The 45,954-nt window shown below is 57.4% G+C and carries 47 protein-coding genes and 3 pseudogenes; 31 read left to right on the top strand and 19 right to left on the bottom strand.

Annotation, left to right across the window (positions count from 1 at the left end; translation table 11 throughout):
* The 17 genes and pseudogenes from NDI65_RS21250 to NDI65_RS21170 all read left to right on the top strand — a co-directional run.
* Positions 1-99 (top strand): annotated as a pseudogene (locus NDI65_RS21250) (IS1595 family transposase); the annotation flags it as partial.
* Positions 100-544: 445 nt separating this feature from the next.
* A complete protein-coding gene (locus NDI65_RS21245; RefSeq protein ID WP_310894328.1) occupies positions 545-949 on the top strand; it encodes a DUF302 domain-containing protein in 405 nt (134 codons plus the stop codon).
* Positions 950-1,674: 725 nt separating this feature from the next.
* Positions 1,675-1,887 (top strand): DUF2892 domain-containing protein, encoded by a 213-nt coding sequence (locus tag NDI65_RS21240; protein WP_310894327.1) that lies wholly within the window; start codon positions 1,675-1,677, stop codon positions 1,885-1,887.
* 136 nt (positions 1,888-2,023) lie between these two features.
* A complete protein-coding gene (locus tag NDI65_RS21235) occupies positions 2,024-4,633 on the top strand; it encodes a heavy metal translocating P-type ATPase (protein ID WP_310894326.1) in 2,610 nt (869 codons plus the stop codon).
* Positions 4,634-4,876: 243 nt separating this feature from the next.
* The gene (locus tag NDI65_RS21230; RefSeq protein WP_310894325.1) at positions 4,877-5,878 is read left to right on the top strand and encodes a DUF63 family protein; all 1,002 of its coding nucleotides are present in this window, start codon (positions 4,877-4,879) and stop codon (positions 5,876-5,878) included.
* A gap of 2 nt (positions 5,879-5,880) precedes the next feature.
* Entirely contained in the window at positions 5,881-6,162 is a 282-nt protein-coding gene (locus NDI65_RS21225; RefSeq protein WP_310894324.1) for a hypothetical protein, read from the top strand.
* 194 nt (positions 6,163-6,356) lie between these two features.
* The gene (locus tag NDI65_RS21220; protein WP_310894323.1) at positions 6,357-7,493 is read left to right on the top strand and encodes a DUF63 family protein; all 1,137 of its coding nucleotides are present in this window, start codon (positions 6,357-6,359) and stop codon (positions 7,491-7,493) included.
* 470 nt (positions 7,494-7,963) lie between these two features.
* Positions 7,964-8,161 carry a heavy metal-associated domain-containing protein gene (locus NDI65_RS21215; protein ID WP_310894322.1) on the top strand — a complete coding sequence of 66 codons (198 nt, stop codon included), beginning with the start codon at positions 7,964-7,966 and terminating at the stop codon, positions 8,159-8,161.
* A gap of 53 nt (positions 8,162-8,214) precedes the next feature.
* On the top strand, positions 8,215-9,195 hold the full coding sequence (locus NDI65_RS21210) for a TFIIB-type zinc ribbon-containing protein (RefSeq protein WP_310894321.1): 981 nt from the start codon (positions 8,215-8,217) through the stop codon (positions 9,193-9,195).
* Between the two features lie 2 nt (positions 9,196-9,197).
* Complete coding sequence (locus NDI65_RS21205) at positions 9,198-9,854, top strand: plastocyanin/azurin family copper-binding protein (protein WP_119712904.1); 657 nt, start codon at positions 9,198-9,200, stop codon at positions 9,852-9,854.
* 89 nt (positions 9,855-9,943) lie between these two features.
* The gene (locus tag NDI65_RS21200; protein ID WP_119712905.1) at positions 9,944-10,504 is read left to right on the top strand and encodes a TATA-box-binding protein; all 561 of its coding nucleotides are present in this window, start codon (positions 9,944-9,946) and stop codon (positions 10,502-10,504) included.
* A 210-nt stretch (positions 10,505-10,714) separates the two neighbouring features.
* Positions 10,715-11,005: an NADH-quinone oxidoreductase subunit J gene (locus NDI65_RS21195; RefSeq protein WP_119712906.1), complete on the top strand. Its 291-nt coding sequence runs from the start codon at positions 10,715-10,717 to the stop codon at positions 11,003-11,005.
* Between the two features lie 128 nt (positions 11,006-11,133).
* A complete protein-coding gene (nuoK, locus tag NDI65_RS21190) occupies positions 11,134-11,436 on the top strand; it encodes an NADH-quinone oxidoreductase subunit NuoK (protein ID WP_119712907.1) in 303 nt (100 codons plus the stop codon).
* A gap of 119 nt (positions 11,437-11,555) precedes the next feature.
* On the top strand, positions 11,556-14,156 hold the full coding sequence (locus tag NDI65_RS21185) for a copper-translocating P-type ATPase (protein ID WP_310894329.1): 2,601 nt from the start codon (positions 11,556-11,558) through the stop codon (positions 14,154-14,156).
* A gap of 50 nt (positions 14,157-14,206) precedes the next feature.
* Positions 14,207-14,533, top strand: a complete 327-nt coding sequence (locus tag NDI65_RS21180; protein ID WP_119712909.1) for a heavy-metal-associated domain-containing protein — start codon at positions 14,207-14,209, stop codon at positions 14,531-14,533.
* Positions 14,527-15,222: an isoprenylcysteine carboxylmethyltransferase family protein gene (locus tag NDI65_RS21175; RefSeq protein ID WP_199708864.1), complete on the top strand. Its 696-nt coding sequence runs from the start codon at positions 14,527-14,529 to the stop codon at positions 15,220-15,222. The genes NDI65_RS21180 and NDI65_RS21175 overlap by 7 nt, the downstream gene beginning before the upstream one ends.
* A gap of 169 nt (positions 15,223-15,391) precedes the next feature.
* Positions 15,392-16,585, top strand: a complete 1,194-nt coding sequence (locus NDI65_RS21170) for an NAD(P)/FAD-dependent oxidoreductase (RefSeq protein ID WP_310894320.1) — start codon at positions 15,392-15,394, stop codon at positions 16,583-16,585.
* Positions 16,586-16,680: 95 nt separating this feature from the next.
* On the opposite strand, the gene NDI65_RS21165 is transcribed toward NDI65_RS21170, so the two are convergent.
* A complete protein-coding gene (locus NDI65_RS21165) occupies positions 16,681-17,679 on the bottom strand; it encodes a universal stress protein (RefSeq protein WP_158589919.1) in 999 nt (332 codons plus the stop codon).
* Positions 17,680-17,974: 295 nt separating this feature from the next.
* Here NDI65_RS21165 and NDI65_RS21160 point away from each other — a divergent pair.
* The 9 genes and pseudogenes from NDI65_RS21160 (at position 17,975) to NDI65_RS21120 (ending at position 24,548) form a co-directional block, all read left to right on the top strand.
* Positions 17,975-19,252: pseudogene (locus NDI65_RS21160) on the top strand (IS4 family transposase).
* Positions 19,253-19,266: 14 nt separating this feature from the next.
* A pseudogene (locus NDI65_RS21155) lies at positions 19,267-19,877 on the top strand (IS1595 family transposase); the annotation flags it as partial.
* Positions 19,878-20,018: 141 nt separating this feature from the next.
* Positions 20,019-20,519, top strand: a complete 501-nt coding sequence (locus NDI65_RS21150; RefSeq protein ID WP_119712912.1) for a halocyanin domain-containing protein — start codon at positions 20,019-20,021, stop codon at positions 20,517-20,519.
* A 714-nt stretch (positions 20,520-21,233) separates the two neighbouring features.
* Positions 21,234-21,374 (top strand): YHS domain-containing protein, encoded by a 141-nt coding sequence (locus NDI65_RS21145; RefSeq protein WP_119712914.1) that lies wholly within the window; start codon positions 21,234-21,236, stop codon positions 21,372-21,374.
* Positions 21,375-21,449: 75 nt separating this feature from the next.
* The gene (locus tag NDI65_RS21140) at positions 21,450-22,046 is read left to right on the top strand and encodes an AsnC family transcriptional regulator (protein ID WP_119712936.1); all 597 of its coding nucleotides are present in this window, start codon (positions 21,450-21,452) and stop codon (positions 22,044-22,046) included.
* 136 nt (positions 22,047-22,182) lie between these two features.
* A complete protein-coding gene (locus NDI65_RS21135; RefSeq protein WP_310894319.1) occupies positions 22,183-22,629 on the top strand; it encodes a hypothetical protein in 447 nt (148 codons plus the stop codon).
* A 12-nt stretch (positions 22,630-22,641) separates the two neighbouring features.
* A complete protein-coding gene (locus NDI65_RS21130; protein ID WP_310894318.1) occupies positions 22,642-23,373 on the top strand; it encodes a DUF1405 domain-containing protein in 732 nt (243 codons plus the stop codon).
* On the top strand, positions 23,370-24,104 hold the full coding sequence (locus NDI65_RS21125; RefSeq protein ID WP_310894317.1) for a type II CAAX endopeptidase family protein: 735 nt from the start codon (positions 23,370-23,372) through the stop codon (positions 24,102-24,104). Before NDI65_RS21130 ends, NDI65_RS21125 begins: the two co-directional genes overlap by 4 nt.
* Positions 24,105-24,239: 135 nt before the next feature.
* Positions 24,240-24,548, top strand: coding sequence for a plastocyanin/azurin family copper-binding protein (locus tag NDI65_RS21120; protein WP_310894316.1), 309 nt, complete (start codon positions 24,240-24,242; stop codon positions 24,546-24,548).
* A gap of 195 nt (positions 24,549-24,743) precedes the next feature.
* Here the strand turns inward: NDI65_RS21120 and NDI65_RS21115 are convergent, their stop codons facing one another.
* Positions 24,744-24,980 carry a hypothetical protein gene (locus NDI65_RS21115; RefSeq protein WP_119712919.1) on the bottom strand — a complete coding sequence of 79 codons (237 nt, stop codon included), beginning with the start codon at positions 24,978-24,980 and terminating at the stop codon, positions 24,744-24,746.
* Positions 24,981-25,778, bottom strand: coding sequence for a M48 family metalloprotease (locus NDI65_RS21110; RefSeq protein ID WP_310894315.1), 798 nt, complete (start codon positions 25,776-25,778; stop codon positions 24,981-24,983).
* 216 nt (positions 25,779-25,994) lie between these two features.
* On the opposite strand from NDI65_RS21110, the gene NDI65_RS21105 reads away from it, so the two are divergent.
* Positions 25,995-27,035: a hypothetical protein gene (locus NDI65_RS21105; RefSeq protein WP_310894314.1), complete on the top strand. Its 1,041-nt coding sequence runs from the start codon at positions 25,995-25,997 to the stop codon at positions 27,033-27,035.
* Positions 27,036-27,039: 4 nt separating this feature from the next.
* Here the strand turns inward: NDI65_RS21105 and NDI65_RS21100 are convergent, their stop codons facing one another.
* Positions 27,040-27,660, bottom strand: coding sequence for a metal-dependent hydrolase (locus tag NDI65_RS21100; protein WP_310894313.1), 621 nt, complete (start codon positions 27,658-27,660; stop codon positions 27,040-27,042).
* A 299-nt stretch (positions 27,661-27,959) separates the two neighbouring features.
* On the opposite strand from NDI65_RS21100, the gene NDI65_RS21095 reads away from it, so the two are divergent.
* Positions 27,960-29,192 carry a lysylphosphatidylglycerol synthase transmembrane domain-containing protein gene (locus NDI65_RS21095; RefSeq protein ID WP_310894312.1) on the top strand — a complete coding sequence of 411 codons (1,233 nt, stop codon included), beginning with the start codon at positions 27,960-27,962 and terminating at the stop codon, positions 29,190-29,192.
* Between the two features lie 199 nt (positions 29,193-29,391).
* Here NDI65_RS21095 and NDI65_RS21090 read toward each other — a convergent pair whose 3' ends face one another.
* A complete protein-coding gene (locus tag NDI65_RS21090) occupies positions 29,392-29,865 on the bottom strand; it encodes a plastocyanin/azurin family copper-binding protein (RefSeq protein ID WP_310894311.1) in 474 nt (157 codons plus the stop codon).
* 129 nt (positions 29,866-29,994) lie between these two features.
* Positions 29,995-30,213, bottom strand: a complete 219-nt coding sequence (locus NDI65_RS21085; protein WP_310894330.1) for a hypothetical protein — start codon at positions 30,211-30,213, stop codon at positions 29,995-29,997.
* Here NDI65_RS21085 and NDI65_RS21080 point away from each other — a divergent pair, their 5' ends adjacent.
* Positions 30,214-30,804, top strand: coding sequence for a winged helix-turn-helix transcriptional regulator (locus NDI65_RS21080; RefSeq protein ID WP_119712925.1), 591 nt, complete (start codon positions 30,214-30,216; stop codon positions 30,802-30,804).
* A gap of 170 nt (positions 30,805-30,974) precedes the next feature.
* Here NDI65_RS21080 and NDI65_RS21075 read toward each other — a convergent pair whose 3' ends face one another.
* From NDI65_RS21075 to NDI65_RS21050, 6 genes are all read right to left on the bottom strand, one after another.
* Entirely contained in the window at positions 30,975-32,174 is a 1,200-nt protein-coding gene (locus NDI65_RS21075) for a plastocyanin/azurin family copper-binding protein (RefSeq protein WP_310894310.1), read from the bottom strand.
* A gap of 190 nt (positions 32,175-32,364) precedes the next feature.
* A complete protein-coding gene (locus NDI65_RS21070) occupies positions 32,365-32,667 on the bottom strand; it encodes a hypothetical protein (RefSeq protein WP_310894309.1) in 303 nt (100 codons plus the stop codon).
* A gap of 64 nt (positions 32,668-32,731) precedes the next feature.
* A complete protein-coding gene (locus tag NDI65_RS21065) occupies positions 32,732-34,528 on the bottom strand; it encodes a carbamoyltransferase C-terminal domain-containing protein (protein WP_310894308.1) in 1,797 nt (598 codons plus the stop codon).
* Between the two features lie 9 nt (positions 34,529-34,537).
* Positions 34,538-35,290, bottom strand: a complete 753-nt coding sequence (locus NDI65_RS21060; RefSeq protein WP_220619750.1) for a hypothetical protein — start codon at positions 35,288-35,290, stop codon at positions 34,538-34,540.
* A gap of 994 nt (positions 35,291-36,284) precedes the next feature.
* Complete coding sequence (locus NDI65_RS21055) at positions 36,285-37,952, bottom strand: transposase (RefSeq protein WP_310894307.1); 1,668 nt, start codon at positions 37,950-37,952, stop codon at positions 36,285-36,287.
* Positions 37,953-38,016: 64 nt separating this feature from the next.
* Positions 38,017-38,109 (bottom strand): DUF2080 family transposase-associated protein, encoded by a 93-nt coding sequence (locus NDI65_RS21050; RefSeq protein ID WP_310894306.1) that lies wholly within the window; start codon positions 38,107-38,109, stop codon positions 38,017-38,019.
* Between the two features lie 158 nt (positions 38,110-38,267).
* On the opposite strand from NDI65_RS21050, the gene NDI65_RS21045 reads away from it, so the two are divergent.
* The gene (locus NDI65_RS21045; protein ID WP_310894305.1) at positions 38,268-38,969 is read left to right on the top strand and encodes a hypothetical protein; all 702 of its coding nucleotides are present in this window, start codon (positions 38,268-38,270) and stop codon (positions 38,967-38,969) included.
* Positions 38,970-39,054: 85 nt separating this feature from the next.
* Here the strand turns inward: NDI65_RS21045 and NDI65_RS21040 are convergent, their stop codons facing one another.
* From NDI65_RS21040 to NDI65_RS21010, 7 genes are all read right to left on the bottom strand, one after another.
* Positions 39,055-39,495: a PIN domain-containing protein gene (locus NDI65_RS21040; RefSeq protein ID WP_310894304.1), complete on the bottom strand. Its 441-nt coding sequence runs from the start codon at positions 39,493-39,495 to the stop codon at positions 39,055-39,057.
* A complete protein-coding gene (locus NDI65_RS21035) occupies positions 39,492-39,788 on the bottom strand; it encodes an AbrB/MazE/SpoVT family DNA-binding domain-containing protein (protein WP_310894303.1) in 297 nt (98 codons plus the stop codon). The genes NDI65_RS21040 and NDI65_RS21035 overlap by 4 nt, the downstream gene beginning before the upstream one ends.
* Positions 39,789-39,934: 146 nt before the next feature.
* Positions 39,935-41,170 (bottom strand): metal transporter, encoded by a 1,236-nt coding sequence (locus tag NDI65_RS21030; protein WP_310894302.1) that lies wholly within the window; start codon positions 41,168-41,170, stop codon positions 39,935-39,937.
* Positions 41,171-42,436 carry a multicopper oxidase domain-containing protein gene (locus NDI65_RS21025; RefSeq protein ID WP_310894301.1) on the bottom strand — a complete coding sequence of 422 codons (1,266 nt, stop codon included), beginning with the start codon at positions 42,434-42,436 and terminating at the stop codon, positions 41,171-41,173. It lies immediately after the preceding gene.
* Complete coding sequence (locus NDI65_RS21020) at positions 42,436-43,140, bottom strand: metal-dependent transcriptional regulator (RefSeq protein WP_310894300.1); 705 nt, start codon at positions 43,138-43,140, stop codon at positions 42,436-42,438. Before NDI65_RS21020 ends, NDI65_RS21025 begins: the two co-directional genes overlap by 1 nt.
* Before the next feature lie 189 nt (positions 43,141-43,329).
* Positions 43,330-43,974, bottom strand: coding sequence for a metal-dependent hydrolase (locus NDI65_RS21015; protein WP_310894299.1), 645 nt, complete (start codon positions 43,972-43,974; stop codon positions 43,330-43,332).
* 158 nt (positions 43,975-44,132) lie between these two features.
* Complete coding sequence (locus tag NDI65_RS21010) at positions 44,133-44,735, bottom strand: ferric reductase-like transmembrane domain-containing protein (RefSeq protein ID WP_158589926.1); 603 nt, start codon at positions 44,733-44,735, stop codon at positions 44,133-44,135.
* A gap of 831 nt (positions 44,736-45,566) precedes the next feature.
* Between NDI65_RS21010 and NDI65_RS21005 the strand changes: the two genes are divergently transcribed.
* Positions 45,567-45,863 carry a hypothetical protein gene (locus tag NDI65_RS21005; RefSeq protein ID WP_310894298.1) on the top strand — a complete coding sequence of 99 codons (297 nt, stop codon included), beginning with the start codon at positions 45,567-45,569 and terminating at the stop codon, positions 45,861-45,863.
* Positions 45,864-45,954 lie beyond the last annotated feature (91 nt).

Raw genomic sequence — 45,954 nt, 5'->3', positions numbered from 1 at the left:
AAACTGACAGCGTATCTCAGACCGTTCCAGCTTCGGCGACGAATCCTCCGCAAACCGGGGCGAGAAGCACTGAAACAGATTGTCCGAGCAGTTCTCTGACTCACCAACAATGTACTTCACAAGAGCGGAACAGGAATATACCGTCGCTTCCACCCAACTGGACCCATCTGCTGTCAGAACTCCAGTTCTTTCGGCAAGGAAATCGAAGTAAGGGGATCGAAGTTGCTCCGTTGGAAAACTCTCGACACTGACGTGTGGAAAGCCCCGCTCCATTTATTATTAGTACACTTTCGAAGTCACGGCATTCCGAATCCGTCGAATACACTTCTGTACGCGTTATTAGGAAGTAGTCCAGCACCTCTTGTAGTTTCTTGCAAACATCTCGCACCCTATCCAAAGATTAAAGGTCCCAAATCGGTTCTCTTCTATTAGTACTTCACATCCATATGCGTGTTAATTAAAGTGTAGAGTATATAACTCGATCTGCCAACCGCGACGGTGACCTCAAACGTTAAGACGACAACACGCGAATCTGCAGGCTAGAATGGCGTATTATACAGAACGGCGACTCAGTGGCGATTTCGACGAGACCGTCGAGCGCGTAATCGCAGCGCTGCAAGACGAAGGGTTTGGCCTGTTGAGCGACATCGACGTCCAGCAGAAGTTCGAAGAAAAGCTTGGTCTCGAGGGGTATCCGCGGTATCGAATCCTCGGTGCCTGTAATCCACCACTCGCCCGAGAGGGACTCGATGCCGAGCAGAATCTCGGTGTCCTCCTGCCGTGCAACGTCATCGTCTACGAAACGGAAGACGGTGACATCGTCGTCAGCGCGGTCGAACCCGCAGAGATGCTGTCCGTCGTCGACAATCCCGCCCTCTCGTCGATTGCGGAAGACGTACGCGATCGATTCCAGCGCGTCTTGGATCAGCTTCCAGAAGAGAGCAATTGATTACTCTTTGAAGGTGACTGCGGCGACCGCACGGATTGGACCCGAACCGTCCGTGTAGTGGGGATCGCCACCGGGGTGGGAAAACTCACGATCACCATCGTCCCGGTGAAGCATCGCCGTGAGCGTCTGTGTCCCGCTCGCAGGCGGTGAAACTTCGATCTTGAGTCCCCCGTAGTGGCCCGGTTCGAGGTAGTCCGAGTGACCGATAATGTGGTGGGTACCGTCTCCGTGTGTGTGGTCTTCATGACGACCGTGGTGGATGACGATCCACCCACCCTCCGGTAGGTCAGCTCGCGGAACCACGACGGTAGTGGTTCGTCCATCACGGATGTGGCGTGTCTGTTTGTTGAACGTGATACGGGGTGTCTGTGGGTCGTGGCGGGCACTCACTACCCCGCTCCCGAGTGCGGTAGTCACCACGCCACCGATCAGACCAAGGACTGAACGTCGTGTTGGTTGGTACATGGAATAGTACACCGATTCCAATATCATCCACGACGATAAAGATACCGTCCACACGACCGCCCACGGTAGAGCATACTCTCCGCCCCGATGCCGGTGTATGCACACGCAACCAAATCGTGACCCCAGATCGCACAGACAGTGGCGGAATCGGATCGTCGAGTTCTGGTATCAAGTATGTATTCGAAGGTGTGCAGTAACACTCGCCTTCGAATATTAACAGAAACTCGCGTGAAATACGACTACGTACGTTGAGATAGACTATGGAGAGAAACGTCGGCGGTCTCGACCGTACCGCACGTCTCATCATCGGTGTCGTGTTGGCGCTTGTTGGAGGTGCCGCGCTTCTCGGGTACTGGACCGTTGGTACTGTTATCGGGGCCATCGTACTCCTCATCGGTGCCATCCTTCTCGTGACCGGGACCACCCAGAAGTGTCCCATCAACGAAGCCGCTGGCATCGACACGACCGAGTGACGACTCGCACCCGTGGGACGTTGGAGCACCCGAGCGTCCCCTCGATGTTTGTGATGCAAGAACTGAGTGGCGCACAGGCACAGAATATTAACAGAAAGTCGCTTTAAGAAGGCGACCGTACGTAGAAACACTACTGATGAGCACACGGAAAACACATCTCGAAATCGTGGGCATGAGTTGCGCGAATTGCTCGCAAACGATCACCAAAGGAGTAGAGGCCCTTGAGGGCGTTTCCAAGGCGAACATCAACTTCGCGACCGACGAGGGATCGGTCGAGTACGACTCGGAGGTGACATCGCTCGCGAAGATCTACGCTGCGATCGACGACGCGGGGTACAGCGCCGCGCGCGAAACGCGCTCCATCGGCATCTCGGACATGACCTGTGCGACCTGCTCGGAGACGGTCGAGCAGGCACTCGAAAAGGTTCCGGGCGTCATTTCGACGGAAGCGAACTTCGCGACCGACGAGGCGCAAGTCGAGTACAATCCCGCCGATACCTCGGTCGACGAACTCTACGAGGCAATCGAAGATGCGGGCTACACGCCCGTACGCGACGAGGGGGGCGAAGAATCCGAACAGGATCGCCGTGATGCGGCGAGAGAGGCAGAGATTCGAAAGCAGCTCCGACTCACGCTGTTTGGGGCAGTGCTCTCGACGCCGCTCGTCGTCTTCCTCGCACTGGAGTATATCATTGCGCCGGATCTGATGCTCCAGCTGGAAGAAGCGTTCGTGGGTGCAACCGGGGTCGAGTTCGGCTGGGTTTCGTTCCTGCTCGCGACGCCCGTCCAGGCCCTTCTCGGCTGGGAGTTCTACAAGAACTCCTACAAGGCGCTCGTGAAGAACAAGAGCGCCAACATGGACGTCCTCATCGCCATCGGTTCGACCACGGCGTATCTCTACAGCGTCGTGGTTCTACTCGGGCTGATTGCCGGCGGTCTGTACTTCGACACGGCCGCACTCATCCTGGTGTTCATCACGCTCGGAAACTACCTCGAAGCCCGCTCGAAGGGCCAGGCCTCCGATGCGCTCCGGAAGCTCCTCGAGATGGAGGCTGAGACAGCCACCGTCGTCGACGAGAATGGAAACGAGCAGGAGGTTGCTTTGGAAGACGTCGAGGTCGGCGACCGGATGAAGGTTCGGCCTGGCGAGAAAATCCCCACGGACGGCGTGGTCGTTGACGGCCAGAGTGCAGTTGACGAGTCAATGGTCACCGGCGAGTCCGTCCCCGTCGAGAAAGGGGAGGGCGACGAAGTCGTCGGCTCGACGATCAACGAGAACGGTGTGCTCGTCGTTGAAGCGACGAAGATCGGCGAGGATACGGCGCTCCAGCAGATCGTCCAGACCGTGAAGGAGGCGCAGTCGCGCCAGCCCGACATCCAGAATCTTGCGGACCGCATCTCCGCGTACTTCGTGCCCGCGGTCATCGCCAACGCACTTCTGTGGGGAACCGTCTGGTTCCTCTTCCCCGAGACGCTCGCCGGGTTCGTCGAGTGGCTCCCGATGTGGGGGCTGGTCGGGGGCGGACCGGCCACACTCTCGACGTTCGAGTTCTCGATCATTGTGTTCGCGTCTGCGATCCTCATCGCTTGTCCCTGTGCGTTGGGGCTGGCGACACCAGCGGCGACAATGGTGGGGACGACCATCGGCGCGCAGAACGGCGTCCTGTTCAAGGGCGGTGACATCCTCGAACGTGCGAAGGACGTCGACACGGTCGTCTTCGACAAAACCGGGACGCTCACCGAAGGTGAGATGGAACTGACCGACGTGGTCGTCTTCAATTCCGACGGTCAGCCGGTTGCAGATGGTGGAGAGCCAGCACCCGACGGTGGGCAACTCACGGCACGCGACCGACTCTCCGAGGACGACGTGCTCCGACTCGCTGCGAGCGCCGAAAGCGGGAGTGAGCACCCGCTCGCTCGTGCTATCGTCGACGGCGCTAAAGAACGCGGTCTCGATGTTATGGAGCCCGACGCGTTCGAGAACGTGCCCGGTCACGGCATTCAGGCGACGGTGGGTGAGAGCGACATCCTCGTCGGCAACCGCAAGCTTTTGCGGGACAACGACGTTGATTCGTCGCCTGCCGAGGAGACGATGGAACGTCTCGAACGGGAAGGCAAAACCGCGATGCTCGTCGCCTACGAAGGCGAACTCGTGGGTGTGGTCGCGGACGCCGACACGATCAAAGAGAGCGCGAAGGACGCCGTGCACCAACTTCAGGAGCGCGGCATCGACGTGATGATGATCACTGGGGACAACGAGCGGACTGCGCGCTCCGTCGCCGAACAGGTCGGCATCGACCCCGAAAACGTCCGTGCGGAGGTCCTCCCCGAGGACAAATCCGACGCCGTCGAGTCCATCCAGGACGAGGGACGGCAAGCAATGATGGTCGGTGATGGCGTCAACGACGCGCCTGCGCTCGCGGTCGCACACGTCGGGACGGCTATCGGGTCGGGCACTGACGTCGCCATTGAGGCCGCGGATCTCACGTTGATGCGCGACGATCCAGTTGACGTTGTGAAGGCGATTCGGATCTCCGACGCGACGCTCAAGAAGATCAAACAGAACCTCGTGTGGGCGCTCGGGTACAACACGGCGATGATTCCGCTGGCGTCTCTTGGCCTCCTGCAGCCGGTGCTGGCCGCAGCAGCGATGGCGTTCTCCAGCGTGTCGGTGCTGACCAACAGCCTGCTCTTCCGGCGGTACACCCCCGATTACGACTACAAGCTGTTCGGTCGTTTCCGCTAAATTCCCTCCCATTCCCTCACACATGTCCGATATATCCTGCCACACAGTCCGGCGATACCTAGTCGACACTGCCACCAGCGAACCCACGTATCTCCGCGCTCACGAGATCGCCAGTGATCTCGATGGATCGCCGAAAGCCGTTGCACAGTACCTCAGCCAACTCCAGGACGAACTCGCGGACGTCTCACTCGAGAAGTGGGCTCGCTCGAAGAGTACGACGTGGCGATTGGAAGTGAGTGATTCATGAGTACCGTGACGCGACGCGTCGAATCTTCGCTTCCGGAAACCGGCTCACGCGAGTGGTGGGTGTTATATCTGCTTGCCCCTGTCGTCCTCGTCGGTGCCGCACTTCTCGTGTTCCCGAGGCTCGTCTACGATCAGTTCATCTGGCAGTACCTCTGGGGACCAGTCGTTGCCGACGCCGCCGGCCAGCCAGTCACACACGAGGGGATCCTTGCCGTCCAGGGCTATAACGCGGTGAATACGGTGACGTACCTCGCGGCAGTCGGATACAGCCTCACCGGACTCCGAGCGTATCTCGACGCGCTGGACGTATCCTTCGACGCCAGGCTCGCATACGGGTTCGCGCCAATCATCGTCGCCGGCGGAGCGATGCGCGCCCTCGAGGATATCGGACTGCTCGGCGACTACGCAGTGTGGTTCATCACGCCCTCGATATACGTGGTCGTCACCGCCGTCACCGTCCTCACACTCGGCGTCGGCGCACTCGCGCGTGATCGGAATGTCGGTTCAATTCCGTCAACGGTCGGATTTGTCGGGTCGGTCTGGGCTGTCGGTGCCATCGGATGGGCGCTCCGGTACGGACTCTCGACGGGGACGACATTTCGCCTGTGGGTTCCCATCGCGACGACGGGAATCGCTCTCGGCGTGACCGCGCTCTACTACTGGGGAACGAACTTCGTCGATGTCGCACACCTCCGACACCCGCTGATCCTGCTGGCCGTCTTCGGGCAGCTGTGGGATGCAGCACAGAATCTCATCGGTGTGACGTTCCTCGGCTTCTCCCCGAAACTGGTCGTAACGAACTTTGTGTACCAAGCCACCGGCTTCTCCGGATCGACATTCGTCCTCAAATTCCTCGTGACTCTCGGCATCGTGTGGTACCTCACGGATGCGAAAGACGAGATGAATCACACTTGGTGGTGGCTCATGACGTTCATCGTCGGGGCGATCGGACTGCCGATGGGCGTCCGTGGGTCACTTCGGATGATGCTCGGGGTCTAACGATGGATACGATGAACACAACCGCTACGACACGGCAGTACGGCGCGGCAATCGCGCTCGTCTCAGGGGCCCTACTCGCTGCTCTCGGCGACAACCGGCAGCGGGATGGTAGTTCTAACAGCGGGCTCCTTATGGCGCTCCTCGGCGTGATAGTCCACGGCGTCGCTCTGCTCACGCCCTACACGAGTCGGCTCGGGAACGCGAGTGGGCCGCTAATGATCGGGTACTTGCTGGTGATGTTGCTCAATCAGGAACTCGTTGGCGTCACCGGGAGTATGAACTGAGGAATGGGCGGTGGAATGGGAACCAGAATGAACGGCGGGATAAGCAGCGGTCTGGGCTCTACGATGACTGCTGGACTGGGCTGGGACCTCGGAAGGGGCAAGCTCACAGTCCTGATGCTGTTCAGTAGGGTGAGAGTGACGAACTCGCATGCTATCAAAAACGTCTCAACCCAACCAGTACTCTCTGGAAGCACATGGAGATCTTAGACAGAGAAATCGGCCTTGAGCGGGCGTGGGTGGGGTCACTAATCGCCGCTATCGCCGCCGTCGTCGGGAGTGCGGTTGTCTTCACCGAACAGGTTTACTACGGGTTTCTCTGGCGGTACTTCTGGGCGCCGGTGTTCGCCGACGCGAAGGGTGCCGCCTGCGTGGCGTATCTCCGGGATACCGGCGAGGTCGTCGAACCGGCCATCTGCGGGCTACAGAACGCATACGTCGTGTCGCCGGGGTACACCACTATTTCGACGGTCGCCTACATCATCGTCCTGTTGTACATGCTGGTCGGCGTCTACTTCCTGCTGAACCGGTTCGACCTCGGCCCAGTCCGGCGGTTCGCCGCCGCGCTCGTCCCGTTCATGCTGTTCGGCGGGGCGTTCCGCGCTGTTGAGGACTCCTTCGTCGCCGCGCAATTCGCTGGCGTTGCGCCGCCGATTGCGTTCCCTGCCAGCGCGCTGCTGATCAGCCCGCTCATCTACTTCACCGTCTTCTTCATCGCCCTGGCCGCTTTCCTGCTGTCGAAGTGGCTCCAGCGGGCCGGTATGACCGAGAGCTACCAGTGGCCGGTCGCGGGCTTCGGTAGCCTCGCCTTCTTGGGAGCGTTCGGTTACCTAACCGCCCTCTCGGTGACAACTGACTATGTCGGCTCGTACCCACTGGTGCTAATCGTCACCATCGGCCTCGCGACGGCGCTGTCGGTCGGTATCTACTACGGGATGGAGCACTACAAACCCGAGTACAATGCCGGCACGGCCTACGTTGGGCTAATCGTGATCTGGGCCCATGCTATCGACGGCGTGGCGAACGTCATCGCATCGGACTGGACTAGGGCGTTCGGTATTCCGGGCCCGGGCTACGGCCCCAAGCATGTCGTCAACCGGATCATTATCGACGTGACCAACGTTGTCCAGCCGGCGTGGCTCACCGATATCATCGGTGACTCCTGGACGTTCCTGCTTGTCAAACTGGTCGTCGCCGTTGCCATCGTTTCGCTGTTCGACGACGAGTTCGTCGAAGAGAGCCCCAACTACGCCGCGATGCTGCTCGTAGCCATCATTGCTGTCGGCCTCGGCCCCGGCACTCGGGACATGATCCGCGTCGCCTTCGGGATCTGAGATCGGATCACCCGACGGCGGGTACACAGGACTCGCAGTCGTCGGCGATAGAAGACGGTCTCACACATCGGCCGTTGGTGGTACCGAGGTCCATCTATCACGCGCACAACCCGCGGATCGATGGGCCGGAATTCCTGATGTTTAATACGAGAGACCGGCCGGTTCACGACCAATCCCCCCGAGAATATGTGGCATCTCGCTCAGCAGATCCAACGCCTCTCGGTAGGACTTCTCGGGTCAAGGGGTTCGAGATGCCCTCAACGTCTTGTCATCACTGAAGATCGCAGGTCTTTCGAACGGTCTCCGAGACACTCGCCTTGCTTATCTGTAGATGTCATCAACATCTTCATACCTTTGAGTCTATGGATGTTATGCTGGTAAAGCAACATTCCTCAAAGAATACGCCCCCTGATACTGACATATCTTAATAGAAACCCGCATAAGAAAAGAGGGCATATAGTATAACGACGATGAGTATTCAGATTACTGTCAAAGGAATGACCTGCGACGGATGCGAACAGACCGTCCAAGAAGCACTCGAAAGCGTATCGGGGGTCGAACGTGCAACAGCCGACCGGACGAGTGATACCGCAACGATTGATGGTGATGCAGATCTCGAGAACCTTCGGCAGGCCGTGGAAGACGCTGGCTACTCCGTTGTCGGCTAAACAGTCGATAGCGAGCGCCCGACGAGTCTCCGATCCAGACACGATATCCGCCAATGATACCCCCGAACACAGCACCCACATCCACCCGGCGTCAACCGGAATCCGAATCAGAAACATCCCCTAGGTACCGCCCTACATGTGTCGAGTGTGATGGAACGGTCATCTATTCCGAGGATCAAGGGGAGTACCACTGTGACGCATGCGGGTTGGTACTCGAAGAGTCGAACATCGACAGAGGGCCCGAATGGCGAGCGTTCACTGAACGCGAGACTTCGCAGAAGTCCCGTGTCGGTGCTCCCGTAACGAACACCCTCCACGATAAGGGACTCTCGACGATGATCGGCTGGCGTGACGAAGATACGTACGGAAACGCGTTGAGCAAACGCCAGCAGCAGAAATTCCAGCGACTACGAACCTGGGACGAACGCTTTCGCACGCGGGATGGCAAGGAACGGAATCTCAAGCAGGCGCTCGGCGAGATCGACCGAATGGCATCCGCACTCGATCTACCCACCCCAATTCGTGAGACTGCGAGCGTGATCTACCGCCGTGCCCTCGAGAAAGACCTACTTCGAGGACGATCGATCGAAGGGATTGGTGCTAGTGCATTGTATGCCGCAGCTCGGCAAGCGAACACGCCCCGGAGTCTCGATGAGGTGGCTGCGGTCAGCCGCATCGACAAGAGCGAACTTGCGCGAACCTATCGATACGTCGCTCGCGAACTCGCGTTGGGGATTGCGCCGGACGATCCAACCGACTACCTCCCACGATTTGCATCCGACTGTGAGGTTTCGGTCGAAACCGAAGCTCGTGCCCGACACCTCCTTGAAGTGGCGGTAGAGCAGGACGCATTGAGTGGGAAAAGCCCGGTTGGACTTGCGGCAGCCGCGATCTATGCAGCGACGAGATGTACGGAGGACAGTCTCACCCAAGCCGACGTGAGCGAGGTAACCAATGTGAGCAAAGTCACAATCAGAAATCGCTATCAAGAGCTGCTCGAAATTGCCGATGATGCGGATCCAAACCAACTATAGTCATGAAAAGACGAACGTTTCTGCAAACAGCTGGAGGACTCGCAGCGGCGAGTACTCTCGCACAGCCGACAGCCGCACAGGAAGCCAAGACAGTCCAGATTACCATGGAGGGGGGAAACTTCTTCATGGACCCAGTAGGCCTGTTCGTCGAACCGGGTGAGACCGTAACCTTCGAGATGGGAGCGGCGGCCCCACACTCCTCAACCGCCTACGAGGACCGCATCCCAAGCGATGCAGATCCCTGGGATAGCGGGTTACTCGACGAAGGAGAGACGTTCGAACACACGTTCGAAGTCGAGGGGACATACGATTACTTCTGTTCCGCTCACGTATCGTTAGGACAGGTCGGTCGGATCGTCGTTGGCAGCCCCGGCGGACCGGCAACAGAAAGTGACATCCCGAATAGTCCACCGAGCGGACAAATGCCAGACAGTCAGACCATTGTTGAGCAGGGATCCGTTGCGTTCCCCTTCACAGGAAGTAGTGGCGGTGGTGGCGGTAGTGGAGGTGGCGATGGCGGAGGGGGTGGGGGTCGGCCCGCCCCGGAAGTTCCGGATAGTGCGAAGATGCTTGGAATCGCGACAGCGACCGCCATGGTGTCGGTGCTCGGGTTGACGTACTTCTTCCTCAAATACGGTGGTGACTATGGACCCGAGTAGAGAGTCTACCGAGTCGCCTCAGCCCACATCGCAGCCGTGGTGTATCCACGGTGTCAGCGCCGGTCCATTTAGGCAGTGTTCGACCACATATGACTGATCCCAAAGAAACCCTCGAAATACAGAACGTAGTTGCCTCGACCACGGTCGGCCAAGAGCTACATCTGGAGGAACTGGCGGACGATCTGTCTGCCTCTGAGTACAATCCAGAACATTTCCCGGGACTCGTCTTTCGCACTCAATCCCCGAAAGCCGCGACGCTCATTTTCCGCTCTGGAAAAGCCGTCTGTACCGGTGCAAAGAGCGTTGAAAACGTTCATCGAGCAGTAACTATTGTCTTTGACGAACTGCGAGAACTCGGGGTGGAGGTCGATGCCGATCCCGAAATAACGGTACAGAATATGGTATTGAGCGGTGATCTCGGACAGCAATTAAATCTCAATGCAATTGCTATCGGTCTCGGTCTCAAAAATATCGAATACGAACCCGAGCAATTCCCTGGTCTTGTCTACCGAGTAATAGAACCCGACGTTGTCGTACTGATGTTCGGCAGCGGCAAGGCCGTGATTACGGGCGCAACAAGCGTTGAAGATGCGGAAATAGCACTCGAAACAGTGCAGTCACAATTGCAAGAAGTAGACCTGATCAATTGATGAGACACACACGATACAGGAACGACGCCGATCAGTCCGCGCGAGCCAGACGCAGTATTCAAGGTACATCTCCTGACCGAGTACAACACGGAAGCATACCACGTCCACGAACAACAATGCCACCGCAGAAGTGCATGTTGAATCGAAGCGAATTATCTGCTCGACGAGGATTGCAATGGAACTCGTTATTGACCGGAGAGCACTGAACCGATGACGCAACATCTCGAACTGGCCGTCTTCGCGTTCTTTGCTTTGATCACGTTGGGGAGTGCCCTCGCAATGGTTCTCGTCGAAGACATGTGGCACTCTGCCCTCCTCATGGGTGTGACACTCCTGAGTGTCGCAGTGCATTATGTTATGCTACGGGCTGAATTCGTCGCTGCGATGCAAGTGCTCGTCTACGTGGGTGGCGTGCTCATCCTGATCAGCTTCGCCGTGATGCTCACACGCAGTCAACCGACACCCGAAACCGCCATTGGAGGTACCACCGATGATGATTGACGATCAGTCCGTTAGAAGCGAACAACGTTGTCACGGCTGTAATAGAGATTTCGCAGTTTCGATTCGGAGCTGGTCGACGACAGTTGGTCGAGACACGCCACTATCGTGTTTGAGGAGGGCGATGTGAGATGGTCGCGGTCCAGTACTATCTACTGCTTTCAGCCGGGTTGTTCTGTATCGGGCTATTTGGAATCCTCACTCGTCGAAACGCATTGATGTTCCTGATGTCGGTCGAACTGATGCTCAACGCGGCGAACATCAATTTCGTGGCGTTCTCGTATCAGTGGGGGAACGTCACCGGCCAGACGTTCAGCCTCTTCGTCATTGCCCTTGCTGCTGCAGAGGTTGCTGTCGGCCTCGGAATCATTCTGGTTCTGTATCGGAACTTCAAGGATGTCGATGTTACCAAGGCAGCAACGATGCGCTGGTAACTCAAATAACTGGTTTCTGATATCTTCGCCTTCGATGTAAAGAAACGGCTATGCTGAAAACCAGACTGTCTAAAGAGAAAATCGCTTGAAATAGCCCCGCATAGATAGACTATGGTGATATTGACGTGAAATCCAATTTAGCGATCCAGGGGATGTCTTGTGCGACGTGCGCCTTGACCATCGAAGACGCCGTCACCAAACTCGATGGTGTAGACTCGATCGACGTCAACTTCGCGACCGACGAAGCTACCCTCGTGTACGATCCGGACGACGTATCCCTTGCAACAATCTACGGGGCAATTGAGGACTCGGGATACACGCCAGAGAGGGTGACTACGACTGTCTCTATCATGGGGATGACGTGCGCGACGTGCGTCGAGACGAACGAAACGGCCATCGAATCCGTCCCCGGCGTCATCACAGCCTCGGTCAACTTCGCGACCGATGAAGCGACCGTCGAATTCAATCCAGCCCACGCGTCGCTCGACCACATCTACGACGCCATTGAGGGTGCCGGTTACGACCCTGTCCGCGCAGAAGGGGACGACGCCGACCTGAGTAAGCAGCGTGAGGAGGCAGCTAAACGGGAGCTACGCAAGTACTGGCGGCTCATCACGTACACACTCCCGTTCGTCTTGCCCTTCTTGGCGGTGATGACTGACTATTACGTTCCGTTCCTCCCCGAGGAGATCTTCGGGATCTCAACGGACTTCTGGGAATTCGCTCTCGTCACGCCGGTGTACGTCGTGCTGGGACGCGTGTTCGTCCGTGGGGCGTACAACGCGTTCAAGAACAGTCGTCGGGCCAACATGGACACACTGGTGGCCGTAGGGACGTCCGCTGGCTACTGGTACAGTGTGGCCGTTACGTTCGGTCTCATCACCGGCGACGTGTTCTACGAAGCCGTCGCCATCATTCTCTGGTTCATCATGTTCGGCAACTACCTCGAGGCGCGCTCGAAAGCGCAAGCCGGCGACGCATTGCGCGAACTCCTCGAGATGGAGGCCGACGAAGCAACCGTCATCCGTGACGGGGAGGAAGTCGTCATTCCCGTCGACGAGGTCGAAGTCGGTGACGTGATGAAGATCCGTCCCGGTGATCGCGTTCCCACGGACGGCGAAGTCATCGGTGGGCAAAGTGCCGTCGACGAGTCGATGGTCACCGGTGAGTCCGTCCCCGTCGAGAAGGGACCGGGCGATGAAGTGATCGGCTCGACCGTCAACGAGAACGGTGTTCTCGAGGTGAAAGCCACGAGAGTTGGCAAGGACACTGCATTACAGCAGATCGTCCAGCGGGTGAAAGACGCTCAGGCTCGCCAGCCCGACATCCAGAACCTCGTCGACAAGGTGGCCGGCGTGTTCGTTCCGGCGGTGATCGTCAATGCCACCATCTGGTCGATTCTTTGGTTCCTGTTCCCCGATACGTTGACGGGATTCGTCCAAGCGCTTCCGCTGTGGGAGCTGGTCGGCGGTGGTCCCGTAGTTGGGGGCGTTCCAGTCTTTGAGTTCTCGGTCATCGTGCTCGCGAGTGCTTTGCTGATCGCCTGTCCCTGTGCGATGGGTATCGCGACTCCCATGGCGACGATGGTGGGCTCAACGATCAGCGCCAAGAACGGAGTTCTCTACAAAGGGGCAGACATCCTTGAGAAGGCGCGCGGCATCGACACCATCGTCCTCGACAAGACCGGGACGTTAACCCACGGTGACATGCGCTTGACGGACGCCATTCCAATCAGCGAGGCCGTCAAGGCCGATGGAGGGACGGAAGCGACTGACAGTGGCGTCGTCGAACGAACGGTCGACGAGGAGGTTCTGCTCGCCGTCGCCGCGAGTGCCGAATCCGGGTCTGAACATCCACTCGCTCGGGCGCTCGTCGAAGGGGCAACAGAGCGAGGCGTTCGGCTCGACGAGCCGACTGAGTTCGAAAACGTTCCCGGGCACGGGATTCGGGCAACCGTCCCACAAGGAAACGTGCTGGTCGGTAACCGGAAGTTAATGCGGGACGAGGGAATCGATCCCTCACCCGTCGAAGCGACAATGGAGCGGCTGGAACGCGAGGGCAAGACGGCCATGCTCGTCGCCGTCGACGGTGAGTTACTCGGCGTGGTAGCGAACGCCGACACGATCCGCGAAAGCGCGAAAGAGACGATCGATGCACTCCACAAGCGGGGACTCGAGGTCCTGATGCTCACGGGGGATAACGAGCGGACTGCCCGCGCAGTGGCAGAGCAACTCGGGATCGTCCCCGAGAACGTTCGCGCAGAGGTCCTGCCGGAAGACAAAGCCGATACGGTTGATGAGATCCAGGCCGACGGGTCGCGGGCGATGATGGTCGGTGATGGTGTTAACGACGCACCGGCACTGACGACTGCACACATCGGTGTGGCGATCGGGTCGGGTACGGACGTCGCCATCGAGAGTGCAGATATCACGCTCATGCGCGATGACCCCGCTGACTTGCTCAAAGCGATCCGGATTGCCGACGCCACCATCAACAAGGTCTGGCAGAACCTGTTCTGGGCGTTCGCCTACAACGCCACGATGATTCCGATTGCTTCGCTGGGACTGCTATACCCAGCGTGGGCGGGGCTGGCGATGGTCTTCTCTAGCCTCTCCGTGATTGGGAACAGCCTCGGATTCCGGAGCTACGATCCCCACGAACCGTACACATATCTGCCGTTCCGACCGTTCGTGTGGGCCTACCGCCAGATTGCCGGCTGATTACGCCGGAACACAGTTCAAACCATCCCTAGCAACATCGACTCATAACTATGGAAACGATACACGCCGACATCCACGGGTTGAACTGCCAGAACTGCGCTCTGAAGCTCGAACGAGCGATTGGCGCACTTCACGGGGTCCGTAACGCACAGATCGAGTTCGAGACTGAAACCGTGACGCTCGAATACGATCCTGACTCCGTCTCGATCGAGCGAATCGTAGCGACGATCAGGAGCTTCAGGTGTGACTCGGAGTGTCTCTTCACGAACGCCGACGATCGGTCGTACGGTATTGGCGTTCGCGAGCCAGGTACCGATGAGAAGCCGTCCAATTCCGGGCAAGGGTGTTGCCAGGTCGGCGTGGACGACGTATGGTGACCATGCCGCTGGTCGCCGGTATCACGGGACGGGGCGATGCATTCGGTCACTCTGGCGCGTGGGCCCTCGCACTAATCGCCATCGTGGTCGTCTCGTGGCTATTTTATCGCTACTTCGCACCACAGCGCTGGCGCGAGTGGGCAGGAGCGGGGGTGGTTCAGGCATTCATCATCGCACTGTACGCTGAAATGTTTGGCTTCCCCCTGACGATCTACCTGCTGGTTCGTTACTTCGGTCTGGATCGGGCGTACGTCAGCGCCAATCTCTGGTCGACGCTGGTCGGAGTGGGTGAAACCGGGATGATCGTCTCGATGCTACTCGGCTATGCAGTGGCGTTCATTGGCGTCGGGTTCTTTATCCAAGGATGGAAACAGGTCTATCGAGCACGACAGGAAGACCGCCTGACCACAGACGGACTCTACAGATTTGTTCGTCACCCTCAGTACACCGGCTTGTTCATCGCCCTCTTCGGGGAAGGTATCATCCACTGGCCGACGATATTTTCTGTTGGTCTCTTTCCGGTTGTCATCGTGACGTTCGCATGGTTAGCGCGCAAAGAAGAACGCGAGATGCTTGATCAGTTCGGCAACGAGTATCGAACGTATCAACGGAACGTTCCGATGTTTGTACCTCGACGTGATCAATGGCGGCGGTTCGTCGGCGAATCGCGATTCGATCCAGATCAATGAAGACGACACCTCTCGACAAATCAGTGTCCCAGTCATCGCGAGAATCGAATGACAAGATAGACGACACAGCCAACCGTGTAACCAACAGCACCGCGTGCGTCGGTGCAGAGATACCTAGTCCTGATCGACTACCTCCGCGCCGACGACAGACTCGGTCAGGGAGCAGACGATGAGCCAGTCTTCGACAGTCGCGGTAATCGGCGGTGCGATAGCAGGGCTGGCAGCTGCCGACGGGTTCCACAACGCTGGATTCGACGTCGACCTCTACGAGCGGCAGTCCTACACCGACAAGCGCGTCAACTGTGGAGAAGCAATGACGAACGTCTCTGCAATACCGCTTGAACCGACAGCAGACCACGGATTTCTCAACCCACTTCAAGCGATGCAAGTCGAGGTGTACGATGGCACTAACGCAGGTCGCAGCTGCACTGGCAGTGGGGAATTCACCGCATCGGATGCCTATATCACCGACCGAAACGTCGTCGAACGCTCGTGGGCCGAACAACTTGGACGGACCGGCGTCAATATCTACGAGAACCAGTCGATCACGCGAACCGAGTTCCTTGAGTTCACGACCGACTATGACCTCGTCGTCGATGCCAGCGGCCAGCCATCGCTTTCCAGCAAGGCACTCGGCACAACTGAGGAGTATTCGGGGCACTTCGTCGCACTCAACGCTGATGTGGAGGGCGACTTTTCGGATCTCTACCCGAATAGCCAGATCGTTCTTGAGAACTACACGGGCTACGCGTGGGCGTTTTCGAAGACAGCACGACGAGCCAACGTCGGTATCGGGTGGACGTTCAGCGAGCGTCCTGATGACTACGTGGCTGCGTTCAGGGCGGCGTGTGACCGAAATGGATGGCCGGAACCGTCACGAGACCGAACGAACGTCGCGATTATCCCGGAGGGCCCGAGTCTAGATCCCAAACGGACCTACCTTCCAGACCGATCCGTCGTACGAGTTGGTGACGCTGCCGGTCTCGCGAACCGATTCACCGGAAAGGGAATTTCCCAGGCCGTACAATCATCGTATCTCGCAGCGGAATTGGCTACGCACGAACGGTTACACGAGTATCCAGACCGCCTGTACCGAACGATGAAACTGGAGTATCTGCTCGCAACAGTTGTGAGGTACTTCATCGAGACGCGCCAGCCACAGATCCTTGGGGCAGCGATTCGGGCAGCCTCCGGGATGGATATCGAAGCCGTTGATCGTTCCCCGCGAGACGTTCTTGCCCGACTGATACGACATCCAGTCCTGTTCGCCCGGATTTTTGGGAGGCCCAGTGTTCTCAAACGCGTTTATGCGGCGGCAACTGACCAGTGGGAGTTTAATAGGCTGGCATCCTCCCCGGGGTAGTAACCGATAGGCTCTGGTCTCGCTACGCTGTAAAGACTCTCACCGACTCGTCGTCAATGATTCCTTGGGGGACGGGGCGTCGCGACTGCAGTTCGCTACTCCGTTATCGGTGAGGATGAGCGAGGCGAGTGAACCGGATACTGCTTCAGTTCGACTGCAGCACTGTTTGTCGTGAGAACCGGAACGTCGGCAGTGCGAACTACTCCAGTTGCTACACTCCCCTGTAAGAATCGACTCACCCCCGTCAATCCCTGTGTTCCCATCGCGATGAAATCGATGTCATTCTCGGTGGCGTATCCGAGAATCTCTTTCCGAGGGTTGCCATGGGTGAGCGTGATTCGGACATCGAGATGTACCGCCTCCGCTTTCTCCGCCACCTGCGTAAGAACGCGCCGACCACGTTGTTCCCACGACTCCTTTGCTTCTTGCCACGTGAATCCTGGCCGGCTCATGTAGGTGCGTTGATCGACGACAAAGAGGCCGTGAACGGTGGCGCCATGTTGGCTTGCGATTTCTACTCCATGTTCGAGCGCAACCGAGGCTTCATCGCGTCCGTCTGTAGGCACGAGGATATCGGTGTACCTCGTCTGGTCACCAGATGAACGCCTATCTGAGGGAGCAGATCGATCTTCCTTCACCGTGAGAACGGGAACCGGAGCGGTCCGAAGCAACTGCTCGGAAATACTTCTGTGTAGGTACCTGGTGAGTCCAGTTCGCCCGTGCGTTCCCAAGACCATCAGGTCGATATCGTTCTCTTCAATGTAGTCTAGAATGACATCGGGAGAGCTGCCGTGTTCGATACCCGGGATTACATTCAGTCCAAGGGTATGGGCTACATCCATCACGGGTTCTATTGCCGCTGCCTCATCCCACGTGTTCTTCTCGGAGGTAGAGGGAATTGCAGTCTTTCCAAGGTGGGAATGGTCCTCGACAATACGTAGCGCATGGACCGTTGCAGCGTATGCATGCGCCAGTGAGACGCCGTGTCGAATCGCGGGAGTGAGCGCATTACCGCCGTCTGTTGGAATGAGAATGCTCTCGTACGGAGTGGATTCCGACTCGTGGTCGAATGGAGCTGGGTCTGCCGTGTTCATAGTAATTAGTACGTGAGCCCGCTTTAAGCGGATTTTTGTTAACATTCGAAAATGCTGGCACGCCCTATTCGAAAGAGCCTAGACACCGGATGTAACCCCGACAGCTCGGAAAATCAGGTGTGCAGCCCGCCGATTTCCCGTCCGGTAGGCGTGGTTCCGAGACTCAGTTACACACTCAAGCATCCGTCTTTAGCTAAGAGACGAACCACGTGACAGCGGCGTCTTATCGAGGCTACTTTTCGAGAGGAACGAGGAGGCGGCAAGTGTGCACCAAGACGCCTCCTCATTGAGACTCATGCGTCGGCTCACTACACTGTTTCCCTCCGAGTTCCTCGAAGAGCACGCCGAGGAACTCGGCGTGGTTGAGCGAGAGAGCAAGCTTCAGGTTCCCGTCCTCGTGTGGGCGCTCGTGTTCGGCTTCGCCGCAGGCGAGAGCCGAACACTCGCTGGCTTCAGACGAAGCTACAACTCCACAGCCGACGAACCGATCTCTCCTGGCGGTTTCTATCACCGGCTGACGCCGTCGCTCGTAGAATACCTCCGCGACCTCGTCGAGACTACGCTCGACGAGGTCGCTGTTCCCGGCGCTGTGGACGTTGATATCGACCGATTCAGGGACGTGATGATCGCTGATGGCACGGTGTTGCGGTTGCACGAATTCCTCTCCGATGAATTTCAAGCCCGCCACGAGGAGCAGGCTGGAGCGACGCTCCACCTGCTCCACAACGCCACCGATCAGACGATTGAACGCACATCGACGTGACGGATGAGAAAACGCACGACAGCACGCTGTTCGAGACTGGTTCGTGGTTGCAAGGGCGGTTGGTTCTGCTCGATTTAACGTACTTCAAGTACCGCCGCTTCGCGTTGATCGACGAGAACGGCGGCTACTTCGTGAGTCGGCTGAAGAAGAGCGCAAATCCAGTGATAACGGCGGAATTACGGGAATGGCGCGGCCGCGCCATTCCCTTGGAAGGCGAGCAGATCTACGATGTGGTCGGTGACCTCTCGCGGAAGTACATCGATGTGGAGGTCGAAACAGAGTTCAAGCGAGGTCAGTACGAGGGGGACGCGCTCACTGGACACGAAGCGGTTCCGCGTCGTCGGCGTCCTCGTTGCGGACGCCGACGACTACCATCTCTACATCACAAATCTGCCGCGAGAGGAGTTTCTACCCGCGGATCTAGCAACGCTGTATCGGTGTCGCTGGGAGATAGAAACGCTGTTCCGCAAGCTGAAGACACAGTACGAACTGGACGAGTTCGACACGAGCAACCCGGATGTCGTGGAAATTCTGTTGTACGCGGCGTTGTTGTCACTGCTAGTGAGTCGTGATCTGTTGGATCTGGTCACCGAGCAGGCTGACGATGAGATCGTGTTCCCGTCGGAACGCTGGGCGGCGACCTTCCGGTCGCACGCCCAGCTCGTCCTTCACGAACTCGGTGAGTATCTCGGCTACTCGCCACCACCACTGTTGGAACGGCTGATCGATGACGCCCAGAAGATCCATCAGCAACGGCCGATCCTGCAAGAGACGCTCACTACCGCTACGCAACCGAGGTGTGAGTCTTAGCTAAAGACGAATGACTTCAGCGAGAGATCGAGGTCACCTACAAGACGATGCACCGGCGCGTCGAGCGCTTCGCCCGAGCGCTCGACGCGCCTTCCGTTACACTGGAAGGACCTGTCGAAATCGACGAAGTGTACGTTTCTGCCGGGAAGAAGGGTCGCGAGCGCGACGCGAGTCGCGCTCGCGTGGCCTGTCCACGCGCGGACGAGGAACGTACGAAGACGACAAACTACCCGTGTTCATTCTGGTCGATCGGGGCACCAAGCAACGGTACGTGATCCCGGCGAAAGCCGCAGACGAATCGACGATTCGACTCCTGCTGGCCGACCGCCAGCAGGAGTCGCTCACCGTCTATACCGACGGCTTTCGAGCGTACGAACCGCTTGAGGAGGACGACGAATCCGACCGCGAATACGTCGTCCACGGCGACGGCGAGTACGCTGATGAAGAGATCCACGTCAACACTTGCGAGAGCCACCGTCGCACCAGCGACGCGTGGCTCTCGCCGCATCGAGGCGTCTCAAAGGACAAGCTAACACAGTATCTCAGAGCATTACAGCTCCGACAAGATCTCTTGCGTAAACCGGGACGAGATGCTCTCAAACACGCTGTTCCAGCCACTCTCTGAAATCAACAACGTGCTACACATGAGCGTTGATGGTACTACCACGTGTATCTCTACTGCTAGCACACATAATCGGAGGAGTCAATTTGCTGGCCCAGCAAATCGACGACTCGCTTAAGATACGTAGCACACAACCTTCGCCCTATGGAGATGTCACGGCGGCAAATACTGGCAGGAAGTGGCGTGGCGCTGATCGGTTCGATCGCTGGCTGTCTCGGCGGCGACGACGCTACCGGGAGCGATGGAAACGGTGGGGACACGCCCACTGACGAAGAAACCGACGGCAACAACAGCGGGAATCAGGAAGTCGCCGACTACCTCTCGGAGGTTGCGAACTACGACGGAATCGACGACCGTACCGACGAGGGATCAGTGACCGTCAGGAATGGTGCTGTCGACGGTGCCGGCCAACAGTTCGTCTTTGATCCGGCGGCGATCCGTGTTTCCCTCGGCACGGACGTGACCTGGGAGTGGGTCGATAGTAACAGCCACAGCGTCACGGCCGAAGACGAGACGTTCGACAGCAGCCTCATTTCAGGTGAAGGGGAAACCTGGGCGTACACCTTCGATGAGCCAGGTACCTACTTGTACTATTGTATAGCACACCGAGCACTCGAGCAGAAAGGCGCAGTCGTCGTGGAATAGCGACTCTCTCTGTTTCCCACCCGATGAGAATTAATAACACTATCGTGTGTACATAGGTCCAAACGGAACTATTCATGTCGTCACAATGGACTCGTCGCCATGCTCTCCAAGTAGGAGGGGCTATCGGAATTTTCGGTGTGGCCGGTTGTCTCGGGTCATCTGGTACGGACACCAACTCACCCACCCTCAATCAGGCAGCAATTACCCTGCTAAACGGTGGCACGCTCGTAACGTCGCCGTCGTGCCCGTGCTGTCACGGATACGCGGATATCTTGACCGAACGCGGCGTAGACAGGCTCGATATCGTGGAGCAAAAGAACTACGCCGAACCGAAGCAGCGCGCAGGCATCCCACGCGAACTGTGGGCATGCCACACGATTACTACTGAGGGCTACGCGTTGGAGAGACATCTCCCAGTAGAAGCGATCGAAAAATTGGCAATCGAACGACCAGCAATAATCGGGGTTGTATTACCAGGAATGCCTGCTGGTTCCCCCGAATGGGAGGAAGCACTGCCGATGAGTTCGTCGTGTACGCCATCGAGCAAGATGGGTCAACGAGTGAGTATCTTCATATTTGATGTCTGCTAACGCCGATACCCCATCTTCCAGGCCTGTTTGAGACCCCGTTGGTCGATAGCTGCTACGACTTTGGATTTTAAAGAGCAAAGTGCTTGATTGACGCACCCGTACATACAGCCGTAGGTGTACATGCATGGCAACAGACCCTGTTTGCGGAATGGATGTCGACGAAGCTAACGCTGCAGTGACAACTGACTATCAGGGAACGACGTACTACTTCTGTGCCGAAGGGTGCAAAGAAGCGTTCGAGTCGGAGCCGAGCGAGTACGTCTGACGCCGAACTGCCACACGGAACCCGATAGAACAGTATCGTACCCGACCAATCCAACCCCTATCACCGTGTATGAGAATGAAAACCCCCGACGAAACCGACCTCGAAATTCTCCGTCTCCTCGCGGAGAACGCCCGTCGACCGTACAGCGAGATCGCTGAACACGTCAACCTATCAGCGCCAGCCGTCTCCGATCGAGTGACGCGGCTGGAAGAACATGGAATCATCCGCCAGTTCACCATCGATATCGATCGGTCGCAGCTCCGTGACGGAATCCCTGTTCTCGTACGCATTAACCCGCGTCTCTCTGCTGTGGATTCACTGCGACAAGAACTACTCCAAGCAGAAGACGTCGAGCACGTATTTATTACTGCGGCTTCAAAAATTATGATCTCTGCAACTCCCCCTCACAGAAACATCGGAGAGTGGTTGCAGACGATCATCAAAATGGAGAATGTCCGTAAATACGAGGTCCAGTTGCTATCGGATATCGACTGGTCCGTAACCATCACGGGAACTGACTTTACACTCACCTGCACTGAATGTGGGAACACGGTTGGTGCCGATGGAACGGCAACTCGTGTCGGAGGTGAATTACAGCAATTCTGCTGCTCAAGCTGTCAAACAACATTTAAAAAGCGGTACGAAAAACACCACAAAGAAGCAGAGATGTGAACACTACCTATTCACTTCCCCCGAATGCTTTCTGAACGGGAGAGTTCCATCACGTCTGTACGCCTGCTTGATTTGGCGATTATCGACGAAGGGAAATCGTCTTGAATAATGACTACGCATCTCTGACATACTGCCAATGAACGGAACGACAACCCGACAGTACGGCGCAGCTATCGCACTGGTTTCAGGAATCTACTCACTCTTCTCCGTAGTCGCAGAAGCGGGGATGATGCAATCCGCGGGTGGTGCCTTCATGGCACTGCTCGGCGTCATCGTGGTCGTCCACGGGGTGGTCCTGCTCACGCCATACGCTGACCGACTCGGGAGTGCAAGCGGCCCGCTAATGATCGGCTACTCGGTATTGATGTTGCTCAATCAGACCCTCGTCGGCGTCACTGGCAGCATGAACTGGGGAATGGGTGGCGGGATGGGGACCGGTATGGATGGCGGAATGGCCAGTGGCATGGGATCAAATATAACCGCCGGGATGGGATGGGATCTTGGAATGGTCGCCCTCGCGGTGCTGATGCTGATCAGTGGCATCATCATGACGAACCGGCGCGGTGCTGAATCTGGAATGTGACCTATTTCGAGAATGACCACGACAACACGTTCAAGCCGCCTACCTAGCTATCTCGCACCGCTACCAGAGCGCGTCGAGGATTTCGCACTTCGGTACGCGTGGGTCATCGTCGCAATCAACTTCGCTGGAACCGCGTTCGGATTCTGGTACTACCGCTTCCAGCTTGCTCAAACCCCGCTCGTGATGTGGCCGTTCGTTCCCGATAGTCCCGCTGCGACGCTGTTCGTCGCGCTCAGTCTCGCCGCGTGGAAACTGGACTACGACGTCGAGTGGCTCCACATGCTCGCCTTCTTCGGCAACATCAAACTCGGGCTTTGGACACCGTTCGTCCAGCTGGTTCTCAACGGGCCGGGTGGTATCGAACCCTGGCTCTACTGGTTCCTCATCGTGAGCCATCTCGCGATGAGCCTCCAGTCGTTCCTGATCTATCGCTACGCCGAGTTCTCGGTCGGTGCGGTCGCCGTCGCCACCGTCTGGTACGGCCTCAACGACATCGTGGACTACTTCACGCCGGTCGTCGGGGAGTTCCACCACACGTTCCTGCGGGCCGAACTCGCCAACGGCGCGCTCGATCACTCGGTGCGAGCGCACGACCTCGCGGCGGCCGCGGCAGTGACGCTGACGCTCGCCGCGACGTTCCTCGCACTTGCAACAAGGGTGAAGAAGCTCGAGCTTCAGCGATCCCTTACCTCGGAAAGAGAAGCATCGACAGCTATCTCGAATGACGAGGGATTGGAGCCGTGACAACCAGTCGGCACCAGATCCGTGCAGTGGGGGTTACTCTCGGCGTCGCGCTCGGGAGCTTTGTCATCGGGGCGATTCTCCTGATGCTCGTTTCACAGGTACTCAGTGCTGTCGGGATTTCTCTCTTGGACCGCCCGGCGCTACGCCTTGGTTTGAGTACAGTGCTACTCCAGGGAGTGACGTTCGGCGGTGTTGCACTCGTCTATCTACAGACCCGCGACAGTGGTTTGGAGTTCATCCAGGTGCGCGTTCCAACGCGTCGTGATGTCGCGTGGATCGTCGGGGGATTCATCACGCTCCTGGTCGCGGTTCGCGTACTCTCGGTCGTGATCGCATATCTGGGATTCGACCACGCCAGCAACCAGATCATCGAGATCGGACGCCAAGAGCCAACCGTCTTTCTGGTGTTGATTCCACTCTCGTTCCTGTTGGTGGGTCCTGGTGAGGAGCTTCTATTTCGGGGACTCATTCAGGGAACACTGCGAGAATCGTTCCATCCGGCGCGAGCGATCATCTTAGCCAGCCTCATCTTTGCGATGGTACACGTCTTTTCCCTCCAGGGGAGCGGGAAACTCGTGTATATCGGCGTGGTCTTCACGCTCGCGCTCGTGCTCGGGGCGACGTACGAACTCACGGACAACCTCGCGGTCCCCGCTCTCATCCACGGCGCATACAACGCAGTCCAGTTCGGCCTTGCATACTATACGGTTACACAGGGTACGGCGTTGTAGGAGGCCAAGATGCCATCAGAGACACACTCACGACGGTCGGTGCTTCGCCAGAGTGGAATCGGTGTAGCCGGAGGGATGTCGGTTCTCGCGGGCTGTCTCGGCGGCCTCAGTGGCTCCTCGGGGCCGACCGTGACGATGACTGGTGACCTTCGATTCGACCCAGCCGAAGTCACCATCGAATCTGGAGAGACCGTTACGTGGGAAAACGAGAGCGGTGCCCCTCACACGGCGTCGGCGTACGAGGAGTCGCTCCCAGAGGATGCTGCGTATTTCGCCAGCGGTGGCTACGAATCCGAACAGGCAGTCCGACAGAGCACGTCAGCACGTGGGTTTCTTGAGCGCGGCGACACGTACCAGTATACGTTCGAGGTCACTGGGACGTATCGGTATTTTTGCCTTCCACACGAGGAGAACGGAATGATCGGTGCCATCGTGGTTGAGTGACTCACTTCGTGTGGCGTGTTCCTTATCACGGAGAAAGTTTATACTTCCCAAACTCAAAAAGCGATTTGCGGGGTGATTCCCTGGTAGGTATAGCCGCTGTCAGAGGCCCCACTCCCGAAGCCCACTCCCTGTCCACCCTTCCTCACCCCACCTCGTCGGCGTCCTTTCCCTTCCGGTTTTCAAGATGGTTTCCCGTCATCCGAGCGCGATTGCACCGAAGTAGAGTCCAAGGATAATTGAGATCCCACCGAGAAGCTGCACCACCCGTCGCCAACGATCCGAGACCGGGGCTTCGGACCCGTATTCACCACTGCGATCCGACGGAATGCGACCTGCGGTCTGGACGCGGATCACCGTCTCGGGATACGCGATCAACAGGACCCCTATACCGATCCCGAGGACAGCCGCTAGGAGCGTCCGAACGGCGGCCATCTATCTTCGGAGGCGTTCGATACGTTTCTCGACTGGCGGATGGGTCGCCAACAGTCGGGCGAGGCCGCGTTTTTCGCCGAAGATACACAGGGCGTTCACCTGGGCGTCGACCTCCGACTCACTGGCACGCTCGCTACCTCGCTGGATTTTCTCGAGCGCACTGGCGAGCGGTTCTCCACTCCCGATCTCCGAGGCAGCATCGCTATCGGCGACGAATTCGCGATACCTCGAGATGGCGAAAACAAACAGCATCACGAGCATCTGCGTGATCTGGCCGACGACGATAGCGAGGAAGAAATCCGCGATGTCGTTGTCGCCAGTGAGCAGGACCGCCCACTGAGCAACGATAGCGACGATCGAGGCGACACCTTGGCCGAGCACCATCATCACGACGTCACGGTTCCGGATGTGGGCGAGTTCGTGTGCGAGGACGCCCTCGACCTCATCCGGTTCGAGCCGCTGGAGCAGCTCCTCGGAGACGACGACCGTCCCGTTGCCCTTCCGACCGACGGCAAACGCGTTGGGCACGCCCATCCGAGCGATCATCAGTCGAGGTTTCTCGATACCCATATCGTCGGCGAGTGATGCAACTCGTCGGTGAATATCCGAATAGCGGTCTTCGGGCAGGTCCTCAGCTCCGACGCTCCGGAGCGCCATCCACTTGCCGAGTTTGTACTGGACGCCGACGAAAGCGACGCTGCCCAGCAGAACGAGCCAGAGTGGCCAGCCGAAGACGCCCATCACCACGACCGCGGCGACGGCGTAGAACGCGAATAGGGCCGATCCGACGACCGCCATTCGGGCTTTCAAACCGAGGTGGCGCATGACTGAGTGTTTGTCCCGGGGATATTAAGGCCCAGCGGTGACGTTCCACTCAAGCAATCGTCTTGATACTTTTCTACTGACCTCAACCGTGGCGACAACAGATGCTCGATACACTTTCAGTCGTGAACGGGATATCTAACTTCGTGGTAACCGTTATCCGAATTAGACTGGTACATCGATGAGAGAACAATGGCTGAAGCGCGCGTCGATCGATCGCTCGTCAACGCACTCCCGGTCGAGGGCATCAAGTTCGACGGCCTGTTTACGCTCTTGACGCTCTGGTTTATCGCCGGCGTCTTTCTCGACGGCCGATCTCATACACATGGCGCTCCGGAGACGTTCTTTACGCTCGAACACGGGATTTTCTACACCGCATTTCTCGCAATCGCCACTTTGCTGGGCGGAACCATCTACCGGAATCGGATACGGGGACACTCCTGGTCTGAACGCCTCCCAGAAGGCTACTGGCTCTCCGTGGCCGGCGTCGTGCTCTTCGGCGTGGCTGGCGTCGGCGACATGGTCTGGCACGAGGTGTTCGGCATCGAGGCCAACATCGAGGCGTTGTTGAGCCCGACGCACCTGTTGCTCATGATCGGGGCCGGTCTCTTCGTCAGTGGGCCTCTCCGTAGCGCCTGGTATCGCCTCGATCCGAATGAGAGCGGCTGGGCGGCCCAGCTCCCGATGGTGCTCTCGACCGCGATTACGCTGTCGGTGCTCACGTTTGCGACGATGTATGCACATCCGATCGTGAATCCGCTCGCCGGCGCTGGACATCGACACGCGGGCGAGCTCCCGTTGATCGTGGCCCACGAACTCGGTGTCGTGAGTATCCTGCTCCAGACCGCGATACTGATGGGCAGCCTTCTATTGATTGTGCGACGCTTTTCGCTTCCGTCGGGGGCGCTCACGGTCGTCTTCACGCTCAATGCAAGTGCCATGAGTCTCCTGACCGAACACTACCAGTTCATTCCGGCGTGGGTGCTCGCCGGGGTCGTCGCCGACCTCCTCGTCCTCGGATTGGACCGATCTCACTCTCTTGCATGGCGGGGATTCGGGTTCGTCGTTCCCGCTGTGCTGTTCGGACTCTATTTCGTGACCCTCTGGGTGACAGAGGGGATCGCTTGGACGGTCCACGTCTGGGTCGGCGCGATTGTGTTGGCAGGCATAGTGGGATGGCTCGAAAGCTACCTGGTCGCACCCACTATCGACGACCCCTCGATAGAACGGTGACCTCTCAAAGTGATCGCCGTTGAGACAGGTGAGACCGGACGACAGACACACCTGGCATTCCGTCACGCACCCAGAGGGCGACCGCTAGCACAGTGATAACGGTCTGGACCGCCACATAGGGCGTTGGATTGAGGAGCTGGAGCAAGTCTGACACTGTCTGGATGTGGGACTCCGGCGAGAGTACCGGCCACAAGAGGAACCGAAGCGTTCCGTGATCGAGGACGAAATAATCGACGACATCGCCCCCGAGATGAGACAGATATCCCACGCCTCCAGCGATCGCAACCATACGTCGCGTTGGATGATCACGGCCCCACATCCATACGAGTACGAGCACGCTGGCTGTCGTGAACACCGAGTGGGTGAGAGATCGACCTGGAATGCTACTGGTCGCGAGCGCTAATGGCTTATCGACGAGATCCGGAAAGAGTGTCCCAAGAGCTACCGCGAAGGTCGGGAGGGACGATGGCTTCTCCCCCAGCCAATAGCGACTGCCGAGTGAGATCAGAAGGTATCCAACCGCGACGTGTGTCCAAATGAGCATTAGGTTCTCATCTCGTTGCCAGCTGGTTGAATACTGCGTTGCCGCCTCGACGGAGGCGATGGAGATTTGTCGGAGTTCCACGGGGCTCGATTCGCCGGAGGAATACCAAGAGTCCAATTGTGGGGGTCATCATGACAGTCTGAGACAGAGGGCGAGATCGTATTTGGAGATTCAGGTACAACTATGAATGAGCTTGCCTGAGCTATACCCCGAGCATTCATCCAGATCGCCAGCAATCCATAACCAACTGACGATTTCCGTATTATGATCTCCTTGCCACAACGACGACTCTCCGGGACGCTTCACAGCCGATCTGCACCGTATCCAAGCTAGCATCACCGTTCATGACAGAAATACGAACGTTCGATAAACGAACTGTAGTGGGCCTGCTAGTCGGACTGATAGGGCTTGGAATATATCTTCGGTTCGTGGGCGTCGATGCGATAGTTGGATCACTCCGTACCGTGTCCACCCGTCGGGCCGCTTCGCTCGTCATCGTTGGATTCGTCTCACTATTTCTCTGGGGAACCGGACTGTGGCTCGTTCTCAGACAGATGGACGCCAAGATTACGCTCTGGCGAGCGATCCTCCTGTTCGACGCGACGGGATTCATCAACAGCGTCACTCCGTTTGGTCAGGCGGGCGGCGACCCGGTGAGTGGACTCCTAGCCTCACGTGTCGCACCGATGGAGTACGAAACGGGATTTGCGGCGATCGTGAGTCTCAATGCGATCAATCGGCTTGCGTCGGTCCTGCTCGGTCTCGTCGGAGCGGGCTACCTCCTCACACGTGTCGCCTTCTCTGTGGCAATTCGGAATGCCGCACTCGTCGGGGCTGGGATCGTCGTCGTAGTTGGGGTGGGTGGCGTGTTTCTCTGGCAGTATCGTGACACGGTTATCAAGTGGACGACACGACTTCTCGACGCCGTTCTCGCTCGGTTGTGGTGGGTTCCGCGATTCGAGCCACCGGAACGTGCAGCGATCCGCCAGCGGCTCCGTCGGTTCATCGCGGCAATCGAACAGCTGGGGACGAACCGACGACGCCTCGTACTGGTGGTCTGTTTAGGTATCGCAGGGCAACTCTCCGTGGGGGCTACGTTATGGGTTGCGCTTAGGGCTCTCGGCGCGGACGTACCACTCGCGCTTGTCCTAGTGATCATTCCAGTAGCGAAGCTGAGCGGGATCGCCCCGACTCCTGGTGGACTTGGGAGTGCCTCGGCGTTCCTCACAGGACTGCTGGTGACCTTGACAGCCATCAATACGACGGTAGCCACTGCAGCAGCGCTCCTCTACCGTGCTGCTGCCTTCTGGACCCCAATGATAACTGGGGGACTTGCGTTGTTATTTCTCCTCGCAACACCGGTGGAGTCGGCAACTTCCCGACTGGGACGTGGGGACGGATCTGACACCCGAGTGGCATTCGCCATCGCAGGGGGTGTGGCAACGCTTCTCCTCGTGGTAGTCCACCTACGGAACGTTCTGATCGAGCCGTACAGTCCAATTGTCCACCTTCTCCGAGATGGCGGTGTCGCTGCCATGGGATTCGGCGCTCTCTGGATGGGCTTTCGACTCTTCGCCCGGCACCGTTCCAACTTGGGAGACAGGAAAAAATAATCCGAAAATCCGTTCGCGAATCGATCACTGGATAGAGAGCAGCTTCCCGATTCGTATTCAGACTGACTCGGGATTGAATGTCATCACATCGTCAATTTCCGATGAGGACGGCTTATCGGGAGACCACGTGCGACGAGACGCGAGCGGACGCCCCCTTCCAGCGGAGGATATCAGGAGACGCAGCTCTTGGCCTGTTGATTCAATACATTCCTCCCCCATCATCGTCGCCGCTGCTCCCACCCCCAAGTGGAGATTCAATGGCCGTGTCTCCAACGCCGACTTTCATGCACATCCCCGACAGGTCCGACCCTCCGTGGATCGTACAGTACACGTCGTACACACCGCTTTCTTCGAACGTATGTGTCGTCTCCTCGCCACCCGCTACACTGGAGTCTTTGTCCCAATTATCCGACGCGCTGGTGACCGTGTGATCGAAGCCGTCGTCGTTAGTCCACGTTACCGTGGCTCCGGTGTCGACGTGAATATTCCGGGGATCGAACTGTGACCCGGTCATCGAGACCGACGACGTTTCTTCAATGGCAGCACCCCCGTTACCATTCCCGTTTCCGCTGCCACCGCCCGGATTGCTTCCTCCGGTGCAGCCCGCGACGAGAGCAAGCCCGCCGGTAGCGGCAGCACCCAGAAACGCTCGGCGGCGAATCATGGTAATCATTAGCAAAGTTGCGGCTGGAGCTACTTGTCACTTTCCCCGTTGATGGGCCGTCACACGAGCCAATTCGAGGAAGAATCAACAATAAGAGGGATTCACCAGAGGAGGGCTGAAGCAATTCGGAGCAGATCCTTATACGCTGGCAGTGTACCCAGCTTCGTTCACCGCGTTGACGAGCGCATCGGTATCCGCGTCACCCTTGACTGTCGCGGAGTTGCTCGTCCGGTCGGCTTGCGCATTCTCAACATTGCCCTTTCCCTTAACATAATTCGCATACCAGGGGGAGTTCATCTTCGAATTGACACCGAAACCCGCGATACTGTTTTCCTTCTGGGGTTCGTGTGCGAACACATGCGAAACCTCGACGAAACCGATCTCGAAATACTCAGACTGCTTGCCGAGGACGGACGCCGACCGTACAGTGACGTCGCTGAAATCGTCGACCTTTCGCCCCCGGCAGTGTCCGACCGCGTCAACCGCCTCGAGGAGCACGGAGTCATTCGTCGGTTCACCGTCGATATCGACCGTTCACAACTCCGTGAAGGAACGCCGGTATTGGTTCGATTGGCCGTCGTCCCGGGACATGCTGATGCTATTCGGCAGACGCTCACCGAACTGGATGCCGTTGAGCACGTCTTTACGATGGCAAATGCAAACATCGTCTTCTATGCGACGGCACCCCGTAATGACGTACGGGGGTGGCTCCTTTCGGAATTGGATACGGACATCGTACGTGAGTTCGAAGTGGAACTGGTCAGCGATATTGACTGGAATCTGAACGTGGGCGGCACGGAATTCGCCCTCACATGTGCGGAGTGTGGCAACACTGTTACGGATGAGGGGGTCACGACGCGCCTCGATGGCGATCTCAAACAATTTTGCTGTCCATCGTGCGAAAGTCGCTACACAGAACGGTATGAGGAATTGAAGGAAGCAGCGTAGGCGTCCGGGGAGACGTAAAACGTGAACTGAAGTTAGGCCAACAGACCTGAACGATGCGGTACTCCCTCTGTCTCGTGACGACGAGAATCCGTCGACTTCTCAATTGCTCGATCCCGGAGTGATCCACACATCCAGCAGATTCCGAATCAATGGTCAATCGGCGGCCGCAGTCAGTAACCCCCTCCACCACCCTCGCAGGGGAGATCCTGATCCAGCGACACGTCACCGACCAGAACAACGCCACACATCGTCTCGCTCCCGTGGATGGTACACTCGTATTCGTAAATCCCCTCGCTCTCAAACGTGTACGTCGCCGTGTTGCCCGACGATGAAAGACTCGTGCTGAAATCCCATTGCTCGGCCACATCGTGGAATTGTGCACTCGTCACGTCGTGCCCGAACGAATCCTGATTCACCCACTCGACTGTCGTTCCGGGAGCGACCGTCGCGCGTACCGGATCGAACGCCGTGTTCACCAGTTCGACGGTCTGCATGGACGCTTCGCCACCACCAACGGTGACATCGAACGGTTTGACGATCGGATTTCCATCCTTCGTGACGGGAGGATCGCCGTTTTCCGGGAACGTGAATTCGTCATCCATTGGGTCGTCGTAGTGGAGCATCGCGTACACCGTCTGCGATTCGGTGATCGACTCGTCGAGCCGGAGACTGACATCCGCGTAGAGGCCGGGCTGTAACTGCATAGTTGCAAGCGTAACGCCGCCGTTGGGACCACCCCCTTCGGCGTCCGGATGGATGACAAGCCATCCCGTCTGATCGATCGCAGTGCTGGGAACGGTGACACGCTCCCCGCTCGTCTCCTGGTCGGTTACAGAGAGCGAAGGTGTCACTTCCCCCGTCAGCGTGATTTCGAACGGTTTGACGACCGGATTACCGTCTGTTGTGACGGGGGGGTCCCCGTTTTCTGGGAATGTAAATTCCCCGTCTGCTGGATCGTCGTAGTGGAGCATCGCGTATACAGTCTGCTCCCCAGCGAGGAGGGTGTTCATCGCCAGCTCAACGTCACTGTATTCGCCTGCGGAGAGCTGTTTCTGAGCGAGCGTGACTTGACCATTTGGACCACCGCCCTCGGCCTCTGGGTGGAGTACCACCCAGCCGTCGCCATCGATGCTAGCACTCGAGAGTACCACGTTACGGTTGTCGGTTTCTATGTCCGAAACTGAGAGCGCTGGCGTCACACTCGGCTCTTCGGTCGTGGTGTCCGTTGGCGTGGTTGTCGGTGTAGTCGTCGTTGCTCCACCACTTCCATTGTTCTCTTCATCACCGCCAGCACAGCCTGCGAGTCCAACAGTGGCTGTGCTCCCCGCGAGTTGGAGGATTCGTCTCCGGGAAACGTAGTCGGGTGTCATGACTGGGTTGTGCCGTCCAACCCCGATATTCGGACACAAATTATAAAATAGTTGGCCAAATTCTACCCCTATTCTCGGTGAATCCATGCACCTACTCCGGAACTTCGGTGAGAGCATGCCGAACATCGAGGGAACGGTGGACGGCTGAAAAACTCATTTTGAGGGGGCCAGACATCGTGGGTGTCACAGCCTACTGCCACATGGCCCACGTAAGTAAGGCGAGCGCACTCGTCTCGAGAAGGCGGAGAAGGACCATAGCAATCTGGGCAGTCGTCGCCGCTGCTTCGAGCCACTGACGAGTGAGTGGGTTGAGGCTGAAAAAATAGAGCGCAAACACGTTTTCGGCGAGGAGTAACACCGCAAAGAGAAACAATGCAAGAACGTACTTCGACCGAACCGATCGGTAGTTTCCAGCCCAGACGTAGCTCAATCCGACTAACAAGAGGATGTTCACCCCCATAGCAACTCGTGCAACTGTTAGCCAGAGGCCCATCTAAGCTACTTGTTCGGAGTGGGTCGTAAATATCCTTTCCAAAAAGCGTCCCAACTGTAACTGGTCAGTCGTAACCACCCATATGGGGACAGAGCACGGTCGGTTCACTCTTGCTTTGCAGAGCAACTGCTGATTTCGCCGTTCGAGTCTGTTTTTCGATAACGACGTCCTCGAGCACGAGCACGTCAAGCCCCATCCCGAAGAAGTCCTTGAGCGCCTCGGTTGGAGTGTTCACGATCGGCTCCCCGTGGTCGTTAAACGACGTGTTCAACACCACAGGAACTCCGGTGAGGCTCTCGAATTCTGAGATCAATCGATAGTATCGCGGATGTTGATCCTCGCGAACAGTCTGTGGGCGGGTCGTATGATCGGCCGGGTGGAGCACTGCAGCTATCTCCTTCTGTTTCTCCTCTCTAACATCGAATGTGTCGATCATGAATGGTGACGCCGTCGCATCAACAAAATACTCGTCGACTGCCTTCTCCAACATCGAGGGGGCGAATGGTCGCCATCCCTCACGATGCTTGACGAAGCGATTCACCCGATCACGAGAGTCGACCGATCGGGGATCCGCGAGGATACTTCGACCTCCCAGGGCACGGGGCCCCAATTCGAGTCGACCCTGGAACCAGCCGACGAGTGCCCCATCTGCGAGTCGTTCAGCTGTATATCGCTCGAGATCGAGCGGTTGCGAGAAATCAATCTTGTTCGTTTCCAGTAGGTCTACGATCTCATCGGTGGTGTACTCGGGTCCGAGGTACACTGTGGTCATCTCTGGCACGTCTCGGGGGTTTTGCTCCAGCCACCCTGCACCGAGCGGTAACCCGGCGTCGTGTGCGACTGGTTGGATAAAGACGTTCTCGACGGCTTCTGACTCTCGAATTTGCTTGTTCAGTTTGCAGTTGAGCACCACACCACCAGCAAGCGCCACATTGGACGTCCCGAGGTGGTCAGTGTAGGTCTCGACGATATCCAGCACGGTTTCTTCGAGTAGTTTCTGCGCAGTGTAGGCGAAATCCTTCTCCCACTGATCGAAATCGCCGGGCGTCTCGTTCCGCGGCCGATCGAACAGTTCCTCTAGTCGTCCCACTCCGTATCCCGCGCCCCAGCGCTGTGTCAACGAGGTAACGTCGTATTCACACCCCGTTTCGATGACCTCACGAAGAACGGACTCGATCTCTGGATTCTCGTTGCCATAGGGGGCTAGTCCCATTACTTTGCCCTCACCGTTGAACATCCGATAACCGAGGTACTCCGTAACGACGGCGTAGAACAACCCTAGGCTATTCGGGTGGTCGTACGTCCGGATCCGTTCGAGTCCAGATTCGTCACCACGCCAGACAACGGTTGCATCGTATTCGCCCTTCGCGTCGATGGTGAGGACGAGGGCTTCGTCGAATCCCGACGGCTGGAACGCACTCGCGGCGTGACACGCGTGGTGCGGGCGTGTTTCAACGGAGGGGATAGGTGTGCCGATCGTCCGCAATCGGTTCTCGATCTGTTTAGTGGGGAAGAACTGCGCCTGTAATTGGGATTTGACTGTCCACTCGAGATGGCTCAACTTCGGGCCGAGACCGTCAAGACGAACCGTATCAAGCAGGTAGTGGTCCAAAATTTCCGACTGAAGCGACGGATCGTATGGGAGGAGTATCCGTGAGAGGTCACTCAGTTCGAGGTTACGGTAGTCAAGACAGGCCCGAATGGCCTCTTCTGGAAATGTGTTCGGGGCGTGCTTGTCTCGGGTTAATCGCTCCTCTTCGATGGCGAAGATGAGGGTCTCATCTTCGAAGAGGGCAGCGCTCGGGTCGTGTTGGCCGTACAACCCAATTGCGGGTTTGAACGAGAGTGTGTGCGTCGACATGGGATTTGATTAGTGTTCGTTATCAGGTGCCTGGTCAGTATGCACGTATACCCAGATGAGGTCACCATTCCGTAGCTGGTACTGCTCTGGGTTCACGTCAGCCGTGCGTTGCCGGATGATGATCTCCGTTCCGCCCGTACTGGAACGGTAGGTTCCACCGAACTTTTCGCCCGCATCATATTGAATCACGTGGCCTTTCTTAGATTCCTGTGAGTACTCAATCGATGGAATCGTATTGAGCGCGGTTGCGAGTGTGACTGGCTCACCGGTGTTGAACCACGTGTATGGGTTGTCGTCGTCACGAAACTGAAACTGTTCTGTACCCGCTTGCTCGTAGTTGCTCCCTTCAAAGTTCAGCCGCCGGTTATTGACGTCGAACACGAGCTTGCCTGTGCGAGTATTATCTCCCGAAGTAGTGGCAGTCGCACTCTTCGTAGTAATTCGCACCCAGAAGTTGTCGTTATGTTGGACCTCGTACGTCGTTGGATCGATCGTTCGAGTCCCTTCATGGATATCGATCGTTACGCCGCTGTCTGTCGTCCGGTACGTCGTCCCCTCGTACGTGATGACGGGCTCACCACGCCCATCTTGAGAGTAACTGATTCCGGGCAAGAGGTTGAGCGCACGGGCGAACGTGATGACTTTCTTCTCGTTGCTCCACTCGTTCGGTCCGTGAGCCGAGTCGTGAAAGTGGAAGTAGACCGTCTCCGGATGCTTCTTTTCGATAGTGTCGAGGTAGTACCGCTGCTGATCGAAGTCCACCAACGTACCATCAATCTCGAAGAAGAGGCGACCGTGCCAGTGCGAGTCCTTATAGCCCGGTGCATCCTTTGACGCTTCTTCTGTGGTCGTCGATTCTTCAGTCGGTGTCGGTTCCTCTGTGGTCGTCGTAGTGGTTCTGGCCGTGGGCGATGGGGTATTCGTACTCGTCCGTGTCGAAGTCGGCGGGGTATTGGCTCCATCAGAATCGCTCGCACAGCCAGCGAGCCCACCTACAATTGGAACTCCAGCAAAGCGTAACAACTGACGCCGAGACCACGTACTACTAGGCATGCATCGGCACGTAAGCGAGGATCCACCTTACTTATACAGTGTATATGCACCGTGTTGGGACGCAGAACACACGATTGGTAGTTTCAACCGATAGGGAGAGATAATGATAATCTCCAGCCACGATCAAGCAGTTGAGCAGGGATTAAATCTGTCGACCTGGTCGGTTCACAACCGAGAGATCTTCTCGTTATTGCCTCACGGATGCTTAGTACGAGCGTCCATGAGCGTAATGAAACCGGTGAGATACAGTAGACCAACAGCCAGAGCGAATCCTCCGAACAGGGCAGCCATTCCTTGGAGTAATGAGAGGGGGAGTCTAACCCGCCAATATACACCTCAATGGCACTTGTGGCAGCAAGGAGAAGCCACACTATGCCGATAAGCTTCTGACGGGTGTCATTCATGCTATTATCATCACCTCCATGATCTTGTGAATCGCCTCGGGGTCAGGCCCCGGGGCATTCGCCTTGACCGCCCGTAAACCCGTCGCCAGTCTGAGTCTGATACTTGTCCGTATAGATCTTCCCAACGAGCCGAACGACTGGAGCTCCGTTCAGTAGCCAGGAAACGCAGAGCAGTATTCTGCTTTCTGTAATTGGGGGGAATTGTATTGGCTTACCGTTCCTATTTTCGGCAGTAAACAGCAGTCCTCCTAACAAATTGAGAGGTGCTGTGTGTCGCTGGGCCTGACACTGAACGTGGGCTACTGCACTTGGTTTTCGTCTCTGTCGGGGGTGACAGCGGGCTGTATAACACACGACCCGCCACCAGCAGTCACCCTCTGCTCTGAAGACTGTCCGAGATACGCTACAGGCGCTTCACCGAACGTGAGACACGCGCCAGCGGAACGGCTTACTGGCACGATTTCAGAATCTCCCGTGTAGGAAGACGTGAAATCGTGCTGCAGCGTTGTCGAGTCACTGAAGAACACGCGAGCCACGTTGACTGCACCAACGTAGTCCCGGTCGGCCTGAAAGCCACACCGGGCGTTGTCACAGCGGAAGTGCCCACCCCACCACACTTCGTGAGAGTGGTCAGGCGACTTTGTCGTGTGTCCCGTCGAACCACATCGAGGACACGACCGACTCGTGTTGCCCGGACGTACCTTCTCCACGTGCAATCCGGCGATGTCTGCGCAGTACTCGATTTTCTCGATGATTTCTCGCCGTGCCCAGAAACTGAGTTCCCACGAGAGGTTGCCTTCGCCACGCGGCGGTGACAGGCTCCGCAGGTCTTCGTGAACGATCGCGTCAACGTCGTATACCAGAGCGAGTGCGAGGATTTGATTGGCTACGTCGTGAACGAGTTGTTCTCGCTTGTGCCGAATTTTGTTGTTGACGCGCTCGTACTCTGCGTGAACGTGTTTGAACGATTCTGTGTGGTCGCGTCCTTCTCGACGCAGATATGCTAACTTGGAGTTGAGTTGGTTGCGTTCCCGAGCGAGATTCCGCGTCCGTTCTCGCTCGGTGTTCTGGATGAAATACGGAACCGAGAGCTGCTCTCCGTCTTTGTTCACAACGACAGCAGTCGCATCTTTTCGGAGACCACTGTCAATCGCCAAGACGGTTTCAACGTCGTCTGATTTCTCTTGGTATTCGACTTCCACGGGGAACGAGAGTTCGTAGTAATCGTCCCCGATTTTCGTCTGTGTGGGGTGGAAAGAGGGGGCCGAGAGACTGCCGTGTTCGAGCAGTTCGTGGAACGCGTCGTAGCCGCCCAGTTTGTGTGCTGTCCACGTCCACTCCCCTCTCGTCTCTGGTTCGACGGTATCGGGGGTTTTGATCTTGACTGTGAGTGTCTCCGCCTCTTCATCGTACTCGTATTTCACCGCCTGTCCGCTCGTCGGACCATCGTCTGCAGAGTACGGAAGAACGCCCTTCGAGTACGTTGGGCACTCTTGGATTTCCAAATACGACTCAGGGAATCGACCGTGTTTGTCGTAGTAGGAGTTGAGTTGCCCGATGAGCACCTCCACATACCCGGATTTGATGTATTCCTCAGCGTCCCAGAGTCGTTCTTTGATTCGACGAGTGTGGATGCGTCGAATCTTGTGGTCGGGGAGAAGGGGTAGGATGGTTTGGAATGCTTCGCGTTTGTCCGCGTGACTGCGAAGCGTCTCTCCAACTTTCTGCATCACGCACCGCTTGTACCGACTGGGGCGGTACAGGTCAACGTCCACGAACGCTTCAGACTCATCAAAGTATTTCCATGCTTGGTAGGCGGAGTCGCCTATCTCAGTGAGGTGTTCGGGCGTCCAGTATTGCCCGATGAGCGTATTTGCGACGCTGGTCGTGAGAGAGTCTACTCGGGCGTGGCGCTGTCGCTCCTCGAAGGGCAATCGAATGGGGAGTGAGAGGTGTGTGGACGCCATCGTGAGTCACTCTTGGTCTTCGGTTCTTGTTGTTCGAGGCGGATGACGGCGACTGTCTCACCAATCAGTCTTTTGGAACGTGGACGTGTGCCCCGCCACCAACGGGTTTCGCTTCTTTCTCAAGGGCTTCCCGCCCCTCGAACGTGAACTCGGCCATATCTACAGTATCTATTAAATGTGGGGTGAATTTGTGTTGAAGGACTGCTGTCCACTGCCGATTTTTGTAACAGTTACGGAACCCTCCATCTGAGCAAGGACCATCATCAACGCTTATGCGCCTGCCAATCCGAACAGCGAACACGAACCCTCTCAACCATGGGCGAACTCTCGACTGGCCTGCGAACACTCGGTACTCGGTTCGATATTGAGGAGGGTGATGTGGCGGTGTGGAGTGCGATCCTACTCGTGGAGTTCCTCGCCGTTCTGGCGTACGTGAGTATGACATCGACGACGATCACGGAACCGCGGTATGCGGTGTACCCATTCATCTGGATCAATGTCGGGCTCCTTGCGGTGTCGCGTACGAAAGTTTCGAAACGGAGCCGAGGCATCCAAACCCTCGCGCTGGGTGTGACCGGCCTCTATCTGCTCGTGCTGTTGTATCTCGGGGGACTCGTCCGATTCGGCATCTTCACGCCGCTCGGATCCGGAACCGAATTCCGCATCTCGTGGGCACTCCTCGGGTGGGGTCCGGTCGTCGTCTTTCGGAACCCGTGGCTCCAGACAGTGGTCGTTCCATTCAAGGCCGCCGGCTATCTTTCGTTCGCGTATCTTCTCTACGCTCGGTTGCTTGACGCCACGAAAGGAGTTCTTTCGGGCGTATTCGGTCTTGTTTCCTGTGTTGGCTGTACGTTTTCGATTCTTATGCCGTTGTTCGGCGCGTCAGCGTTTAGTGCGGTTACACAACTGTCGTGGGACCTGTCGACAGTCGTCTTCCTGATCACGGTCGCACTCCTGTACTGGAGTGCCGAGATTGAAGCGATTCTTTCGGCCTACACTCGCTCTCTGACCTCCTGACTACGCCGCAATCACGAACAATAACCCCGGTTATCCAGATTTTACTTTACTGGTGCTATAATTGGGGCGTCACACCCAGCTCGCGTCAGGCGGGCTCGTCTCGGACGCGTTCGATGAGATGCTTGAATCCATCTTCGTCTTCGAACACGTCGTAGTCGTCGTCAGCACCAACGAGAAGGGTTACGTTCCGCTCGTCGTCGTTGTCGAGGTCTTTGGCGGCGGCGACAGCGTATGCGTCTCCGATAGATGGGCTGTACGCGGCTTTCAAATCCGATGCAGCTTCCCAGAGGTCGTCGATGTTGTACTCGGTGACGCCCATATCTCGGAGGTCGTCGATGTGGGCGTCGGCCTGCTCTGCAGATGCTTTTCGGGTGGCGATGTGCCGGAATTCTGCGAGATTAACGGTGGATATGTACCCGTCGAGTTCCCCGTCGTACACTCGGTCGAGCCAGCGTTCGACCTCCCCTGCTCCCTGCTCGTCGAACGAAAAGGCGAGCAACGGCTCGGCGTCAAAGATGACCGTCATTCCTCCTGCTCAGACAGTCCGTACTTCTCGTCGGTCTTCTCTTTGTCCCGTTCTCGCTCTTCACGGAGCAGTTCCGTGGCCGACTTCTCACGTTCCGCTTCCTTGGATGCAAGTGCACCCCGAAGTTCGGACGGGCGCTTGACTGATCGAATCACGACTTCCCCCTTCTCGTTCTCGACGAACCTGACTCGGCCCGGCGTGTCGATGTGGAGTTTGTCACGGAACTCTTTGGGAATCGTCGCTTGCCCCTTGCTCGTGACGGAGACGGTCGTTCCGCCTTCTGCATCGGTCATACGTAATGGGCAGTATCAGTAATACTTCAACCTTTGTAATACCCCTCCGAAATACCGCTCAACGTCCCTGTTTCTCACAAATCGTTCCGACCACGCCAGCCCTCTCGTGAGAAAGACTATAACGTGATTGTTTGGCGTTGAGTGGGTCAGACGGTGACGAACAGCCCCGTCACGTACATGAAGACGAACCCGACGAGGAACGCCCCGAGGTTCAGCGGCGTCGCCGCCCGCCCAGTGTCGCCTTGAGCCATCTTCGTTAGCTCCCAGACGACCTGTAGAATCGCACCGACACCGATCGCGAGGAAGAACGTCCCGAGCGTCGGTGAGAACGCGTAGCTGCCGATCCATGCACCCGGAATCACTGGCCCTCCCGCAAGCACGCCGAACGCAACAAAGTGTTTCAACGCGGGCCGCTCCCCCCGGGCAACCGGACCGACGATCGCTGGCCCTTCGGTCACGTTGTGAATCATGAACCCGATAACGAGGAACGTTCCGAGCGCCACCCGACCGAGGGCGAACGCACTCCCGATAGCGAGTCCTTCCGCGAGGTTGTGCAGACCGATACTGATGGCAACCAGATAGGCAACCCAGAGCCCGCTACTCGCACGTTCGCTTCCAGCCGCCGCTTTTTGTTCACGCCACGAACTGATCGCTTGCACGGCGAAGAACGCGCCGAAGACGCCAAGGACGAAAAGCAGGCTCCCCTCGAACGCGCCCGGGACTCGTTCGAGGAGTTCGACCGCATCAAACGTCGCGTCGAACGCCAGAAACGCCAGGACCCCGGCGGCGAATACGATCACGGCGTGCAACCAGTGGTCCGAGAGAGAGCGAAGATACGGGAACCAGAGGATGCCCAAGATGACCGGGATGATACCGACGAACAGTCCGACGATGGCGAGCGTCCCGAGAATGGTACCAGTTACCCCTGGCGACGTGGATGGTGCGACGATTGTATGGCTGACTGTGGCCCCGTCTGAGAGAACGAGTGTGACGTCGAGATCCCAGTCAGGATTCCAGCGATACGGAATTTCGATAGTCGCGCTCTCCAACGGTGCGAGCGTCCGGTCGCCACCACTCACCCCAAAGTTCCAGTACGCGTCGTTGACCAGCACCTGCGAGATCGTTACCGCGTCGGGGCCGTTGTTCGTGACGTGGACGAGGATCGTTCCCTGATCCGGAAGTGTCGTGTACGAGATTGTCACGTCGGGGAGAGGTTCGCCACCTGTGCCGAGGGCCGCAAAGGGATTTCCGACGAGGAACAGCCCCAACACGATCGCAAGCAACACGACCGGTAGCAGGGCGAGGACCCACCGCGGAAGGCCGAAGGGTTGACCCTCCTCGACGGTGACACCGCCATTTGGTTCGGATCGCTCATCGCTCATTTAGACCACCTCGAAGAAGCTCATCCAGCCGAGTTCGGCGAACTCCGACTGATGCGCGTGGAACATGTACAGGCCCGGCTCGTGATTGGAGTAGTCGAGTTCGAGAATGCCACGTTGGGCCTGACACTGCATCACCGTATCGATGGTCTGATGTGTCGGCGTAAGCGTCGTCCCGTGATCGTAGTAATCGTAGAACTGTGAGTGGGTGTGCAGCGAGTTGATGGGATCGAACTCGGTGGCGTTCACGAGATAGATCCGCTGGCGGTCGTTCCGGTCGATCTGTATCGGGCGTTTCGTCTCGCCAGCTTGCCAGTTCCCGTTGCCGTCGGTCCGACCAACGCCGTAGGCGAAGGCCCGGGTGTTCACTGCGTACACCTCGTTGTCGACGTCGAAGTTCGTGTCGAACCCGTTCATCACCATCACCAGCTCGTTGAGATCGTAGTCGTTGCGCTGGATGTACTCGTAGTTGCGGCGTTTGGCCGTCTCGACGAGGTCCTCACGTAGCGCGTCGGTGATCTGACTCGGGTGGTATGGGACGTACTCCTCAGGGTGTTCTCTGACCCGCTCAGGGTCCGGGTCGACGATGATTGCCCCATAGAGGCCACGGTGAACGTGCTCTTTGAGCGGCGATGAGTGGCAGTGATACAGGTGGACACCCATCGGGTTGGCCTGCCACTCGTACGTGAACGACTCGCCAGTATCGAGTTCGCCGGGACCGTTCTGCGGAATGCCGTCCATTTCGGGGCGGAGGTTCCGCAGGTGCGGATGGATGGTATGCGGGTTCGATGAGCCGTTGGTGAATCTAATCCGGACGAGGTCACCCTCGGTTACACGGAGCGTCGGCCCGGGTACCTGCCCGTTGTATGTCCACGCCGAGAATTCGACGCCCGGAGCGATCTCGACGGTCGTATCGACGGCCGTGAACTCGAACTCACGCACCGTCTGGCCGTTTTCCTCGAACACGCGTTGGGGAACGTTGTCCTGGCCGTCCCGACCGGTGTTGAACTGGGTGAGAAACTCGTGCGGGTCAAACCTGGTGTTCTCGTACTCGCCGCGCGCTCCAAACCCACTGTCGTCATCATCACTACCAGCGCCCTGTCCCATAGCCGAGCCACCAAGACCGGTGAGGGCGGCGCCGCCAGCCAATCCCAAGCCGCCGAGTATACCACGTCTACTCACGACAAAATCGGTATCGAGGCGGTCGACGAGTCGAGCCTCTAACGCCTCCGTGTAATCGGCGGCCCGGTTGTAATCAAGCGGAGGCATCATGCGGCTCCGTTGGCGTTTGAAACCGCGTGTTCGGGTTTATCGTTCAGTTCGCGGACGCGAATCGTCCGAGCGACAGTCATCGGAAGTGAGATCCCTGGGTGGTCGGTTTGTGGTTGAACGGTAATCAGACCGATCGGGGCAACCTCCGTGACGACCAGATTGGTCCCCGGCGTGATTCCGGCGTCATCGAGATATGCCAACTGTTCGGAGTCGCGATCGCTCACTTCGATAACGACGAGATGCTCTCCATGTTCACACTCGCTCAGATACGTGTCGGGGCTGGAAACCAAGGTGAGCGTCTCACTTGGGATGGGTGCGCCATGCGGGTCGACAGCTGTATCATCGAGTGCCTCCGCGAGTCGTTGTTCGAGCGTCTCGCTAATGTGATGCTCGAGGACATCCGCCTCCTCGTGAACCTCGGTCCAGTCGTAACCTAATCGTTCGACAAGATAGGTTTCGAGCAGACGATGGTGTCGAATCACCTCGATGGCGACGGTCTCACCCTCGTCGGTGAGCCTCACGCCGCTGTACGCTTCACGTTCGACGAGTTCCCGTTCGGCGAGTTTCTTCGTCATGGTCGTTACAGTCGGGGGCTTGACCGAAAGCCGTGACGCGATTTCGGAGGGCGAGACTAACTCATGGTTGGCCTCCTGAAGCTCGTAAATGGCTTTGAGGTAATCCTCCATCACGCTGGTGAGCATACGTGGTTTAGATGAGGCTAATAAATAAAATTGTCTACTCGAATATCTGAGTGATCGCGTTGCCGTGCCCTCTCAGCAACAGGCCCATCAGACCGTTCCAAGACCACCCTTGAGACACATTGTGGAGTGAATCAGGGTGCGTGTGGTCTTTCTCACATTCCACAATGAGAACACGCTTCATCACTTACTCTAGAGAGAGAGATCGTGTCTTCGGATGTCGAAGACTCGGTATACGACGACGGCAAAACCGGTAAGCATCAGGACAAGCCGTTCACCCGTATTGACGACGTGGAAAACGCGTTCGGCGTTTTCCGGCTCCGGTCCGCGGGTGGGATCGACACCGGTGTAGTAGTGGGTATTCTTCGTCGTCCCCTTGGCCGTCTCACCGTCTGGTCCGAGTTCGATGAACGTCTGGACGATACCCCGCTGGTCGGAGACGAGTAGTTGTCCCGAGAGGTCGTAGAAGCGGTCGTGGAGCGGCCAGAATAGATTGACACCGTTGAAGAACGCATCGTACAGGCTGTGTGCTACCACTAAGGCGACAATGCTCACCCAGACGACTCGGACGCCGTATCTACCCCAGCGGTTCACAAGGTACGACTCGTCGCGGACGTACACGTCCCAAACCAAGAGAACTCCCAACACAGCCGGAAACATAAGCGTGTGGAGATATGCTCGATGAGCACCCTGGATCCAAATCCCCAATAACGTATCGAGGTCGATGAAGGCAGTGAGTCCCATGACACTCAGAATCCCTTTCAAGTCGAAGTAGTGGCCTAGCAAGGCAGTTCCGATGAGACCAGCAACCGCAACGTGGACGAGGGTTGAGGGCATACTCTCTGTCTACGCCAACGACTCATTAGCCCTTTCGGACCACTACCTCTGCATGGCGCCCGTCGTGGTTTGCCTGAGCGCCGAATTTGGCATGAGTGAGGCGTCCAGCATCCAAAAGACGTTCCCACCCACCACCGTGAATTTCGTGCGATTTTACATCAGCCATGGGCTTGTCGATGCTTCACGACCCGTTTTGCGAACGCACTCCATTGTAGTACAAGGACAATGGCCACGAGACCCACGAAGTAGAAGCGGAACCAGTTTGGGTCTGGCGGGGGTGGGTTCTGGAAGACGAGGTTCCGGAGGCTGAGTTCATAGTGAAGGAAAATGAAATACGCCGCATGGAGACCGACGAGATAGAAGATCACATACGCTAATCGCTGGACGTACTTCCATTGCTGATATCCTAACGCCTGCATCGCTCGATCGGACGAGATAGCGGCAAGGACGAGAGCCAGAATGAGGGCGACGGCACCGATGAGGTTGGCAAGCCCAAATCCTGGGTCCGTCAAGACGAGTTCTTCGATACCGACCGCAGAGAGATCTTCAAACCCGAGGAAGCGTCTCACGGACCACCGTGCCCATCCATCCCACACGAGGTAACCGTGGATGGTGGCCGTGAGCGCGAACCAGATCCCCAACGGGCGTCGCCATTTCAACAGGGATGTCGCCTCCCGCCGTAGTTCGACGAGGGGTCCTATCGCGAGAGCCATCGAGAGCAAAATGAATGATGCGTCCCCAATCGCACGCCAGAACCGCATATCGGCCGACCACTGTCTATGACCAAGCAGAGCGAGATATATAAGAAAAATCGTAATCAGAGCGACTCCGAGGTGTTGAAATATGATTGTTCTGTGTGAGGCAGATACTGTCCGACCCTCGTCAGCTTGTGCTGTTTCTGTACCCATATCCCAGTCGGTCCTATTTCATCGATCGATGAAATAAGCCTTTTGAGAGTGGGTTTTCGGAGTACCGCAGAAGATGACGTCCGCGGTGGTGCGTGCGAATAGTCGTCCTCACAAAATGGACTCGTGATCGTATCTGTTAGAGTGAACCGCCTCGGGGTCAAGCCCCGAGGCACTCGGCCTGCTCAGCCTGTAGAAATCTCGATCTGTTTTCACGATGACGAAGATGCTAGCCCTCAATCCTCAACGTTCAGCAGGGGAGCGAGTAGGGCACGAGAGTTCACCGTATTCTATGTGGCGCTCTTGTGTAGCACATTGTTGATGTAGAGCAGTCTTGCGATTCTGTGATGAACTGAGTGAGACTAGAACCCGGTCGTTGGGCGATCAGACGGGCAGTTTCTGGTCCGACTCCTCTCCGGAGAGCTGTATCAACAATCTCCTACGGAAGAGCGCTATGTGGAGACCTCACCCTCAACAAGCGAGTGGGTCAGTTACCCCCGAGTGAAGGAGGGGTGGAATAGTTTACTGCTAGAACGTGTCATAGGACTCTTGTCGTACTTTTCGAAGTGACTGAAGGGATAGATACAGGGGAGGCAGTAGTCGAGGAATTTCCGTTCAATCAGCAGAAAGCATTTGCCGTATCGGAGGTCCCGGGTAAATATGCGCTCTCGTTATGTCGGTGGGCTTATGCTCATAGTCGGGATTCTCCTCTTACTCACGTCGCTCTATTGGGATACACTACTGAACATCGGAGTGTCTCCGGCGCTTGATCCAGCAGCTGCAATTGGTGCTGCTCCCGGCGGTGGGTATCCCGCCGCTGTTGGTGCTACTGCACTGGCTGTCGGCAGTGCGGTAGTGTGGCTCGCCGAGAGTGACAACCAGCAGCCCACGACGATCGTCCTTGCAGGCGGAATCGGTGGTGCTCTCATAGGGATTCTCGCAACTACTGTCGGTAGTTCCCATCGGTTCTACACGCTGACTTGATTTTCCACGGCGGAAGCGACAAGTTCGATCCCGGTACCGAGACAATAGCCCACGAAAGGCGGTCTCACGTCAGTGAGAGCGCCGAATCTGT

It is taken from the genome of Haloferax sp. S2CR25 (assembly GCF_031624535.1).
Classification (GTDB): Archaea; Halobacteriota; Halobacteria; order Halobacteriales; family Haloferacaceae; genus Haloferax; species Haloferax massiliensis.
Note: the sequence above shows the minus strand (reverse complement) of the source record. Positions and strands in the feature narration are given on the sequence as shown.

What these genes read in the sequence shown, in the direction of transcription:
- NDI65_RS21015 (WP_310894299.1), bottom strand. Translation starts at nt 43,974, where the DNA reads ATGCCCTCAACCCTCGTCCACGTTGCGGTTGCTGGTCTCATCGGAACT.
- NDI65_RS21205 (WP_119712904.1), top strand. Translation starts at nt 9,198, where the DNA reads ATGAAAAGACGAACGTTTCTGCAAACAGCTGGAGGACTCGCAGCGGCG.
- NDI65_RS21165 (WP_158589919.1), bottom strand. Translation starts at nt 17,679, where the DNA reads ATGAACACGGCAGACCCAGCTCCATTCGACCACGAGTCGGAATCCACT.
- NDI65_RS21210 (WP_310894321.1), top strand. Translation starts at nt 8,215, where the DNA reads ATGATACCCCCGAACACAGCACCCACATCCACCCGGCGTCAACCGGAA.
- NDI65_RS21020 (WP_310894300.1), bottom strand. Translation starts at nt 43,140, where the DNA reads ATGCTCACCAGCGTGATGGAGGATTACCTCAAAGCCATTTACGAGCTT.
- NDI65_RS21200 (WP_119712905.1), top strand. Translation starts at nt 9,944, where the DNA reads ATGACTGATCCCAAAGAAACCCTCGAAATACAGAACGTAGTTGCCTCG.
- NDI65_RS21150 (WP_119712912.1), top strand. Translation starts at nt 20,019, where the DNA reads ATGGAGATGTCACGGCGGCAAATACTGGCAGGAAGTGGCGTGGCGCTG.
- NDI65_RS21065 (WP_310894308.1), bottom strand. Translation starts at nt 34,528, where the DNA reads ATGTCGACGCACACACTCTCGTTCAAACCCGCAATTGGGTTGTACGGC.
- NDI65_RS21055 (WP_310894307.1), bottom strand. Translation starts at nt 37,952, where the DNA reads ATGGCGTCCACACACCTCTCACTCCCCATTCGATTGCCCTTCGAGGAG.
- NDI65_RS21225 (WP_310894324.1), top strand. Translation starts at nt 5,881, where the DNA reads ATGGATACGATGAACACAACCGCTACGACACGGCAGTACGGCGCGGCA.
- NDI65_RS21120 (WP_310894316.1), top strand. Translation starts at nt 24,240, where the DNA reads ATGACTGGTGACCTTCGATTCGACCCAGCCGAAGTCACCATCGAATCT.
- NDI65_RS21010 (WP_158589926.1), bottom strand. Translation starts at nt 44,735, where the DNA reads ATGCGGTTCTGGCGTGCGATTGGGGACGCATCATTCATTTTGCTCTCG.
- NDI65_RS21220 (WP_310894323.1), top strand. Translation starts at nt 6,357, where the DNA reads ATGGAGATCTTAGACAGAGAAATCGGCCTTGAGCGGGCGTGGGTGGGG.
- NDI65_RS21170 (WP_310894320.1), top strand. Translation starts at nt 15,392, where the DNA reads ATGAGCCAGTCTTCGACAGTCGCGGTAATCGGCGGTGCGATAGCAGGG.
- NDI65_RS21050 (WP_310894306.1), bottom strand. Translation starts at nt 38,109, where the DNA reads ATGGCCGAGTTCACGTTCGAGGGGCGGGAAGCCCTTGAGAAAGAAGCG.
- NDI65_RS21235 (WP_310894326.1), top strand. Translation starts at nt 2,024, where the DNA reads ATGAGCACACGGAAAACACATCTCGAAATCGTGGGCATGAGTTGCGCG.
- NDI65_RS21075 (WP_310894310.1), bottom strand. Translation starts at nt 32,174, where the DNA reads ATGACACCCGACTACGTTTCCCGGAGACGAATCCTCCAACTCGCGGGG.
- NDI65_RS21035 (WP_310894303.1), bottom strand. Translation starts at nt 39,788, where the DNA reads ATGACCGATGCAGAAGGCGGAACGACCGTCTCCGTCACGAGCAAGGGG.
- NDI65_RS21140 (WP_119712936.1), top strand. Translation starts at nt 21,450, where the DNA reads ATGAAAACCCCCGACGAAACCGACCTCGAAATTCTCCGTCTCCTCGCG.
- NDI65_RS21110 (WP_310894315.1), bottom strand. Translation starts at nt 25,778, where the DNA reads ATGGCGGTCGTCGGATCGGCCCTATTCGCGTTCTACGCCGTCGCCGCG.
- NDI65_RS21030 (WP_310894302.1), bottom strand. Translation starts at nt 41,170, where the DNA reads ATGAGCGATGAGCGATCCGAACCAAATGGCGGTGTCACCGTCGAGGAG.
- NDI65_RS21040 (WP_310894304.1), bottom strand. Translation starts at nt 39,495, where the DNA reads ATGACGGTCATCTTTGACGCCGAGCCGTTGCTCGCCTTTTCGTTCGAC.
- NDI65_RS21175 (WP_199708864.1), top strand. Translation starts at nt 14,527, where the DNA reads ATGGTGACCATGCCGCTGGTCGCCGGTATCACGGGACGGGGCGATGCA.
- NDI65_RS21135 (WP_310894319.1), top strand. Translation starts at nt 22,183, where the DNA reads ATGAACGGAACGACAACCCGACAGTACGGCGCAGCTATCGCACTGGTT.
- NDI65_RS21045 (WP_310894305.1), top strand. Translation starts at nt 38,268, where the DNA reads ATGGGCGAACTCTCGACTGGCCTGCGAACACTCGGTACTCGGTTCGAT.
- NDI65_RS21025 (WP_310894301.1), bottom strand. Translation starts at nt 42,436, where the DNA reads ATGCCTCCGCTTGATTACAACCGGGCCGCCGATTACACGGAGGCGTTA.
- NDI65_RS21195 (WP_119712906.1), top strand. Translation starts at nt 10,715, where the DNA reads ATGACGCAACATCTCGAACTGGCCGTCTTCGCGTTCTTTGCTTTGATC.
- NDI65_RS21215 (WP_310894322.1), top strand. Translation starts at nt 7,964, where the DNA reads ATGAGTATTCAGATTACTGTCAAAGGAATGACCTGCGACGGATGCGAA.
- NDI65_RS21245 (WP_310894328.1), top strand. Translation starts at nt 545, where the DNA reads ATGGCGTATTATACAGAACGGCGACTCAGTGGCGATTTCGACGAGACC.
- NDI65_RS21105 (WP_310894314.1), top strand. Translation starts at nt 25,995, where the DNA reads ATGGCTGAAGCGCGCGTCGATCGATCGCTCGTCAACGCACTCCCGGTC.
- NDI65_RS21230 (WP_310894325.1), top strand. Translation starts at nt 4,877, where the DNA reads ATGAGTACCGTGACGCGACGCGTCGAATCTTCGCTTCCGGAAACCGGC.
- NDI65_RS21180 (WP_119712909.1), top strand. Translation starts at nt 14,207, where the DNA reads ATGGAAACGATACACGCCGACATCCACGGGTTGAACTGCCAGAACTGC.
- NDI65_RS21145 (WP_119712914.1), top strand. Translation starts at nt 21,234, where the DNA reads ATGGCAACAGACCCTGTTTGCGGAATGGATGTCGACGAAGCTAACGCT.
- NDI65_RS21070 (WP_310894309.1), bottom strand. Translation starts at nt 32,667, where the DNA reads ATGGGCCTCTGGCTAACAGTTGCACGAGTTGCTATGGGGGTGAACATC.
- NDI65_RS21090 (WP_310894311.1), bottom strand. Translation starts at nt 29,865, where the DNA reads ATGATTACCATGATTCGCCGCCGAGCGTTTCTGGGTGCTGCCGCTACC.
- NDI65_RS21080 (WP_119712925.1), top strand. Translation starts at nt 30,214, where the DNA reads ATGCGAAACCTCGACGAAACCGATCTCGAAATACTCAGACTGCTTGCC.
- NDI65_RS21240 (WP_310894327.1), top strand. Translation starts at nt 1,675, where the DNA reads ATGGAGAGAAACGTCGGCGGTCTCGACCGTACCGCACGTCTCATCATC.
- NDI65_RS21115 (WP_119712919.1), bottom strand. Translation starts at nt 24,980, where the DNA reads ATGGCCGCCGTTCGGACGCTCCTAGCGGCTGTCCTCGGGATCGGTATA.
- NDI65_RS21130 (WP_310894318.1), top strand. Translation starts at nt 22,642, where the DNA reads ATGACCACGACAACACGTTCAAGCCGCCTACCTAGCTATCTCGCACCG.
- nuoK (WP_119712907.1), top strand. Translation starts at nt 11,134, where the DNA reads ATGGTCGCGGTCCAGTACTATCTACTGCTTTCAGCCGGGTTGTTCTGT.
- NDI65_RS21005 (WP_310894298.1), top strand. Translation starts at nt 45,567, where the DNA reads ATGCTCATAGTCGGGATTCTCCTCTTACTCACGTCGCTCTATTGGGAT.